The following is a 55,540-nucleotide window of genomic DNA, read 5'->3' as shown; positions in this document are numbered from 1 at the left end:
AGATCTCGCGCTGCTCGCCGGTGACCGGGTCCCAGACGAGGGGCTCGTGGCGCTGGCGGCGCTCGTGCAGCGCCAGCAGGCGGCGGTCGCCGACGACGGGGGCGAACGCGAGGCCGGTCACGCCCTTGCCGACGCCGTCGTGCAGCTCGCCGACCGTGCGGCCGTTCTGGCGGACGACGCGCAGGGCCGGGTGGCGGAAGTCGCCGTACTCGCCGTGGTTGATGGCGATCAGCGAGCCGTCGAGTGACATGGCGGCCACCCACGCGGCCTCCATGTGCTCGTACAGCAGCTCGGTGGGCTCGCCCTCGCGGACGAGGTGCACGCGGAAGGCCCGCTCGGCGGCCAGGCTGATCGCGGCGACGCCCGTCGTGGACAGGGCGATGCCGCCGGGCTGGCCGGGCGGCAGGTCGGGGGCGACCGGCTCGTCGAGGCCGCCGGTGAACGGCTGGCGCCGCCACTCGCCGAAGTCGGCGCCGGTGTCGGCGAACCAGTAGATCCACTGGCCGGTGGGGTCGATGGCGGCGTACGCGGTGCCCATGGGCCGGTCGGTGACCTGGCGGGTGGTGCCGGTCAGCCGGTCCCAGGCGTAGACCTCCCACTTTCCCGTGGCGTTGGAGCGGTAGATGGAGCGGTTCGGGGCCTGACGCGCCCAGGACGGCAGCGTCATGCGCGAGGCCCGGAACCTGGCCTGCCAGCGTTCCTCCGCCTTCATCCGACGCGCCCCCTCCCTTTAGTGACCTGCGCCTCCCGGCGCGGGATGCCGTCCAGTATTGCGCCTGCGTCGGGGAAATACTCCAAGAATGTGGGGGAATTTCGGACTAAATGCCCCATCAGTAACACCGGTCGCACATGCCCGTCAAGCAACGGGTCTTGATCGGGGGGCCGGTTCGAAGATAGACAGCTGGAACGCCGCGAGCGTCACCACTTTTCGCTGTCCTTCTGTGACGTTCCGAGCGACAAATGCGGCGATTCGCTCATCAAGCCCAGCCGGCTCGTTATGCCATGCATTCGGTCCCATCCCGATGACTTTGGCGATGTCGCCATGTTCCAGTTCCATCTCGAACTTGATCGAGCGCCGCTCCGACTCGGCGAAACCGTCCAGGCTGCGAGCCACCCTGCGCTCTTTCTCCTCATCGACCGAGAGCAGGCCAAGTTCCTCGACCAGCGGGCTGAGATGCGACGGTGCGGGGGTGACGACGACCGCGACGCCGCCGGGACGCAGGATCCGCCGGAACTCCGGCCCGTTCCTGGGCGCGAAGACGTCGATCACCACGTCGGCCACCCCACTTCTGATGGGAAGCGGACGCCACACGTCGGCCACGAACGCCCCTGCCCTCGGATGCACCCGTGCCGCCCGGCGTACAGCGTGCTTCGACACATCGAACGCCATCCCGATGCCATCGTTGATCGCGGTGAGCACAGCCGCCAGATAGTGTCCGGTGCCCGTGCCCGCGTCGACGATCACCGGCGCGGCCCTGCCCTCCGCGCGACGATCTTCGACGAAACCCGGCTCTTGCCCGGGACCACCTCGTCCCACGCCGAAACCGGCCTCCACTCCCGCAACACGGTACGCCCTCAACTCCCCGCCGTCATTCGTTTCGGTAGAGGACTCATGTTTTTCGGGAACGTTGTCGCTTGCCGTATATGTTCGCGCCGCTTCCGAGGCTGCTTCGGCAACCGCTTCCGCGAGCGGCGCGTAGTGGCCCTGGTCGAGGAAGGCGGCCCGCGCGGCCACCATTTCCTGGCTGTCGGCGGTGCCCGGCGGCCGGTTTCCGACCAGCAGGCTCACGTAACCCTGCTTGGCCACGTCGAAGGAGTGGCCTGCGGCGCATCGCAGCGTGCCCCCGTCGAGCCGCACGCCGGCCCGGCAGACGGGACAGATGAGGTAGTCGACGATGTCAGCCAGCATGCGACCCATTGTCGTGCACCGTCTGTCGTGTGCCGTCCCGTACGCAGGCACGTGAGGCGTGCTCAGGCGGCCTGCGCCTCAAGGAGGAAGGCGGCGTTGGAGGGGGTGGAGCGGAGCCGGTCGACCAGGACTTCGAGGCCCTGACGCTTGTCCAGCGAGGTGAGCATGCGCCGCAGCCGCCAGACGACCTGGCGCTCCTCGGTGTGCAGCAGGATCTCCTCGCGCCGCGTGCCCGAGGACTCCAGGTCCACGGCCGGGAACAGCCGCCGCTCCGCCAGCTCGCGGGTCAGGTGCAGCTCCATGTTCCCCGTGCCCTTGAACTCCTCGTACAGGCTGTTGTCCATCCGCGAACCCGTGTCCACGAGCGCGGTGGCGAGGATGGTGAGCGAGCCGCCGCCCTCGACGTTGCGGGCGGCGCCGAAGAAGCGCTTGGGCGGATAGAGGGCGGCTGCGTCGATGCCGCCGGTGAGCACGCGCCCGCCGCTGGGCGCCACGTTGTTGTAGGCCCGTCCCAGCCTGGTCAGCGAGTCGAGCAGCAGGACCACGTCGCGGCCCGACTCCACGAGCCGCTTGGCCCGCTCGACGGCCAGTTCGGCGACGGCGGTGTGGTCGCGGTCGGGGTGGTCGAAGGTCGAGGCGAAGATCTCGCCCCTGATGGAGGCGCGCATCTCGGTGACCTCCTCGGGCCGCTCGCCCACCAGCACCACCATGAGGTGTGCCTCGGGGTGGTTGCGGGTGATGCCGGCGGCGAGTGCCTGGAGCACCATCGTCTTGCCGGCCTTGGGCGGCGCCACGATGAGGCCGCGCTGGCCCTTGCCGATGGGGGCGAAGAGGTCGATGACGCGGGTGCTGAGCGACTCGGTCTCGACGTTGAGCCGCTCGGTCGGATGGACGGGGGTGAGCTCGGCGAAGTGCGGCCGGTCGCGCCAGTCGCCGGTGCCGTTGACCGACTCGACGCCGACGAGCTTGTTGCCGGCGAAGGAGGCGACGACGTGGTCGCCGGGCCGCAGGCCGTACTGGCGGGCCTTGTCGGCCTGCAGCCGCATGTCGCCGGGGCCGGGGAGCTGCCCCGCCCGGATGAAAGCGGATTTGTCGCGCAGGTCGAGCAGGCCGCTGACCTGCTGAACCGGCACGGCGGAACGCTGCCGCGGAATGGTTTGCACAGACATGATGGAACCCCTCAGGGGAAACGCGCCTGAGCCAGGTGAAGGCCCGGCGAAGGATGAAGACGGTTGGGCCCGAGGAAACGGGGCCGAACCCGATGAAGATCGGCGGAGCTGGAGCTCTACGCCTGGTGGCAAGGTACCACATCTTCCGGCCCATACAACGCCTAGCCCTCTTGGGCTATTCCCGGGCGGTTCTGGTGTGTTGAGCCGCGTCTCTCGGGCAGGTGCGTGACAATGTTCTTCTCGGCACCGGACGGCGAGGAAAATTACCGCACTCCGGTGTACCGAAAGGCGCAGAACCCCCATCGACGCGGCGTCATCGTGTCAAGTGGCATGCAGGATCCCTGCAACTCGATGAGGGTTCCATAGGAACCGACAGAAAACTCCTTGGGGGAGCAGCATCATGAAGACCGTCAACTGCCCGCGCTGTCACCACGAGCTCGACGAGGGCCCGATCATGTACCGGTGCGCACACTGCCGCCGCGCCGTCTTCGCGGCCGACGTCGAGAACGAGTACGTTCCGCGTCAGCCCGTCGCCGCCTAGTCTGGCCGGGTGCCACACCAGCCGATAACCGTGTCCGGCGTCGAAGTGACGCCTCTCTGCGACGCCGTGGGTCCCATGGGAGCGGCCATCCGCCGCCCGCCGGCGACGATGTTCGCCGGGTCCGCTCTTCCCGACGAGCCGTGGGTCCTGCACTTCCACTGCTATCTCATCCGCGTCGCTGACGGACGGCTGACCCTGGTCGACACCGGCATCGGCGCCGCGGACTCCCCGGCCGCGAGCTGGGCGCCGGTCCCCGGCACCCTGACCGGTGAGCTGGCCGCCGTGGGCGTCGAGCCCGCCGAGATCACCACCGTCATCCTCACCCACCTGCACAGCGACCACGCCTCGGGCGCGGTCGCGGACGGCGGGCCGGCGTTCGAGAACGCCCGCTACGTCCTGCAGCGGGCCGAGCTCGACGCGGCGAGTGGCCCGATGCTCGACGAGATCGTCACCACCATCAAGGGGCAGCTCCACGTCGTCGAGGGCGACGCCGAGGTCGCGCCGGGCGTCCACGTCCACGCCGCCCCCGGGCACACGCCCGGTCACCAGATCGCCCGGGTGGGCGAGGTGGCCATGACCGGCGACCTGGTCCTGCACCCCGTGCAACTGGCGGATCCGGGCATCCGCTACCTGTACGACGACGACCAGGAGGCGGCCGCGCGCACCCGGACCAAGGTGCTCGCCCGGCTGCGGGCCGAACACGCCATTCTCGCCACCGCCCACTTCAGCGAGCCGTTCCTGCGTCTGTGAGCGCGTCTGTGAGCGCGCCTGTGAGTGCGTCTCTGAGCGCGCCTGTGAGCAGGCCGTTCCCGCGTCCGTGAGCGGGCCGTGCGGGCTTGACGCCACGGAATCGCGACCCGCCACGGCGAAGCCGCGGGCGTCGCCACCCGCTCTGCCATAGTGCCCTTGTGAGCGATGACTTCTGGTCCACGGTGCACCGCGCCATCGCGGGGGCGTCGGCGTACATCACCGACGAGCACGGCCGCGTGCTCCTGGTCGATCCCAACTACAGGGAGCACTGGTCGTTCCCCGGCGGCATGGTCGACGCCGGGGAGCATCCCGCGCAGGCGTGCGCCAGGGAGGTGGCCGAGGAGGTGGGCCTCTCGGTCGAGGTCGGCAGGTTGCTGACCGTGAGCTGGGTCGACGGGCTGCCCAACGTGCCCTACCCGGTGGTCACCTTCATGTTCGACTGCGGCGAGATCCCGTCGGGCACGCCGATCTCGCTGCAGGCAGAAGAGCTCGACGACTACGGCTTCTTCACCGTGGAGGAGGCGGAGGGGCTGCTGGCCGGCCACGCGTACGAACGCCTGCTGGCCACCGCCGCCGCCCGCGCCTCCGGCGGGCTGACCTACCTACCGCCCGGCCATCGCGGGCTGGTCGGCCAGGAGAGCTGACGGCAGCGCGACCATCGCCGCCAGGCCGCCGTACGGCGACGGCGCCAGGGTCACCTTGATGCCGTGCCTGGCCGCCAGCCTGGAGACCACGAAGAGGCCGAGCCGGTCGCTCTGGGCCAGGTCGAACTCGGGGGTCTTGGCGAGCCGGTCGTTCAGCTCGTCCAGCTCGGTGCGCGGCAGCCCCAGGCCACGGTCCTCGATCTCCACCATGAGCCCGTGCGGGGTGGTGCCGCAGCGCACGTCCACCCGGGTCTGGGGCGGGGAGAAGAGGGTGGCGTTCTCGATCAGCTCGGCCATGAGGTGGGCCACGTCGGTGACCGCCGCGCCGACCAGCGCGACCGGCGGCGGCTGCACCACCTCGACCCGCTCGTACTCCTCCACCTCCGCCACGGCCGCGCGCAGCACGTCGTGGATCGGCACCGGGTTGCGCCAGCCCCGGCCGGGGGTCTGGTCCGACAGGATGATCAGGCTCTCCGCGTGCCTGCGCATGCGGGTGGTGAGGTGGTCGAGCTTGAACAGGTCCGCCAGCGTCTCGGGCGCCTCGGTGGCCCGCTCCATGCTGTCGAGCTGCAACAACTGCCGGTGCAGCAGCGACTGGTTGCGCCTGGCCAGGTTCACGAACACCTGGCTGACGCCGTGGCGCAGCCTGGCCTGGTCCACGGCGGCCTCCACGGCGGTGGACTGGACGTCGTTGAACGCCTTGACGATGTCGACGATCTCCGACGTCTGCGCCTTGACCTCCAGCGGCGCCACCTCCTCGGCCGAAGGCGGCCCGGCGTCGCCGCGCAGCCGTTTGACCAGCCCGGCCAGCCGTACGTCGGCCAGCTCCGTGGCGGCGTCGCGCAGCCCGGCCAGCTCGCGCACCAGGCGCTTGCGGAAGCGCAGGGAGATCATGATGGAGGCGATGACCGCGATCAGGCCCACGCCGCCGGCGATGCCCAGCTTGACCAGCATGCCGATGGCGGTCGGGGTGACCCGCTGGGTGATGCCCCGCACGGCCAGCGCCTGGTCACGCTCGACGGCGTTCCACAGGTTCTGGGCGTCGATGGGCCAGGTGGCCGCGCTCGCGGGCAGCCCGTTGACGGTCGCGGGCCCCTTGATCTCGTCCTCGGTCCGCAGGAACTCGGTGTAGACGGGAGCGGTGGACAGCTTCTCGTACGGCCCGCGCAGGCTGGAGTCCAGGTGCGACAGCGCCTGCGTGAAGAGCAACCGCCTGGTGGCCGCCATCCCGGTGAACGCCTCCCGCTCGCGGGGGGCCACCTGGCCCTCGGCCAGCACGATCGCGATCAGCGCCTGCTCCCTGGACAGCAGGTCCTTGGCCTCGCCCATCATGGTGACCGCTCTGGCCTGCTGGTAGAGGACCATGTCGGGCACCAGGACCATGGCGTCGTACATGCGGAAGGACGCGTCCACGATCTGGCTGTAGCCGTCGATGACGTCGAGCGGCGCGACGAGGGTGCCGTCCACCTCACGGCGGAGGTCGGCGAGCTGGTCGAGCTTGCCGAGCAGCAGGTTGAGCTGCATGGTCATCGGGGGCGTCAGCTCGTGCTGCTGCTTGGTCAGCGCCCGGAACGCGTGCACGGCCCGGTCGGTCTTGCCGCGCTGCCTGGCCACCTCGTTCGCGCCCTGACCGGTGACCAGGAACTCCACCGAGGCCAGCCGCTCCTTCTGCAGGCCGATGTTGATCTGCTCGGACGGGGCGGCCAGATTCGTGGCCATTTCGTTGATCGCGAGCAGGCGGACGCCGTCGCCGCCGGTCAGACCGGCCGCGAACGCCCACAGACCCACCAGGGACAGCAGCGGGACGAGCAGGAGGATGAGGAGTTTGAGTGCGATGGGACGGCCACGCGTGGGGGGCATGCGACCTCCGGGTGCATGATGAGAGCGCCTCGCAGAGTACACCCCCCTTTGGAAGGATTTCTGTGCGTCTTCCGCGTTCTTTCTCCGGCTGGACCATGTGGGTCTTCGGCGTGCTCGCCTTCGCGCTCGGCCTGCTCGGCCTGATCTCACCCGGAACCCTGCTCGTCATGCTGGGCTTCGAGGTGCTCGACGTCAGGGCCGCCGGGGACTACACGCTGGTCTATATGGCCGCATCATCCATGGCGGCCGTCAACATGGGCGTCTACTACGTCTTCGCCGCGGCGGCCGACTACACGCCGTTCTTCCGCTGGACGGTGCCGTTCCGGCTCGTCACGTTCACCGTCTTCACCACGCTGGTGGTCACGGGCGCGGCGCCCGCCGAGTTCATCGGCGTCGGGCTCTGGGAGGGGCTAGGGGCGGTGATCACCGGCATCGCGCTCTGGCGCGAGGGCAAGCTGCTGCCCTCGCGCCAGGTGGCCGACGCCTAGCGCCGATTCGTACCGCGATTCGTAACGCCGCCTACTGGTGCTCGCCGCGGGCCACGAGACGGTCGCCGTCGGACGCGGTCTGCTCGCGCTCCAGCTTCCGCTCCAGGTCGCGCTTCTCCTCCTCCAGCTGGGCCACCCGGCTGGAGGTCTCGGCCCTGGCGCTGCGCAGCCGGCGGCGCTGCCTGGCGGTCCTGCGCGAACCCGAGCCCATCATCCACAGCCCCAGCAGCAGCACGGCCGCGGCGGCCGCCCCCGCCAGGAACATGCCCACGTGGTTGAACTCGAAGGTGTAGCCGAACAGGATGTACCTGGCGCTCTCTTCCGAGAGCACCAGGGCGAAGGCACCGCCGGCGAGCAGGATCAGGATCAGTCCCAATACGATCATCCAACTCACCCCTTGTCGTAAGAGGGGTCTCTCCTGCCCGTAGATCGACGGTCCATGCGCGAAAATGGCGCGCATGAGACCTGAGCAGGGGGAAGTGCTGCATTTCTCGGAAGACCCCACCATCGAACGGTTCGTCCCGCATGTGGCGCCGACCAGTGTCCGCAGCGAGCCCTACGTGTGGGCGGTCGGCCCGGAACGCTGCCCTGACTATTGGTTTCCGCGCGCCTGCCCGCGGGCGATGGCCTGGGTCGGCTCCCGCACCACCGAGGAGGACCGGGAGCGGATCATCGGCTCGGGGTGCGGCGAGCGGGTGCACGGCATCGAGTACGGCTGGCTGAAGGCGATCATGGACGTGCGGCTGTTCGCCTACCGCCTGCCCGCCGACACCTTCGCGCCCATCGGAGACCCGCCGCACGCGGTCGTCTCGACCGTCCCCGTTCGGCCGCTGGGCCCGCCCGAGCCCGTGCGGGACCTGTTCGAGCTGCACGAGGAGGCGGGGATCCAGCTCAGGGTGCTGGACAACCTGTGGCCGTTCTGGAACGAGGTGACGGCCAGCACCCTGGAGTTCAGCGGGATCAGGATGCGCAACGCGCGCCGGTGAGCGGGTTCAGGGTGCGGGACGCCCGCTGGTGAAGGGGATCAGACCGCGGAACGCTCCTCGATGAGGGCGAGCAGGCTCCGCGCGGACATCGAGGCGGGCGGCAGCTTCTCGCGGGCGACCCGGTTGGCCTCGCGCCTGAGCACCTCGTTGACCGGCGCCGGGACGCCGTGCTCGCGGCCGATGAGGACGATCTCGCCGTTGAGGTAGTCGGTCTCGATCGAGCCGCTGCCCCTGGCCAGGCTCTGCCAGGACGATCCGCCGGTGCGCTCCATGCCCTCGATGGGAAGGATGTCCACGTTGTGGCCGCGTACCTCGGCCTCGTCCTCGGGGGTGGCGTACGGGATGCCGGCGCTCTCCAGCACGTGCTTCGCCTCGGTCCTGGCCAGCCGGGCCACCTCGGTGCGTTCCGGCGCCTGGCCGATGAGCGCTTCGACGGCGTTGCCCAGATTGCTGAGCAGCTTGCCGTACTTCCAGCGCATCACCTCGGGCGAGCTGCGGGCCAGGAGGCCGTGCTTGCCGAGGTCGGTGACGATCTGCTCGCCGAGGTCGTCCACACCCTGTGGATAACGGCCGACGTGCAGCATCCCCGAGTACGGGTGCCCGGAGGCGGCGATGGCGCCGGGGTGCGGGATCTGGGCCGGCAGCCACACGCACATGCCGTAAACCCGCTCGAACCGCCGCAGCGCCATGCGCTCGTTGGCCACGCCGTTCTGGGCGCACACCACCGGCAGGTCGGAGGACCAGGGGGCCAGCGCGGCGATCGTGTCCTGCGACTTGGTCGCCAGGATCAGCACGTCGTCATCGCGGGTGGGCACGGGACCGTCGGCGGCGGGGACATGGAGGGTCTCGTCGGAATCGGGCGTGATCAGGCGCAGCCCCTCATGCTTGAGGGCCTCGTAGTGAGGCCCTCGCGCGATGAGCAGCACGTCATGCCCGCCCTGGTGAAGGCGGGCTCCGATCGTGCCCCCGACTGCTCCTGCTCCGATCACTATGTAACGCATTACCCGAGGATGTCACTCCTCACTTGCCGCGTGCCACCGGGGCCCTGCGCCGTCACCTGGCGGGTGTCGTCCGGACCTGGGGCTGTCACCTGGCGGATGTCGCCTGCGCCCGGTGCCGTCACTTGGCGAGGGCCACTTGGGCGGCCTGCGCCGTCACGGCGGTCCCGCGGGTGCGCTCGCGCCAGATCGTTCTGAGCACGCGCCAGCCGTCGCGCACCGCGTGCAGGTTGCTCACGCCGTGGATGCGGGAGCGCTCGTGGCTGGGGACCTCGCGGATGACCAGGCCGGCCTGGGCGGCGCGCACGTTCATCAGCGTCTCGATCTCGAAGCCGTCGCAGTCGAGGTCGAGCACGTCGAGGTGGCGGGCCCAGAAGGCGTTGTAGCCGTAGCAGAGGTCGGTGTAGCGGGTGCGGTAGAGGATGTTGGTGATCCCGGTGAGGACCTTGTTGCCGAGCGAGCGGATCGGACTGAGGTCGTCCGAGCCGCCACCAGGGGCGTACCTGGAGCCCTTGGCGAAGTCGGCGCCGTTGATGAGCGTGGCGACGAAGGAGCGGATCTCCCTGCCGTCGGTGGACCCGTCGGCGTCGATCATGACGATGATGTCGCCCCGGGCGGCCTGGAAGCCCTCGATGAGCGCGTTGCCCTTACCGCGCCTCGTCTGCACGACGACCCGGAGGTCGGGGCGCAGCCTGCGCGCCACGGCGATGGTGTCGTCGGTCGAGTTGCCGTCGACCAGGATCACCTCGTCGATCCAGTCGGGCAGCGTGGCGAAGACATGGGGAAGATTCTCGGCCTCGTTCATCGCGGGGACGATGACACTGACGCTGGCGGCGAAAGGCTGCTTGTTCATGTAAGTAAGGATCTCCCGAACGCATGCAGTCCGCTTGAAAGCGCCTTGCATAGATCACGTTAACCGGGAATCGGGAGGGATTTTCGCTTCTTCCATCCTGGAGAGGATCTCCGCAACGGTCTCCTCGACCTTTTGCCGGGAGGTGTCCAGCCATAGTCCAATGCGCGGGGTTTCCTCCCGCAGCACCGCGTCTAGCTGGGCGATCGTCCATCCGTTGCCGTAGCCGGTCTTGGCGCGGGCCTCCTCGCGGAGCTCCACGGCGGCGGGGTCGGGAACGAGGACGACCACATGCAGCGGCCGCGAATGGACCAACTTCGTAAACCGTTCCAAATCCGCTCCAATAATTACGTCTTGAACTATTGGTGTGAATCCGGCATCGAAATACATGTCCGCCACAGTGGCGGCAATTCGGTAGCGGAGCTGAAGCTGGAGCACCGACTCGGCCGAGTCCGCTGAGTCCGGCGTCATCTCGGCGCGCCCGTTGACCACCATCCGGCGGAACGTGTCGCCGCGCACGTGGGCCGAGCGCGGCAGCCGTTCGGCCAGCGCCTGCGCCACCGTGGACTTGCCGGCCGCCGAGACCCCCGTGATCAGGACGACACCGTTCACGCGCCCACCAGCTTGCGGACCCGGCCGGCGCCGACCGCCATGAGCAGCGTGGGCAGCCGGGGGCCCGTGTCGCGGCCGACGAGGAGCCGGTAGAGCAGGGCGAAGAAGGCGCGCTGGGCCGTCTTCAGCTCAGGGGTGGCCTTGGCGTCGGCGGGCAGCCCGGCCTGGAGCTTGGGCACGCCGTACACCAGCGCCGTCAGCCCCTCCAGCGTCCAGTCGTCGAGGCCGTCGGCGAGCAGCCGCAACCCCTCGCGCTCGCCGGCCCCGAGCGAGTCGAGCAGCTCCTGGTCGGGCGTTTCGCGGACGCGCGTGCGCTGGTCGGCGGGCACGTGGTCGTCCACCCAGCGCTGGGCGCGGTCGAGCCGGGGCCGGGCCGCGTCGAGTGATTCGACCCCGTCGAGATCGCTCAGGATGCGCAGCGTCTGCTCGGCGTGGCCGGTCGTGATGTCGGCCACGGAGGCGAGCGTGCGGTAGGCGACCGGGTGCGGGGTGGCGGGCAGCGGGCCGGCCGCGGCGTGCACCGCCCGGTTGTAGGCGGCCAGCTCGGCGGGCTGCGCCTGCCCGGCGGCGACCTTGCGGCCGAGGGCGTCCCACTCGTCGTAGAGCCGCTGGATCTCCTGGTCGAAGGCGATCTTGAAGGACTGGGCGGGCTTGCGGCGGGCGTACAGCCAGCGCAGCACCGGCGCCTCCATGATGGCCAGCGCGTCGGACGGGGTCGGCACGTCGCCCTTCGAGCTGCTCATCTTGGCCATGCCGGTGATGCCGACGAACGCGTACATGGGGCCGATCGGCTGCTGCCCGCCGAACACCTCGCCGACGATCTGCCCGCCGACGATCCACGCCGAGCCCGGCGAGTGGTGATCGACCCCGGACGGCTCGAAGATCACGCCCTCGTGGGCCCAGCGCATCGGCCAGTCGACCTTCCACACCAGCTTGCCGCGGTCGTGCTCGGCCAGGCGCACGGTCTCGCCGAAGCCGCACTCGCAGGTGTAGGCCAGCTCGGTCGTCTCGTCGTCGTAGGCGGTGACCGTGGTCAGGTCACGCTCGCACAGGTCGCAGTAGGGCTTGTACGGGAAGTAGTCCTCCGGCTCGGAAGCCTGCCCGGACGCTTGCTTGGTGCGGTAACGCGACAGCACGGCGTCGATCCTGGCCCGCTCCCGCACCGCGGTCAGGATCTGCTCCCGGTAGGCGCCGGAGGTGTACTGCTGGGTCTGGCTGATGCCGTGGACCTCGACGCCCAGCCCGGCCAGCGCCTCGATCATCGGCGACTTGAAGTGCTCGGCCCAGTTGGCGTGCGGGCTGCCGGGAGGCGCGGGCACCGAGGTCAGCGGCTTGCCGATGTGCTCGGCCCACGACGGGTCGATGCCCGCCGGCACGCGCCGGAAGCGGTCGTAGTCGTCCCACGACAGCAGGTGGACGCACTCGCGTCCGCGCCGCCTGATCTCGTCGGCGACCAGGTGAGGCGTCATGACCTCGCGCAGGTTGCCCAGGTGGATCGGGCCGGACGGGCTCAGCCCGGAGGCGCAGACGATCGGCCGGCCCGGGGCGCGGCGTTCGGCCTCGGCGATCACGTCGTCGGCGAACCTGGAGACCCAGTCGGTCTCGGCACTGTCCATCGCGCCATTCTTGCGGTTCCGCCGAGCACAAGCCAACGCGTCAGGCATCCCTCGGCTCCCCAGGCTCCCCCGGCTCCTGCGGCTCGACGCGCGGATCGGCGAAGACAGAGGCGACGTCGTCCGCGAGGTCGCGGCTCACCCGTCCGGCGGCCTCCTCGGTGACGCGCAGCACCTGGAGCCCGGGGGCGACCGCCACCAGCCCGTAGTCCGCGTCGGCGTCCTCCTCGGACAGGCCGAGCAGGCGCAGCGCGTCGGCGAGTGTGGCTTCCTGTGGCAGTCGCACCTGGATCATGGCCATGTCAGGCGGCGCGGGTCCGGTTCTGCCGGCCGAGGGCGGCCAGGACGGCGAGCGGGTCGATGACGCCGTACCCGTAGTCGTGGTCGAAGCCGACCGTGCTGCGGTCGTCGGCCGTGCGGTGCAGCAGCGTGCGCAGCTGCGAGGGCGACAGCTCGGCGGCGGACCTGCGCGTGCGCACGGCCGCGACCACCCCGGCGGCGACGGGGCAGGAGGCGGAGGTGCCGGTGTCGGCGTCCCCGACGGCCTGCGAGCCGGCGAAGTGCGTGTACGCGCACAGATCGGGCTTGCGGTCCGACAGCCGCCCAGGACCCTGCGAGGAGTAGCCGACCCGCTCGCCCCGCGTGTCGACGCCGCCCACCGACAGCACGCGCGGGTGGGAGTTGGCGCCCACGATCGTCCGGTCGGGGTAGCCGCAGCGCTGGTCGGGGCAGTCGCCGCCGCAGTTGCCCGCCGAGAACAGGATGTCGGCCCCCTCGCCCTCCAGGCTGCCGACGATCACGTTGAACGGGTGCGCCGGGTTGTCGGAGTAGTTGCCAGGATGGCCGGGCGGGAAGTCCATGCCGGGCGAGAACAGCCCCCAGCTGTTGCTGACGACCATAGACCTGGACTCGGCGGGCATGGCCCTGATGACGGAGCCGAGATGTGCATAAGCGGCCACGGCGTCGGACAGCAGGCCGTCCACCCCCGACCCGGGCTGCCTGCTGAGCAGGACCGGGATGTCGAGCAGGGTCGCCTTGGGCGCGGCGAGCAGCACGTCGAAGGCGCACATGGAGCCGTGGGAGACCGGGTGGCGGCCCGGGGTCTTGCGCACTCCCGGCGGGCTCCAGCTCCGGTCGGCGTCCAAGGTCACGTCGTGGCCGATGCGCGCGCCGACGTGGTCGGCGTTGACGCCGGTGTCGACGACCGCGACGCACACGCCCTCGCCGTCATGGCCGGCCGCCCACAGCTCGGACGCGTGCAGCAGCCGCCTGACCTCTTCCCAGTCGCCCACGGGCCCGTCGCCGCCGCAGGCCGGATGCGGCTGGATGGCGGGGTCGGCGAAGACGCCCGCGACCTCGCGTACGGAGGAGGACAGCAGCACGGACCGCGTGGACAGCTCGTCGTCGGGGATCTCGCCGCGCACGAGGACGGAGGCGTCTTCAGGCGCGTGCGAGAACCCCACCCGCTGGTGCAGCGACAGCGGCGCGCCGTGGGCGGGGACCGGCCGCGGCACCGGCACCGGTGTGTACGCCTCGTCGAGCAGGACGCCCGGCAGCTCGGTGACGACGTCGGCCACCGAACTGCGGACGCCTGGATCGATCACGGACGCGACGACGTCGGGAGCCGGGCGGAGCTGGATCAGTACGCGCATGGATTCCCCTAGGGATTGCAGTTACCGAGCGATTACGCAATGTAGTGATGCCCGGTCGTCCCGTGGGGATTCCTATGTGAAACGGGTATGTGAGTTTCCGTCGGCTGGGCGGAGGAGGTCCCCGCCGCCCAGCCGGCGAGAGCGTCAGGTCAGCGTGGCCGCGTGCGGGTCCCAATCGGCCGGCAGCGGCTCCGGCGCGGTCGTGGAGGAGGAGATCGCGCGAAACTCCGACCGCTCGCCCGACTCCGTGATGGCCGACATGAGCTCCAGCACGTGGTGGGCCAGCTCGCCCGAGGCGCGGTGGGGTGTGCCGGCCCTGATCGACCTGGCCATGTCGAGCACCCCGATGCCGCGCCCGGCCGTGGTCCCGGTCACCGGCAGCTCCCGCCAGTCGCTGTCGGTCAGCCCGCGGGCCAGCAGCGGGCCCTCGAACGTGTTGGGGTCGGGCAGCGACAGGGCGCCCTCGCTGCCGATGATCTCGATCATGCGGCGGTTGACGGCCGAGTCGAAGCTGAACGTGGCCGCCGCCGTCGCCGTGCCGGGGAAGTCCAGCAGGGCGTTGACGTGGGTGGGCACGTCGACGGGGAAGATCGTGCCCGCCTTGGGCCCCGATCCGACGCTCCGCTGGTCGCGGGCCCTGCGCGTGCCGGCCGCCACCCGCGCGACGGGGCCGAGCAGCGACACCAGGGCGGTCAGGTAGTACGGGCCCAGGTCGAACAGCGGCCCGGCGCCCGGCTGGTAGAAGAACTCGGGGTTCGGATGCCAGGACTCAGGCCCCATGCTCTGCGTGGCGGCCGTGACCGCCACCGGCGTGCCGATGAGGCCGGAGCGCAGGGCGTGCAGGGCCGACTGCAGCCCGGCGCCGAGGAAGGTGTCGGGGGCGCCGCCCACCCGAAGGCCACGGTCGGCGGCCTCGGCCATCACCTTGGCCGCCTCGTCCATGTTCATGGCCAGCGGCTTCTCGCCGTACACGTGCTTGCCGGAGCGCAGGCTCTCCAGCGCGACGGCCGCGTGCGCCGAGGGGACGGTGAGGTTGACCACGATCTCGACCTCGGCCAGCGAGAGCACCGCGCCGAGGGTGCCCGACACCGGCACGTCGTGCTCCCTGGCCACGGTGGCGGCCCGGTCGGTGTCGAGGTCCGCGACGGCGACCACGCGCACGTCGGGGAAGGAGTTGAGGTTGCGGAGGTACTGGCCGCTGATGACTCCGGCGCCGACCAGTGCGACGCCGACCGGGCCGTTGCTCAAGAGCGCTCCAAGGAGGTGAGGTAGGCGTGGCTGTCCGCGAGCGCGGTGAAGACGTCGGTCGCGCACTCGTCGAGCTCGACGACGCGCCAGGCGTCCGGCGCGGCGGCGAGGATCTCGGGCACGGGCATGACGCCCGCGCCCACCGCGGTGTGCGGCTCGCCCTTGACGACGGGGCCGTCCTTGACGTGCAGCGCGTCCACCCGGCCCGCCAGCCGGCCGAGCAGGGCGGGCACGTCGGCGCCGCCCACCGCCGCCCAGTAGGTGTCGATCTCCAGGAACACCTCGGGCGCCAGCAGGTCGGCCAGCACCTCGATGGCGTGCCGGCCCTCCACCAGCGGTTCGAGCTCCCACCAGTGATTGTGGTAGCCGATCCGCATCCCGGCGCCCACCGCCTGCTCGGCCAGGCCGTTGAGCAGGTCGGCGGTCCGCTGCAGGCCGTCGCGGGTGGTGAACTGCTCGGCCGCGATGCCGGCCGGGACGATCACCTGGTCGGTCCCGAGCGTGGCGACCGCCTCGAAGACCTCCGCCGGCTCCCGGTTGAGCAGCGCGGACGCGTGCGTGCCCGACACGGTGAGCCCCAGGTCGTCGGCGACCTGGCGGAAGCCCTTCGGGTCATTCGTGGGGTCGTAGGGCTCGACGGCCCGGTATCCGATCTCCGCGATCCGCCTCAGCACGGCATCGCGGTCGGCGGCCAGCGGTTCCCTGACGGTGTAGAGCTGGACACTGATCGGTCGAGTCATCCGCGTACCCCCATGAGGTGCTCAAGCGCGAGCTGGTTGAGGTGGGTGAAGTGGAAGCCGCGGGCGGCGGCCGCCTCGGGGTCGAAGTCGTCCTCGGCCAGGTCCTGCCAGGTCTCGCCGGCGGCGAGCGTGGACTGGCCCAGCTCGTCCACCCGCGAGGCGCTGATGGCCTGCTGGACCTCGGGGTCGGCGCGGAAGGCGCGCGCCTTCTCCTTCAGGATCAGATACGTGCGCATGTTCGCCGCCGCCGAGACCCACACGTCGTCGGCGTCCTCGGTGCGCAGGGGCTTGTAGTCGAAGTGACGGGGGCCGTCGTAGCCGCCGTTCTCCAGCAGGTCGACCAGGAAGAAGGCGCTCTTCAGGTCGCCGTGGCCGAAGACGAGGTCCTGGTCGTACTTCGGGCCGTGCTGGCCGTTGAGGTCGATGTGGAACAGCTTGCCGTGCCACAGCGCCTGGGCGATGCCGTGCACGAAGTTGAGCCCGGCCATCTGCTCGTGGCCGACCTCGGGGTTGAGGCCCACCATCTCAGGGTGCTCCAGGTCGTTGATCAGCGCCAGTGCGTGGCCGATCGTGGGCAGCAGGATGTCGCCGCGGGGCTCGTTCGGCTTGGGCTCCAGGGCGAAGCGGATGTCGTAGCCCTTGTCGATCACGTACTGGCAGAGGAGGTCCAGGCCCTCCTTGTAGCGGTCGAAGGCGGCCTTGACGTCCTTGGCCGCGTCCGACTCCGCGCCCTCGCGCCCGCCCCAGCAGACGTACGTGCGCGCGCCCAGCGAGGCGGCCAGGTCGAGGTTGCGCATGACCTTGCGCAGCGCGTACCGGCGGACGTCGCGGTCGTTGCTGGTGAAGGCGCCGTCCTTGAAGACGGGGTGGGTGAACAGGTTCGTGGTGGCCATCGGGACCTTCATGCCGGTCTCGTCGAGGGCCTTTCTGAAGGCGGCGATGGCCTTGTCGCGGTCGGGCTCGACGGCGAGCAGGTCGTCGTCGTGGAAGGTGACGCCGTACGCGCCCAGCTCGGCCAGGCGGTGCACGCTCTCGACCGGGTCGAGCGCCGGGCGGGAGGCGTCGCCGAACGGGTCGCGCGCCTGCCAGCCGACCGTCCATAGGCCGAAGGTGAAGCGGTCATCAGGGGTGGGTGTGAAGGTGGACATTGTTGTGCGGCTCCTTGTTTAGTCCATAATCTGTACATAATCCTGAGGAGGTGACCGGGGTGTCGTCAAGAGGGGTCCGGCATGATTCCATGCGCGCCCGTAACCTGGCCGTAGTCCTCGCGACCATTCACCGATCAGGACCGCACACCCGTGCCGAGCTGGCTGAGCGGACCGGGCTGACCAAGACGACCGTGTCCAGCCTGGTCGCCGACCTCATCGAGGCAGGGGCGGTGAGCGAGAGCGGCGCGGTGCAGAAGGGCGAGCGGGGCCGGCCGGGCATGGCGGTGAGCCTCAGCGGGCACCGCGTGGCCGCGCTGGGGCTGGAGATCAACATCGACTACCTGGCCGCGTGCGTCGTCGACCTCACCCGTACCGTACGGCTGCGCCGGACCCGGCCCGCCGACAACCGCAACTCCGACCCCGCCGCGATCCTGGAGGGGCTGCGCGTCCTGGCCAAGGAGATCACGGCCGAGGCCGAGGCGGCCGGGCTGCGGGTGATCGGCGCCGCGCTCGCCGTGCCCGGCACGGTCGAGGGCGGGATGCTGCGCAGCGCGCCCCACCTGGGCTGGCGCGACGTGCGCGTGGACGGCCTGGTGGAGCTGCCCGTCACGATCGACAACGAGGCCAACCTGGCGGCGCTCGGCGAGCTGTGGTTCGGCTCACGCGAGAGCGACTTCCTCTACGTGTCGGGCGAGATCGGCATCGGCGCCGGTCTGGTGGTGGACGGGGCCGTGTTCAGGGGCACGTTCGGGCTGGCGGGCGAGCTCGGGCACGTGGTCGTCGTACCGGACGGGCCCGCGTGCCGGTGCGGGGGGCGGGGCTGCCTGGAGGTGTACGCCGGCCAGGACACCCTGCTGGGCGAGCTCGGCTCGGTCGGCGAGCTGGTCACGCGGCTGGAGTCGGGCGACCCCGGGGCCGCGCGGACCTGCGAGCGGGCCGGGCACGCGCTCGGCGTGGCGCTCACCTCGGCCGTGCACCTGCTGGACCCCGGCCGGATCGTGCTCGGCGGGATCTACGCGCCGCTCTACCGCTGGCTGGAGGGGCCGGTCTCCGATGGGCTGGGCGCCAGGCTGGCGCAGATGCGCGGCACGCCGCCCGCCCTCGTCGTCTCCAGGACCGGCCCGGACGCCGCCGTGCTGGGGGCGGCCGGGTCGGTCATCCAGAGCGTCATCGCCGACCCGGCCCAGCTGCTCGGGCTGTGAGCGCTTCTGTCAGGGCCTGGTGCCGGCTGGGTGAGGCCGGATTTGTCAGGACTTGGTGCTGAGGGCGAAGACCTTCAGGTTGGGCGTCGCGGGGCTGGTGAACGAGACCGCCTCGCGGGCCGGATCCGCCGGCACGGAGACCCGCCAGATCGACACCTTCCGGCCGTCGGCCGTGCCGTCGACGTTGTGGCGCGTGCCGGCCGTGAGCGCCGCCGTCTCCCCGAAGCGGGCCGACGTGGCGGCCCAGTCCGTCACCTTCAGCGGGGCCGTGGAGGTCGTGCCGTCCGCGTACGTGATCGTCAGCTCGGTCTGCTGGTCACCGTTCACGGCCGTGACCAGCAGGTCGAGCGCCTGGTAGCGGCCCTTGGACAGGTAGGTGCGCTGGCCGCGCAGGCTGTGGAAGTTGCCCGCCGTGCCCTTGGTGTCGGGGATCACGAACCCGTCGTGCGCGCCGGGGGCCGGCAACTGCTCGGCGGGGAAGCTCCAGCCCTTGCCGTCCAGGTTGCCCTGCGCCTTGGCGTCGGCGGTGGCGACGCCGTCCACGTCGTACTGGAGCCGCTGGGCGCAGGCCGCGCCGACCGGCTCGCACGGCCCCGGCAGGTTCGGGATCGCGTCCCGCGCGGCAGGTACGTGATCGACCGGCAGGTCGGCCGCGGCCGTGGCCCACGACGTCTCCGGGGTCGTGCCCAGGTTGACGACCATCTCGCCGCCCCGGTTGAGCAGCGACTCCGGCAGCCATGAGCGCGTGTATGTCCGTCCGTTCACCTTCACGTCCTGGACGTAGATCGCGTCCGCGGACGCTTGCGGCGCGCTCACCGTGATCGTGCGCCCGTTGCCCCGGTTGATCCACGCCTTCGGGAACATGGGGCTGGACAGCAGCATCTCCGCCCGGCTGGGCACCTGGGGATACATGCCGAGCGCGGCGAAGACGTACCAGGCGGACATGGTGCCGAGGTCGTCGTTGCCTGGCAGGCCGCTGGGGCCCGTCTTGTAGACCAGCGCGGCCATCGCCCGTACCGTCTCCTGCGTCTGCCACGGCCGGCCGAGCGCGTTGTAGAGCCACGGGACGTGGATGCCCGGCTCGTTCGTGGGGTCGTAGCGGAAGCCGTCGCCGCCGATCGCCCACGAGCCGTCGGCGCGGTGGAAGAACGCGTCCAGCCGCTCGGCCGCCCGCTCCTTGCCGCCCATCGCCGCGGCCAGGCCCGACACGTCGTGCTGCACCATCCACGTGTAGGTCGCGCTCGTGCCCTGCGCGAAGCCTGCGTCGGAGGTGGGCGAGAACGGCCACTGCCAGCCGCCGTCCGACCTGCGCGCCTGCTGGTAGCCGCCCTCCACGCCAGCCTGCGGGTTGAAGGTGTTACGCCACCAGCTCGCCCGCGGCAGCAGCGCGGCCCGCTCGTCGCCGCGCCCGATGCGCCCGGCCCAGTCGGCGAGCGCGAAGTCGGCCGTCGCGTCCTCCAGCGTCTCCGCCGCGCCGCCCCAGCAGTGGCAGGTGTCCTGCGGGGCGTAGTGCAGGCGCAGGTACTCGGCCAGGTTCGGCCGCTGGCCCTCGCACTGCCCAGGGCACCCCTTGTCGGACAGACCGGACTCGTGCGGGACGGTCGCCTGCCGGTAGAGGGAGTCGAAGGCCCCCTTCACGTCGAAGTTGCGCACGCCGAGCGCGTGGAAACCGGCCAGTGCGGGCGCGGACGGGTCGCCGGTCATGACGTGGGTGGGGCCGTTGACGTGCACCCACCGGTCCCAGACACCGCCGTTCTGCCGGGCCAGGTTGAACAGGGACTGGGCGTAGTCGCCGGCGATGTCCGGTTCGAGCAGGGCCAGGAGCTGGGTGTGGGCGCGGTATTGGTCCCAGCCGGAGAAGTTGCCGTACTGCGCCCGCTGGCCGCGCGCCGGCCGGTGCACCTTCCCGTCGCTGCCGAGGTAGGTGCCCGCCACGTCGCTGGAGACGTTCGGCTGCAGGTAGGAGTGGTACATCGCGGTGTAGAACGTGGTCAGCAGGTCCGCCGAACCGCCCGCCACCTCGACCGAGCGCAGCCGGTCGTTCCAGGTGCGGGTGGCCCTGGCCGCCACCGAGGCGACGTCGTCGTGCCGCGACACCTCCTCCGCCAGGTTCCGCCTGGCCGCGTCGAGGCTGGTGTAGGAGATGCCGACCTTCATGCGTACGTCGGCGTCGGAGGCGGTGTCGAAGCTGACGTACCCGCCGGAGCCCCTGCCCGCGCGGTCGGCGCCGGTCGCGTACCCCTCGCCGCCGCTCGCCGTGGTCGCCCCGGGCTTCAGCTCGCCGTTCACCCACGTGCCCGTGCCGGAGAAGGCGCGGTCGAACGTGGCGGCGAAGTGCAGGCGGTAGTAGCTCTTGCGGTTGTTCACGCCGCCGTTGGCGCGCCGGCCGCAGAACGCGCCCGTCAGGACGGAGCCGGTGACCGTACGCCGGGCCGGGTCGATGGTGATCTCGGCGTCCTCGCTGCCGTTCAGCGAGTTCGACACCCGGAACAGCAGGCTGGCCGGTGCCCCCTTCGGAAAGGTGAACTCGCCCACGCCCGCGCGGGTGGTCACCGCCAGGTCGGTCTTGACGCCGGAGTCCAGCTTGACGGTGTAGCGGCCGGGGCTCGCGCTCTCACGGTCGTGGCCGAAGCCGCTGGCGTAGACCGCGTCCTTGGTGTCCGACGTCGGCGACGAGGTGACCTCGCCCGCGAACGGCATGATCGGCACGTCCCCGGCCGCACCTGGATGGCAGCCGGCGCCGTTGACATGGGTCAGCGCGAACCCGCGCACCCGTGGCGTGTTGTAGGCGTAACCGTTGGCGCCGGCGGCGTTGGTCTGGTCGCCGGCCGTGTTGGTGGGACTCCACGAGATCATCCCGAACGGCATGACGGCACCCGGGTAGGTGTTGCCGCCACCCGCCGAGCCGATCAGCGGATCGACGTGGCGTACGGGATCTTTGACCTTCGCGGTGCCATCGGCCTGGTGGAGGGTGGGAGCGGCGGCTGCGGGCACGGCGAGACCGGCGGCGAGAAGCGCGCCGGCCATCGCGGTGGCGAGCCACGAGCGGGGAGAGAACACCTCGTGATCACACTGCTCCACATCAACCGGACGATGAACGCCCCAGTAAGCAGGGAAAAATCTTCACCCCGCACGCCCCGGTCTCGCACCACTCACTTCGCGCCACCGTTGTCGTGCGGCGTCGCGGGATCCCGCCGGGCCGGGCTGGGTCAGTTGTCCAGGTCGAGGCCGGGTGGGCATGCGGCGGGCCGGAAGGAGCCGTCGGCCTGGCGGATCTCGCACTGCGCCGGGCCGCCGCCGCTGCTGCCGCTGCCCGTCGTGACGTCCGTGACGCCGGAGAAGGCCGAGAAGAAGGCCAGGCCGATGCCGAGCGCGATGACCCCGGCGACGATCCCGCCGTAACCGGCGGCCGTGTCGGCGGGCATGGCGCTGGTCGGGTCCTGCGGGTCGTAGAGGACCTCGGTCGCGTTGCCGACGCCCAGGTCGGAGGCGGTGGACGCCTCGGTGGTGATCTCCCGCCCGTCCACGGTGGTGAAGGTCAGGACCGGCCGGTGCGTGGCCTTCAGGCCCTCACCCCGCCCGGAGAACGTGGTCCGTACGTCACTCACGACGCCCGGCACCCGCAGCGCCCGCTGCGCGAACCGCTGGAAGCCGATCAGCCCTTTGACCGACACCCCGATGACCACGATGCCGAATGCCACGAACAGGAGCGGAAAGTACTCGAACACGCCTTGCACCGCGGACCCCCCTTGAGTCGTCCTGTTCTTTTAGAGGCTCATGGGGCCACAGAGGTTTGCTTCACACGCCGACTTTTCCGCCCGTCATACGTGTTGATCAGCGGATACGGCCTGCCGCTCCAGCCAGGCGACGATGCTGCGCGCGTACACGTCGACGTTCGTCAGCGGGCGGCCGTCGAGCACCCCGACGAGATGCCCGACACCGATCGAAGCGTCATAGATCCGGGCCCGCCGGTAGGTCTCGGGGTCCACGGCCGCCTTGACGTTGTCCCAGCCGTGCCAGGCCATCAGGGCGGCGTCGATCGCCGGGTCGAACAGGTGGGCCTGATCCCAGTCCAAAACCCCGATCAGGCGGCCGTCGGAGCTCCAGTGCACGTTGGCGCCACCCAGATCGCCATGAACCAGCACATCCGGTGCGGGCTCCAGATCCCGCGCCGCTTCGAGCCCCCGGCGGCACTCGTCCCGCCACCGCTCGGGCAACAGCGGCACCACCTCGTCGAGCAGCCCCTCAGCCCATCCCGCCGCCCTCGGTGCGTGCAGCAGCCCACGCAACCGCGGAGTGACGGGGGCCTCCCGCACCGCGCGCAGCAACGTCCCGATCTCGCCCGGATCGCCCTGCCCCTCGGGCAACTCCGCGCCCTCGATCCACGACACGGCGACCGCCGCCCGCTCGCCGAACCAGGTCACCGGCGTGAGCGGCTCCGGCACCGCGAACGGCAGCCCGGCCCTGGCGACCTCCCGCAGGACCTCCACGCGGCGGGACATCTCCCGCGCCGACGACGGCCGCCTGCTCACCCGTACGGCCGCGGTGCCGGGAACGAGCACGACGTGATGCAGGTTGCCGCCGCCGACACGAGCATTCGCCAGGGAATGTCCGGGCAGGAGCGTGGCGGCGATCTCCAGCAGTTCGCCGGGGGCGGGATCAGCGGTCATGTCCTCACGTACATCCAGGTCGAGGCATCCAGGTCGAGGCATCCAGGTCGGGGGCTTCCGGGCGGTTTCGACGTCGCGGCCGAGGCCGGCACCGGATCGTTAGGGTGTCACGGCCGGGGCCGGCACGCGGGCCGGAAGCAGGATGTCATGCTCGCATGGATCCCGCACACGTCGCTCGCCTGGCGTCGCCTCGCGAGCGGGGAGGCGTCGTAGTGTGGCGCACATGCTCGATCTTCCCTCAGATGCGGAAGCGGCGCGGCTTCTGGAGCGCCTGGGCGTCTCGTCCCGGGATCGGGACGAGACGCTGGCGGCGAGGCCCGGCAGCCGGCGCAGCGGGCGCCCACCGCGTCAGCCGGCCCCCAGGAGCACCCGGAGCTGTGGCGGAGCCTGGAGCGGTACCACCGGGACCTGACCTCGCACCTGGGCGCGGCGCTTCCGGCCGACGGATATCGCGCTTTACCGGCTTTCCCCGCCGACGCCGGCCCGGTGGCCCTGCATCTTTACGTCTGGCTTTATCTCGCCGTTCTGCCGCGCACGCTGCGCTATCACGCCGAGCGCGGCACCGACCGCCTAACGTCCTGGGAGACGCTGTCCACGCTCGGGCCCATGATGGCCGAGCACCGATCCGTGCACGGCGTCGGTGGGGTCGGCCGATTCGACCAGTGGTGCCCGCCGCTGAAATTCCGGGGCACCGAATACAAGCTCGGCCGTCTGGAGTACGACCGCGGCTGCGGCGAACGCCCGGACGGCACGACCGGATCCGTCCTGCACCTGCACATACCGTCCGGCACGCCGCTGTCCCCGGATTCGTGCGACGAATCGTTCGACCTGGCGCGGGCGTTCTTCGAGCGCCATTTCCCCGACGAGCCCGTTTCCCACTTCACCTGCCATTCCTGGTTGCTCGACCCGCGACTCACCGAATATCTCCCCGAGCGGTCGAACATCGTGCGATTCCTGCGCCGCTTCACCTTGAAGCCGCCGACGTCAGGCGCTGCGGATCTCGCGGACGGCGACCTGCTGGAGTACCTCTTCAGTAGGCCGAGCCGGCAAGAGCCGGTCACCGAAAGCCGGCTCGCGGATCTGCCCCAGGAGACATCCCCGCAGCGGGCGTACGTGGCCCACCTCCGCTCCGGACGCAACTGGCTGGCACGCACCGGCTGGATCCCGTACCGGACGGCTCGCTGACGCCGATCGATGGGCTACAGTCGTCCGCCATGGCCGAATCCTCCTCCTACCTGACCACGACCGCGGACGCGTACGACGCCGTCGCCCAGCTCTACGCCGACCTCGTCCGGGACTCGCTCGACCGACTCCCCATGGACCGCGCGATCGTCTCCGCGTTCGCCGAGCTCGTCCGGGCAGGAGGACCCCGTCCCGTCGTCGAGGCCGGCTGCGGGCCCGGGTACATGACGGCGCACCTACGGGACCTCGGCCTGGACGCCTTCGGCATCGACGTGTCTCCCGCGCTGCTCGACATCGCCCGCAAGGACTATCCCGGCCTGCGTTTCGAGCTCGGCTCGATGGCCGCCATCGACGTGGCGGACGGCGAGCTGGGCGGCCTGCTTTCCTGGTACTCCGCCATCCACGTCCCGCCGCCGGAGCTGCCGTCGTACTTCGCCGAGTTCCGCCGCGTGCTGGCCCCCGGCGGTCACCTGCTGCTCGGGTTCTTCGAGTCCGAGGGCGGGCCGGTGGAGGAGTTCGACCACAAGGTCACGACGGCCTACCGGTGGCCGATCGACGAGCTGGCCGAAATGGCGCGTAAGGAGGAGTTCGTCGAGGTGGGGCGGATGTTGCGCGAGCCGCTGGAGGACGAACGTTTCCGCCGCGGCAACCTGCTGATGCGCAGGCCGGCCACCGGCTGACTCGTCTCCCGCAGCCCCGCGGCGGCGTCGCACTAGGATCGCGTTCCATGTCTTCGGCTGGTTTATGGCGGATCATCAGGTATGGAGCGGTAGGTCTCGCTCTCGCGGCGGCGGTCGCGGGGCTCCTTCTCGGTGACGAATGGCTCTGGCTGGCCGTCGAATGGTCGCCGCCGAGCGGTGTGTGGCTCTACACCGACGCGGGACTCGACACCCCGACGACGGTGACACTGATCGTGGCCGCCGCGGTGAAGGCCGCGCTCCTGTGGCTGATCCTGCGCACCCCCAGGCAGGGAACGCTGGACCGCCGGGCGAAGGCGCTGCGCGCGCTGCTGTACCTGATGGTGGCCAACGCCCTCGTGCTGTGGATGCCGATCGGGCTGCTGCCCGACGTGGTGGACGCGGTGTTCTCCCTCGTCCTGTGGGCCGCTGTCTACGTGCTCTACCTGCTCGTCATCCGCTGGCGGTCTTCCGGGTTGCGTGCGGCGGCCGGAGTGGTGTTCGCGGTCGATCTGGCACTGACGGCCAACGGCGTCCTCGACCGGCTGGACCTGCCGGAGTTCGGTCCGAGCGCCCTCCTCGTGGTGAGCCCGGTGGTGGCGACCGTCCTCACGGTCGTCGGGCAATGGCGCGACGGCCGGTGGAGCCGCGGCACGCTGGTCCTGGGGTGGTCGTCGATGGGCTTGTACGCGCTCATTTTCCCGTTCGACTGGCTCGTGGACGAGATCTTCCCCGACGGCACGGCGGCGACGACGGTCGTCTGGAACACGATCGCGCTCGTCACCACCGTGTGGTACGCGGCGACCGCCCGTGAACTGGCCGCCGAGAGCCGCCCGGCGGCCGGCCCCTCGCCCGCGCGGCGGCGGCTGAACCGCGTTCTCGTGGCGGCGGTGACCGTACTGCCGCTCACCGTGCTGATCCAGCCGGAGCGGACCGCGCACCTCACGTACAGCGGCGGGTCGAGCGACTGTTACCACCGGCCGGCCTTCGGCGACCTGGAACCGGAGGAACGCGACGCCGTGTTCCTCTGCCGGGCGCGCAGCACGGAGGGCGGGGTTGCGCCCATGTTCCCGGACACCATGTCGGACCAGGCGATCCTCGCGTACGGGCGGGTGTTGTGCCGGACGGAGGACCGCGACGAGCAGCAGGAGATCCTGGCCCGCGCCGGGAGCGTGCGGTCCACCTGGGGCGTGGACGCGTGGGACCTCGTCTACGTCTGCCCGGAGACCGTCGGCGCGACCCGCCCCGACCTGCTGCGCTCGACCGCGGAGACGCAGGTGGACCACGCCGATTACATCGCCGAGGCGAACGCGAGGTGCCGCGACCCGTGGCCGCGGACGAAGGGCGTCGTCCAGGCCACGGCAAACTACTTCCTGTTCGTGGACGGCGACCCCGGCTATCTGGTCTACGACCCTGAGCTCGAACAGGCGGCGGAGGAGGCGACGGACAGGAGCTACGACGACAGCACCGGGATCGGGGTGGCCGGCACCGCGGCGCTCGTCGGGCACGTCGCGGACGTCTCCGACGTCTGCCTCACGGTGAAGGCGTTCCGCGCCGCGCCGCCGCCGCGGACGGCGGGATGGGATCAGGTCAGCGAGGTGCCGCTCATCAGCCGCAGCGGCCGGCTCAGCGTGCCGGAGATGGACGGGGGAGAGGTGGGCGCGGGCGCTCCGATGCCGAACCTGGCGATCAAGGGCAAGGGCCGTTACCGGCTCCGCGTCTACATCCGGGCGAATGACGCGGAGGAGGAGCATCTGGTCGTCGTGTTCCCGGGCGCGTCGAGGAAGAAGCTCAAGCTGAAGTCGTGAACGGCCGCACCTGGCCTTCTTCATGTCGAACCCTTGCTGGTGTCCGGCAGTGGCGGCAGCTTCCCCGGCGGCGCAGGGCGTAGGCGTACGCGGCGAGGCCGAGGCCCGCGCCCCAGAAGATCCACAGCATCCCGGGAGCGTTGAGGCCCCACGATTCGCCCAGGCCGGCGTCGAAGCTCATGCGGAGGTTCATGAAGCCGGCGGGGATCGCGGCGAGCGCCACGAGGGTCGCCGGGACGACGGCGAGCGCGGGCGGCACCCGTCGGCCCGCCCTGAACCAGATCCAGCGTGGATAGATCTCGCCCCAAGGCCGGATCAGCCCCTGGGTCAGGACGGCGCCGCCGATCGAGGCGAGCGCGCAGCCGAGACCCACCTCCAGCATGCCGGGTGTCTCGCGCATCATGCGGAGGAAGTCGTCGGTGATGCCGAGCGGGATGCCGGCGTACCAGGCGATCCTGGTGATCTCGTACGGGACCGGCGCGGCGCAGGCCACGTACACGGCCCACCGGCCCCAGCGGCGCGCCGCCTCAGGAGTGGTCCAGCGCGCGATGGTCGCCTCGCCCCGGCCGCAGTGCGCGCAGACCTGCCTGGTGCGCCGCTGGTAGGCGAGGGTGGTCAGGGCCCACAGGACGCCGATGACGAAGAGGATGATCAGGTTCGTCCGGTGCCAGTACAGGATGTCCCCGATGCCCTCCTGTGGTCCGGGAACGCCGGTGAAGGCGAACACCAGCAGCAGGGGTGAGAAGGCGATCACCGCAAGCAACGAGAAGTCCGGAATTATCAGGACAAGCAGCCCGGCCAGGCCCCACCCGAAGCCGAGCAGCGCCCTGCGCACCCCGTTTCGTCCCCACCGCCGAGTCATCGCCAGCGCCGCGACCGCACCGATCAGCCCGACCACGGCCATGACCGGCGCGACGGCCCCGGCCTGGCTGCCCTCAAGGATCGACCCCGACGCGCGGTCGTCCTCGACGGGCGCGAACGGGAAACCACCGCCGCCCATCGCCCAGAACACCCCCAGCGCTCCGTAGAGTGCCGAACCTCCTGCCGCGGCATACCCCGACCACACCGGCCAGTACGCCGACCAGCGAAACCATCGCCTCATCACGTCCACCACCTCCTCGGCCCAGCATCGAGGAGCCCGAGGTCACGGGCCGAGGTGCCGAACGGCACATCCTGGGCGTGGACCCGCGCGCAAGATGTGCCGTTCGGCACTGGCGGCGTGCCGAGCCCGCCTGGCTAAGCTCGAAACATGCCCCCAGGAAGCAGCCCGACCGTGCGGTGGCGTGCGCGGGCCGGCCTGGTCGCGATCGTCGTCGTGACCCTGACCGGGCTCGCGGCCGCGCCCGCGTTCGGCGCGCCGGCCACCGTGCCGGTGGCGTTGACGACCGCCGCCGTCATCAGGGTGCTGTCCGATCGCCGCCGGATCGCGCTCATCACGGGTGCGGCAGGCGTCGTGTCCCTGGCCGCGACCGCCGGCGTCGTGTGGTTCGGTGCGGTGGGCCGGCCTGCTGCGAGCGGGTGGTTGTTCGTCGAGTCCGCCGGGCTGCTGATCCTGGTCCTGCTGACGGTACGGGTCGCGCCCGTCCGCCCGGCGATCGTCTCCGCGGGGCTGGCCGGGGTTGCCGTGCCGGACCTGTTGGTACGGGTTGGTGCAGGGACGTCGGATCCGGCGGCGCTGGCGGGTTTCGCCGTGTGGGCGTTGTTCGCGGTGCTCGCGGCCACGGTCGGGCTCTACCTACGGTCGCTGGACGATCTCCGGGCGCGTTCGGTACGGGTGGCCCGGCAGGAGCAGCGTCTCCAGCTTGCCCGTGACCTGCACGACTTCGTCGCTCACGACGTCAGCGAGATGCTCGCCCAGGCTCAGGCCGGTCAGATCGTCGCCAGGAACGATCCGGAGGAGGCGGTGGCGACGTTCGGGCGGATCGAGCAGGCCGCCTTGCACGCGCTGGGGTCGATGGACAGAACCGTACGGATGCTGCACGACCCCGACTCGGACTCCGACCCCGATCTCGGACTCGATCCGGACACCGATGCTGACGCCGATGCCGACTCCGGCTCTGGCCTGGGCGACGCGGTTGGGCAGGCGGTGCCGAGCCTCGCCGACCTCGCGGAACTGGCCGAGAGGTTCACGTCCTCGGGCACCGCCACGGTCCACCTCGACCTTGACGAGGCTCTCCATGAGCAGGGGACGGCCGATCGGGTGCCCCGGGACGTGGCCGCGACGGCGTACCGAGTCGTCGTCGAATCGTTGACGAACGTGCGCCGCCACGCGCGGGCGGCGAGCCGGGTAGAGGTGAGCGTCCGCCGCATCCGAGACGACGCCCGGCCCGCCCTTGAAGTCACCGTCACCGACAACGCCCGCACCGGCACGCCACCCCACGCGGCCACACCCGGCGCGGCCACATCCGACTCGACCGCGGCCGGCTACGCGGACATGACCGGCGCGGACATGACCAGCGCGGACATGACCGGGGCCGACCTGGTCGGCGGCGGCGGGCGTGGCGGCCTCGGCCTGGCCGGTCTGACCGAACGCGTCGAAGCGCTCGGCGGCACCCTGACCGCCGGCCCCCACACCCCGGGCAGCGGCTGGCGCGTCACCACCACGCTGCCCCTGGCCCCCGCACCAGCGAACCTGCGCCCCACCCGAGCCGGCACATGACCACCGAGCCCGATGACCTCCCTGGTCAGCGCATAACCAGCGGCGAGCCCGATCACCCCACGGATCAACGGACGACCAGCAACCCGACGAACAACCCGACCAAGGGTGTGACCAAGGGCCCGACCCGCATCCTTCTCGCGGACGACCAGGAGAACATCCGCCACGCCTTCCGCATCATCCTCGACAGCCAACCCGACATGACCGTCATCGCCGAGGCCGCCACCGGCACCGCCGCCGTGGAGCAGGCCCGTCACCTACGCCCGGACGTCGTGCTCGCCGACATCCGCATGCCCGGCCTCGACGGGCTCGAAGTCACCCGCCTGCTCGCCGGCCCCAACGTCCCCGACCCCATCCGCGTCGTGGTCGTCACCACGTTCGACCTCGACGAGTACGTGCACACCGCACTACGCAACGGCGCCTGCGGATTCCTGCTCAAACGCTCGGGCCCGGCCCTGCTGACCGAAGCCGTCCGCGCCGCGATGTCCGGCGACACCCTGATCAGCCCGCAGGTCACCGTACGGCTCCTGCGCCATCTCACCACGCCGCCACCCCGACCGGCCCGTACGGGGACGGCCCGCCTCACCGACCGCGAACTGCAGATCACCCGGCTGGTAGCCCGCGGTCACACCAACGCCGAGATCGCCACCATCCTGTTCATCTCACCCGGCACCGTGAAAAACCACATCGCCGGCATCCAGAACAAGCTCGGCACCCGCAACCGCGTCGACATCGCCGCATGGGCATGGGAAAGCGGCATCATAACCCCATGATCACGGATCCGGCCAAGCGACGGTGCTGATCGGCCTCGCGGTCGGCCACGACGTGGGCCGCCGGAATCTCGTCCCCGGCTACGACCGGCCCACCCACGCCCCGCGGTACCGGAACCCGAAAATCGTCCTGGACGACCTCCTTGAGCTCTTCGCCGAACACAATGTCGAGGGGGAAATGTCCGGCGAATGCCCGCACGGCAACCCTGGCCATCCGAGAAGCTCATAGGGGAGTATCACTGCACAGGACCCCGCGTCCGGGAGGTGCAGATGGACACGTCCGCGTATGTGCAGGCCGTTGCCGAGCAGACGAGGACGTTCGCCGAATGGGTGGACGGAAGGGACGCGACGGCCCCGGTGCCGACCTGTCCGAAGTGGACCTTGGCCGACCTGGTCGACCACGTCGGCGCCGTACAGCGCATGGTGGCCATGCTCGTCGGCGAGCGACTGTCCGAGCCGGACAGCGCCTACGCCCGCTACGCCCCGGCTCCGGCAGATTCGAGCCAGTGGCGCACCTGGCTGACCGAAGGGGCGGCAGAAGCGGAGCGCGCCTTCGCCTCCGTCACCGACGACACGCCGGTGTGGGACCCGTCGGGCGGCGCGGCAGGCGTGCCGTTCTGGTCACGCCGGCTGTTCGGCGAGGCCTGCGTGCACCGCGCGGACGCGGCCGCGACCCTCGGCCAGCGGTACGACCTGGCCCCGGAACTCGCCGTCGCGGCCACCGAGGACTGGCTGGCCACGATGACCTCCCGCGGCTACTGGGAAAACCGGCCCGCCTTCGCCGACGCGCTCCGCGGCAACGGCCAGACCCTGCACTTCCACGCGACCGACGCGTCGGGCGAGTGGACGGCCCGCCGCGAGCCGGACGAGGTCGCGCTGGAGCGCACCCACGCGGACGCGGACGTCGTGGTGACCGGCCCAGCCACCGACCTCCTCCTGGTCCTCAGCCGCCGCCGCCCGCCGGAGGCTTCGACCCTGGACATCCAGGGAGACCGGGCCATGTTCGACCTCTGGATCGAACACATGAACTGGGTCACCGACGCCTGACCCACCCTCGGACGAGACCACGCACTCCGACATTCAGGTGAACCGGCTACCCACCGCTTTTCGGAGCCCCTGAGCCTCGGGTTACGTCTATCCCGTCACCCAGCCACCAGGTGGAGCGCTCAGAAATGAGGCTTGTCCTCCCAGGGGCCACTTGAACTCCCGCTTCTCGTCGCCGCTGAGCGGAAGCCGATTCACGTGGAAGTACACGCTGAAAGTAAGTGACGAACGCAAGAGCGCGCGGACGATCCGATGAATGCGGTGTGGGCCGATGCCGTCCAGCCGGAAGGCGGCTGATCAGCCGAATGTGCGCACCCGCGCGGTCCGGCACGGTGTGATCGACCACGCGGACGATTCGCCACGTCCCGTGGCAGGGTGGTCGCATGACCAACTTCCCGTTCTATCGCCGCCTTTGCGACCGGGAGAACACCGGCTTTCGCAGGCTGGGCCTACTGGCCGAAGCGCAGTATGCGGCGGCGGTCCAGGACGCCCGAACGATTCTCGTCCCGGTGGCCGACCAGTTGGTGCCGGCCCTTTGCCCGATCGAGTACGCGACCGGATACGACGCCGACCGCGCACGAGAGCTGACCGCGCAAGAGAACACATTTCTCCTGTCGCTACCACCCGCATATCTCCAGCGACAACGGAAAGGGACGCTACCCACCGAGTACGCCGTGCTCGTGGAGAACGACCATCGCGACACGGATCACCTGAAGAAAGAGCTGACGGAACGCTTCCCGGGAGCCGTCGCCTGCGATTTCCCAGACCCGCGCGCCCGGGGCAGCGCCGCCTCCCTGATCGCCTACTCGGCCGCGCTCCACCGGGACCCGACCCCCCGCGCCCCGGCAGAGGCGAACGCCACAATCCTCGACGCGACCTCATTACGCGCCGACCCGCACCTGGCAGAGCAACTGTGGGCACTTTATGGCGAGCGCTTCGACTGGCTGGGCCGGCATCATCCCCTCTCCATGGAGGAGTCACAGTCCACCTTCAACGCGGCCCTCTTCCACGGCGACACCCAGACCTTGGTGACATCCGAGCAGGGCCGGCCGGTCTGCATCGGATTGTTCACGGCCGGCCTGGCCGTGTGTGACTGGCTGGCCCCGGAATTCCGCGCACATCTCGAAGACCAGGCCGTGACCGCCGATGAAAACCTGATCTATTTCTACGGCCTCGCGAGCAGCACAAAAGCCTCCGCGACGCACACCGAGGGGGTCATGGCCACCTTCGCTCAAACGCTGTGGCGCGCGGAAAAGCCATGCCGCCTCATCTTCGAGACGACCAACCTGTCCAACCGCTACATTCCCCGCCTGGTCGGAAAGTGGGTCCATGGAAGCGGGTACGGCACCATCGCCCCGGGAACGTCCGTCGAAGCACTCGCTCAGGTGGACTTCTGGTACCTCAAAGCAACCCCTTGACCACCCACTGGGGTCATGGCTCTGGGTTTCGACCGAAGCTTTTGCTGTCGCCGACGGCCAGGCCGAGCACTTCGCGGTGGCCGTCGGCGGTGATGGCGGTGGCGATGACGACAGCCATCTCGCGCCAACCCTCGATAGTAGGGCTGGCACTACCTAGAAGATGGCAGGAGTCCTCATCTTCGGCATCTGGGCCGTCTGACAGGCTGAACACATGTCGATCTTTCACTCTCGGCGCGACTTCGTCAGATTGACCGCCGGCGCTGCCGCTGGTTTGGCGTCCATTGGCATCTCAGGTACGGCACGTGCCGCAGAGCTTCCTCGGATCACACCGTTACGGATTCGCACTGCCGCCGGCATTTTCGATGCTGTCGCCGCGGGTCCGCAACGCGGCCGGAAAGTGCTCTTGCTCCACGGCTTTCCCGAGGCCGGTATCGAGTGGGAGCACCAGATACGGGCACTCGCTGCGCGTGGTTATCGAGCGGTAGCTCCTGACCAGCGGGGCTATTCGCCAGGTGTACGGCCTGCCGAGATCGAGGCATATCGGCTGGACTATGCGGTTCGGGACGTTCGGGCGATGGCTGATGCTCTGGGCTGGCGTAGGTTCGACCTTGTCGGGCACGACTGGGGCGCTGCGGTTGCATGGGTCGCCGCAGCGAAGTACGCGCGGCGGGTGCGTTCGCTGACCGCTGTTTCTGTGCCGCATCTCGGCGCGTTCGCCGAAGCACTACGAACGGATCCTGCGCAGCAGGAGGCTTCCAAGTACATGGACAACTTTCGGCAGCCCGCCCCGGGCCCCGAGGACATGATCCTCGACTCAGGGCCGCTCAAGCTGCCGGGCGTTGACCCGGCGAAGTGCGCGAAGTACTTCCGACGGCTTTCTCGGCCGGGCGCCCTGACCGCCGCTCTGAACTGGTATCGGGCCAATGATTTCGAGGGCTACGAGCAGCGGGTTTCGGTGCCGACGCTCTTCATGGCGAGCATAAAGGATCCGATGGTCGCGCCGTCGGGAGTGCAAGCGACGAAGAATTGGGTCACTGGACCATATCGGCTGGAGAACCTCAAGGGCATCGGGCACTTCATTCCCGAAGAGGCCTCTGATATCACGAACAAGCTGCTCCTCAGGCACCTTGCCTCGGTGCGTTCTTGACAGCCCACGCACCGCGGTTGGATGGCTCCGTGCGGCTGCGTGTGGGCTGCAACCGAGAGCAACTTTTGATCCTGCCGCCATGGGTGCTGCGGACAGGTGCGCTCAGGGGCTCGGCGGGATCGGGAAGCCGTTGTCCTCCGAGATCTTCCGGAGGGCACGTGCGCACGCCGAGTAGACCGGCTGGAAGTCCGCATAGTTGAACTTGACGCTGGCGTAGGGCGGCTCGCCGCAGGGCGTTCCCTCGTTCGTCCCGTGCCACCCGCACCGTCCCGCGCGGCCTTCGGTCTCAACGTTGTGGTTCTCGGGGTTGAACGGCTTGACCCAGATGATCTTATTCACGCTCATATGCCGAACGTACGCCGGGAAGGGCGAGCCGTCTGCCTATCAACCGCCAATCAGGAGCGTCACAACAACACCAGCCGCGAAGAAGAACGCTCCGCTGATGATGTTCAGCCACATACCCTGGCGGAAGGACGTTTTACCGCTCTCCTTCAGTCGGGCTTCCAACCTCGCGTCCAGCAGCTTCTCCACGGCCTGACGCTGTTCTTCATGCATCGCAGCCAGGTTCTCGGCGTGCTTCGCCTTCGCCTCCATCTCCATGGCCGTCGCGGTTCGGGCCTGAACCTCGGCCGTCAGCTCGCTGAGCAGAGTCGTCGAGCGCTTCAGGATCTCCGCCAGCTCATCCGCGCGGCTCTCGATCGTTGGAACAGCTGGTATTGCGACTTCGTCTACTTCCGCGCGCCTTTGCAGGAGACCACGGACCCACTCCGGGAGAGCGCTGAGCGCCCCGGCTGCGGCTGATCCGGCAACAAGAGCAATGATCTCTATTCCCACGGCTCAGTTAGTTGTCCCCGACAGCGACCGGAAGGGGACACACGGCTTGTCTCAGGGGCGCGAGGAGTCGAGCCCTGCCGAGAGCGGTCCAGGGGCTCAGACGGGGCCCTTCGGTTGTGGGCGCGAGGCAGGGGTCACAGGGGGCCACAGGGGTGCCACGGAGGGGGCCACGAAGTGTGGCACCCCTTCCGACCTGTAACCCCACCCCCATGCCCCCGCCCGTGGCCCCCATGGGGGTGCCACGCGATCTTGTCACGAGGCCGTCACGGCACTTGTCACGCCCGTTGTCACGGGGGCGTTGTCGCGCTGTCACGCCCCTGCTGACCTGTAACTCCCGCCCCCGACCCCCGGCCGTGACACGCGAGTTGTCACGGCTCCCTTTGGAAGGACGCGTCCGCGCGGCCGGCGCTCGCCAGCTGGCGGACATGGGGATCAGCCCGCTAGGGGAGCTGTAGCTGTACTTTGTTGCTGTGCGACATGCAAAAAGGCCACCTCCGAAGATCGGAAGTGGCCTTTTAGCTGGGTCGGGGTGGCGGGATTTGAACCCACGACCTCTTCGTCCCGAACGAAGCGCGCTGCCAAGCTGCGCTACACCCCGGTGCACGCCGTGCTGCGCGTGCTTGCAAAAGTCTAGCGGACTTCCAAGGTGGTTGTGACCGCCTTTATCGCCGCGGTACGAGGGTCAGCAGGGACGCCTCAGGGAAGCAGGCGAAGCGGGCCGGGGCGTAGGGGGAGGTGCCGAGGCCGGCCGAGACGTGGAGCCAGGCCGAGTCGTGGTGGCTCAGGCCCTTGACCCGGGCGCGGTCGATGCCGCAGTTGGTGACCAGGGCGCCGTAGAACGGGATGCAGAGCTGGCCCCCGTGCGTGTGGCCGGCGAGCAGGAGCTGGTAACCGTCGGCGGCGAAGCGGGTCATGTTGCGGGGCTCGGGCGAGTGCATGACGCCGAGCCGCAGGTCCGCGTCGGCGGGGGCCGGGCCGGCCACGAGGTCGTAGCGGTCGCGGTTGATGTGGGAGTCGTGGATGCCCGCCACGGCCACGTCGAGGTCGCCGACCTTGATGCGGGCCGTGGTGTTGTTCATGTCGAGCCAGCCCTCGGCCGCCATGCCCGCCCCGAGCTCCTCCCAGGGCAGGTTGGGCACGTGCTGGCGACGGTCGTTCTTGGAGGTGCGCCACAGGTAGCGGGCCGGGTTCTTCGGCTGCGGGGCGTAGAGGTCGTTGCTGCCGTAGACGAACAGGCCGGGGCGTGACAGCAGGGGCTCCAGGGCGTGCAGGAGCGAGGGGACGGCCTCCGGGTGAGCCAGGGAGTCGCCGGTGTTGACGACCAGGTCGGGCTCCAGGGCACCCAGGGAGCGGACCCAGTTGATCAGCATCGTCCGGCGTGGCGTCAGGTGCAGGTCGGACAGGTGGAGGACGCGTACGGGCCGCTGACCGCGCTCCAGCACGGGCACGTCGAAACGGCGCAGACGGAACCAGTTGCGCTCCACCACGGAGGCGTAGCCCAGCCCGGCCAGGCCGAGCCCGAGCATGGACAGGGGCAGTGCGACGGCTTTCCTCACGTACTCATGATGCCCGAGATCCGGCGCGAGGCGACCTGGCGGTCCGCGCAGACGGCAAGATGGAGCGCATGAGCGCATTGAAGGACAAGCTGAAGGCCGATCTGACGGCCTCGCTGAAGAGCCGGGACGAGGTACGCCTCCGGACGATCAGGATGGCACTCGCCGCGGTGAACGTCGAGGAGGTCGCCGGCAAGCAGGCCCGCGAGCTGACCGACGACGAGATCGTCAAGGTCCTGACCAAGGAGGCGAAGAAGCGGCGCGAGGCGGCGGAGGCGTTCGGCAACGCGGGGCGGGCCGAGCAGGCCCAGGCGGAGCTGGACGAGCAGGCGGTGCTGGAGGAGTACCTGCCGGCGCAGCTCTCAGACGAGGAGCTGGCCGCGCTGGTCGAGGCGGCCGTCGCCGAGACCGGAGCCTCGGGGCCGCAGGCGATGGGGCAGGTCATGAAGGCCGTCAATCCGAAGGTCGCCGGACGGGCCGAGGGCGGTCGAGTGGCGGCAGCGGTACGCGCCAAACTCTCCGCCGGGTAACACGCTCTGGCAAGTCGGGGTTCTCGGCCCACCTGGCTGGTCGGACGTGCTGCGTCGCCGGTCAACGCCGTAAACGTCCAAGGCGCGGGTCCGCGTCGGACGCGTCGCGTCGCCGGTCAACGCCGTGAGCGTTCAAGTCGCGGGTCAAGGCCGGACACGTCGAGCACTCGGCCCGTCTCGTACGCGCCGCACCCGGAGGCGCTGAGGGCCTCCCTGCGGGCCTCCGGGGCGCTCCTGGTCTCCGCCAGGTCGAGGCCTCCTCCCACCCCGTGGGCGGAGGCCTCAGCGCCTTCAGCGGACCGGTGTGATCGGGGCCGTGTCCCCGAGCGGGGCCACCGGGCCCGCGCCCCCGCCGCGACCGCGGCCGGGGCCGTCGTCGAAGCGGTCGGGGCCGCGCCCGTCGCGCGGCCCGTCCCTGTCGCCGTTGCCGAAGTCGAAGATGTCGAACGGGTCGCGCGGCCCGTCGCCGTCCTTCTTCTTGGGCGGCTTGGGCGCGCAGTTGTCGGTGCACCCGCCGAACCGCGACCGGTCCACCGAGGCGAAGTCGGCCGCCTCGACCCCCTTGAGCGCCTTGATCATGGAGTCTTTCCAGATGCGCCCGGAGATCGACGAGCCGTACACGTACGGGTAGTACCGGCCGCCGATGGTGATCCCGATCAGCTTGTGGGCCGAGGTGCCGCGCGGGTCGCCCAGGCTGACGGCGGAGGCGAGGTTGGGGGTGTAGCCGGAGAACCAGGCCGACATGTAGTCGTCGGTCGTGCCGGTCTTGCCGGCCGCGTCGCGCCCGATGCCGCCGACGTCCTGCATCGTGCCCTTGGTGAAGACGCCGGACAGGATGCCGTTGACCGCGTCGGCGACCTCCTCCTCCAGCACCTGGGAGCACTTCGGCTTGTACTGCTTGGCCTTGCCGTCCCTGTCCTTGATCTCGGTGATGGCCAGCGGCCTGCAGTATTGGCCGCGCGAGGCGAAGACCGCGTAGGAGCTGGCGATCGTGACGGGGTCGACCTCGTTGACGCCGAGCGTGAACGTCTCGACCTCCTGCAGCTTCTGGCCGTCGGCCCGCTTGACGCCGAGCTTCTTGGCCATCTTGACCACGTCGCAGAGCCCGACCTTCTGCTGCAGCTTGACGAAGAAGGTGTTGACCGAGCCCCAGGTGCCGCTCTCCAGGGTCTTGAAGCCGCCGCCGCCCTCGCTGGAGTTGCGCACGGTGTGGCTGGGGTCGCCGACGTTCTGGCCCTTGCAGTTCTTGAACGAGCTGTAGGAGCCGGCCTGGTAGCCGGACGGCGACGGGAAGCCGTCACCGTATTTGAGGCCCTCCTCCAGGGCCGCGGCGAGCGTGTAGACCTTGGCCGTCGAGCCCTGCTGGAACCCGCGGCCGCCACCGTGCGCCCCGTCGGCGACGATGTTGTAGCTCATCTCGTTCTTCTTCTTGCTGCGGCCGAACTTGCGCGAGGCGGCCATCGCCTTGATCTCGCCGGTGCCGGGGACGACCATGGCCTGCGAGGCCACGGGCTTGTCCTTGGAGCTGACGTACTTCTTGATCGCCTGCTCGGCGGCGGCCTGCATGTCGCGGTCGAGCGTGGTCTTGATCCTCAGGCCGCCGCGCTGGAGCAGCTTCCTGCGCTCTTCCTGGTTCTTGCCGAAGTCCTCGTTGTTGAGGATCTCGTACTGGACGTAGAGGCAGAAGTACGGATATTTGCTGGCCTCGCAGCCGCCGGGGACCTTGACGTCCTTCCAGCCCAGCTTCTTCGCCTTGGCTGTCGCGGCCTCCTGGACGGTGATCTTGCCGATCTCGGCCATCCGGTCCAGGACGAGGTTGCGCCGCTCCAGCAGCCGCTTGCGGGCGTCGGCGCCGACGTTGGGGTCGGTCCTCGCCGGGTTTTGCACCGCGCCGGCGAGCGTGGCGGCCTCGACCAGGTTGAGCTTGGAGGCGGGCTTGTCGAAGAAGCGCTTGGCCGCCGCCTGCACCCCGTGGGCGCCCGCGCCGAAGTAGGCGATGTTCAGATATTTCTCAAGAATCTGGTTCTTGGTGTACTTCTTCTCGATCGCCATCGCGTAACGCAGCTCGCTCAGCTTGCGCGACACCGTGGGGGCGATGGCCGCGGCCTGCTCCTCGGGCGTCTCGGCCGCGTTGACCAGCACCTGCTTGACGTACTGCTGGGTGATCGACGAGCCACCCTGCATCACGCCGCCGCTCGTGAGGTTTTTCACGAGCGCTCTCGCCGTTCCCTCCACATCGATCGGCCCGTGCTGGTAGAAACGGAAGTCCTCGATCGCGATCAGCGCGGTCTGCATGATCGGGGCGACCTGGTCGAGGCGGACGACCTGCCGGTTCTCGAAGTAGAACTGCGCGATCTGCTTGCCATCGGCGTCGTACAGTTCGGTGCGCTCGGGCAGAGGAGGTTCGTCGAGGTTTTCGGGCTTGAGGTTGAGCCCTTCGACCGCGGTCTTCGTGGACATGCCCGCTCCGCCGATCGCCGGCAGAGCCACTGCGGCAGCGAGCACCCCCGCGGCGGCCCCGGCGATGACGAGCCGCAGGACGTTGAGTACGGGGTTAGAGCGATCTTTGCGCTGCGCTTGCACGGTACCAAGGGTACGTCGAAAGACTGACCTATCCGGTAGCACGACACCATTTCGCCTTGACTGACGGGGGTGACTAGTCATTCCCGGTCAAGACTGCTGCGAGAAATTGGTCCTCTGGGGTCTGTCGGCCCGAACGTCTAGTTGCGTACGTTCTCCCTGCGGCAATTGAATACGGAGGCTCGGCGCCCGCGCCCGTCGGCCCCAAATGACGACTGACCACCTAAGGGGAGTGGGGTCGAACAATGTGGATCACGGATTGGACCTCCCGTGCCGCCTGTAAGGGTGCGGATCCGGATGCCCTGTTCGTGCAGGGCGCCGCGCAGAACAGAGCCAAGCTCATCTGCCGGGGTTGCCCGGTCCGTACCGAATGCCTCGCCGATGCACTGGACAATCGCATCGAGTTCGGGGTGTGGGGCGGTATGACCGAACGGGAACGACGTGCGCTGCTTCGACGGCGACCTGACGTGGACTCGTGGCGCGAGCTGCTCGAGTCCGCCAAGGAAGAGTACGAACGAACCAACGAGCTGATCGCGGGCTGACCCCAGCCCGGCGACCGTCGTACGGCCGGCGCCGCACGCCGGCCGTACTTCTATGCGGTCGCCAGCAGAGTCCCGATCTGTCGTAGACCCGACAGGTCGTGGACGTCCTCGGACATGGCGCGAACCTGGACCACGGGCACCGTGGGGTGAGCCGAGACGAAATGCTCCTGCTCGCGGCTCTCACGAGCGGCGAGTTGCATCCGCCCGGCGTGCAGCCGCAGCACGGCGGCGGTGAACTCGTGCTCGCCCCTCGACTCAAGGTCCTCCGCGGCGGCGGCGCTGCGGGCCGCCGAGAGCGCCGGGGCGGGAGATTCGTGCACCCGGTTGACCACCAGGCCGGCCAGGGGCATGCGCTCCTCGGCCAGGCGCTCGACGAAGTAGGACGCCTCGCGCATCGCATCGCGCTCGGGCGCGGCCACCACCACGAAGGCCGTGCCCGGGGCCTGGAGCAGCCGGTACGTCATCTCGGCCCGCTGCCTGAACCCACCGAACACGGCGTCGAGCGCGGACACGAACGTCTGCAGGTCCTTGATCACCTGGGCGCCGAGCAGTTTGGTCATCGCCCCGGCCATCAACCCGAACCCGGCGTTGAGCAGCCGGAACGCACTGCGCCCTCCGGCCTTGGCCGGAGCGGTCAGCAGCTTGATGAACCGGCCGTCGAGGAAGCGCCCGAGCCGCTCGGGCGCGTCGAGGAAGTCGAGCGCCGAGCGCGAGGGCGGCGTGTCGACGATGATCAGGTCCCACTCGTCCGAGCGGCGGAGCTGGCCGAGCTTCTCCATCGCCATGTACTCCTGCGTGCCGCTGAAGCTGGAGGACAGGGACTGGTAGAAGGGGTTCGACAGGATCTGCCTGGCCCGCTCGGGGTCGGCGTGCGCCTCGATGATCTCGTCGAACGTACGCTTCATGTCGAGCATCATGGCGTAGAGCTGGCCGTCGCCCTCGGGCGAGCTGACCAGGCGCGGGGTGTTGTCCAGCTCGGTCAGCCCCATCGACTGCGCCAGCCGTCTGGCCGGGTCGACGGTCAGCACGACCGCGCACCTGCCGCGTTCCGCGGCCCGCAGGCCGAGCGCCGCGGCGGTCGTGGTCTTGCCCACCCCGCCGGCGCCGCAGCAGACGATGATCCTGGTGCCGGGGTCGTCGAGGATCGCGTCGACGTCGAGTCTGGCGGGCTTCTTCACGCTGCTCCCTGGGTGCGCATGCTCTCGGCGAGCTCGTACAGGCCGGCCAGGTCGACGCCGTCGGCGAGCAGGGGCAGCTCGTAGCTCTTCAGCCCGGCCCCGGCCAGCGTCTCGCGCTCGGCGCGCTCCAGCTCGGTGCGGCGGGCGTGCTCGACGACCTCCTCGGCGAGCGCCTCGGCCAGCGCGGTGGCCTGCGCGCCGTCGGCCACGCCGCTCGCCTTGAGCCCGAGCACGAGCTCTCCGGCGTCGAATCCGCCCTTGACAGCCGTGTCAAGAGTCGCCTTCGGCAGCAGCGACTCGCGCACCATGTTGATGAAGACGCCCCCGGCCGGCAGGCCCGCGGCGCGCAGTTCGGCCAGGCCGTCGAGCGTCTCCTGCACCGGCATCTCCTCCAGGAGGGTGACGAAGTGCACGGCCGTCTCGGGCGACTTGACCACGCCGCTGACCAGGTCGGAGTGGTTCTTGATCGGCCCGACCCTGGCCAGGCCCGCCACCTCCTGGGTGACGTTCAGAAAGCGCGTGATGCGGCCGGTGGGCGGCGCGTCGAGCACGACCGCGTCGTAGATCCTGCGGCCGTTCCTGCCGCGCCTGCGCACCGCCTCGGTGGTCTTGCCGGTCACGAGGACGTCGCGGAAGCCCGGGGCCACGGTGGTGGCGAAGTCGACGATGCCCATCTTGGTCAGCGCCCGCCCGGCCCTGCGCATCCCGTAGAACATCTCCATGTATTCGAGCATGGCCTCTTCTGGATCGATGGCCAGCGCGTAGACGTCGCCGCCCGAGGGCGCGACCGCGATCTTGCGCTCCTCGTACGGGAGCGGCGGCAGATCGAAGATCTGCGCGATGCCCTGCCGGCCCTCCACCTCGACGAGCAGCACCTTGCGGCCGCCCGAGGCGAGGGCGAGAGCGAGCGCGGCGGCCACGGTCGTCTTGCCGGTGCCGCCCTTGCCGGTGACGACGTGGAGTCGTACGTCGGTCCAGTCCGTGTCCGGAGAGTCCACGTCTCGAGGCTACCGAACGGTCACTTGTCGTAAGCCGACGACCATCCTTTGAGATTGCTCACACTAATCTGATCCCCATGAAGAAATGGGAGTACCTCACAGCCCCCCTGCTGATCCACAACACGAAGATGATTCTCGACAACTTCGGGGCCGACGGCTGGGAGCTGGTCCAGATCGTCCAGGGCGCCACGCCCGAGCAGCTCGTCGCCTACTTCAAGAGGGAGAAGCAGTGACGCCCGAGCAGAAGATCCAGGAGCTGGGGTTCACGCTGCCCGAGCCGGTCAAGCCGGTGGGCTCCTACCTGCCCACCGTCCGTACGGGCGACCTCGTCTACACCTCCGGCCAGGTGCCGATGCTGGAGGGCAAGCTGCACCAGACCGGCAAGCTCGGCGTCGACCTGGGCGTCGACGAGGGCAGGGCGCAGGCCCGCATCTGCGTGCTCAACGCGCTGGCGGCGCTGAAGGGCGAGCTGGGCGACCTGTCGAAGGTGCGGCGGATCGTCAAGGTCGTGGTCTTCGTGGCCAGCGCGCCCGACTTCACCGAGCAGCCCCAGGTGGCCAACGGGGCCAGCGACCTGCTCGCCGAGGTCTTCGGCGACCAGGGCAAGCATGCGCGCAGCGCGGTGGGGGTGGCCGCGCTCCCGCTCGACGCGCCGGTCGAGGTGGAGCTGATCGCCGAAGTCGGCTAAGTGGGCATATGTCACCATGACCGAGTGATGTTCTAGGAGGAGGTCATGTGACTGGATTGCCGCTTCCAGCCGAGCTAGCCGCCCGGGCCCGGGACGTCCTGGCCGGGCGCGTGCAGCCGGTGCCGGCGCGGGACGCCGCCACGGTGGTGCTCCTGCGCCCGGGGCCGGAGGTCTACCTGCTGCGGCGCAAGGCCACGATGGCCTTCGCCGCGGGCGCGTACGTCTTCCCCGGCGGCTCCGTCGACGCCCGCGACACCGACCAGGCCGTGGCCTGGGCCGGGCCGTCCCCGGCCGAGTGGGGTGAGCGCTTCCGCGCCGACGAGCGGCTGGCCAGGGGGCTCGTGTGCGCGGCCGTACGCGAGACGTTCGAGGAGTCGGGCGTGCTCCTGGCAGGCCCAGGGCCCGGCTCCGTGGTGGCCGACACCACCGGGGACGACTGGGAGGCCGACCGGCTGGCGCTGATCGACCGTAGCCTCGCCTTCGCCGAGTTCCTCGCCCGGCGCGGCCTGGTGCTCAGGTCCGACCTGCTCAAGCCGTGGGCCCACTGGATCACGCCCGAGATCGAGCACCGGCGCTTCGACACCCGCTTCTTCGTCGCCGTGCTGCCCGAGGGCCAGCGCACGCGCGACGTGGGCGGCGAGGCCGACCAGGTGGTCTGGCAGCGGCCCGGCGCGGCGATCGAGCTGGCGCACAAGGGGGAGATCTTCCTGATGCCGCCGACGTACACGACGCTGAGCGAGCTGAGCGCGTACGACGGCGTCGCCGGCGTGCTGGCCGAGCACCGGGAGATCGAGACGATCATGCCGCGGGCCGTGGAGATCGACGGCGAAATGCGATTGGTGACGAGATGAGCGGGCTGCACATCCCGATCGACACGCCCGACGGATCCCGTACGACGCACGCTGAAAACCTGCTCGCCCCCAACCCGTCGCCGATGACCCTCGACGGCACCAACACCTGGGTGATCGGGGCCGGCGACGAGGTGATCGTCGTGGACCCGGGCCCCGAGGACGAGTCGCACCTGCGCCGCGTGGCCGGGCACCTGGGGGAGCGCCGGGTCACCCAGATCCTGCTCACCCACGGCCATTTCGACCACAGCGGCGGAGCCAAGCGCTTCGCGGAGCTGGTCGGCGCGCCCGTGCGCGCCCTCGACCCGCGCCACCGGCTGGGCGACGAGGGGCTCGCCGACGGCGACGTGGTGACCGTGGCCGGTCTGGAGCTCCACGTGTACGGCACCCCTGGCCACTCGTTCGACTCGCTGTGCTTCTGGCTGCCCGCGGACCGGGCGATGCTGACCGGCGACACGATCCTCGGCAGGGGCACCACGATCATCGCCCGCGACGGCGGCCTGGCCGACTATCTGCGCAGCCTCGACCGGCTGAGGGCGGCGGCCGAGAGCCTGGACGCGCGGGTGCTGCTGCCGGGACACGGCCCGGTGCTGCCCGACCCGATCGGCGCGCTCGACGGCTACATCGCGCACCGGCGGCAGCGGCTCGACCAGATCAGGGCGGCCAGGCAGCAGGGAGCGAAGACGCCGCGCCAGATCGTCAAGATCGTGTACGCCGATGTCGACCGCTCGCTCTGGCCGGCCGCCGAGATGTCGGTGGCGGCCCAGCTCGACTATCTGGACCGGTTGTAGAGCCGGTCGATGTCGAGGATCACCACGGCCTTGGCCTCGATGCGCAGCCAGCCGCGCTGCGCGAAGTCGGCCAGCGCCTTGTTGACCGTCTCCCGCGAGGCGCCGACGAGCTGGGCCAGCTCCTCCTGGGTCAGGTCGTGGTGGACCCGCGTGCCGTCGTCGGTCTTGGTGCCGAACCGCTCGGCCAGGTCGAGCAGCTGCTTGGCCACCCGTCCAGGCACGTCGGTGAAGACCAGGTCGGCCAGCACGTCGTTGGTGCGCCGCAGCCGCTGCGCGAGCGCGCGCAGCAGGTGGAGCGCCACCTCGGGCCGGCCCGTCAGCCAGGGCCGCAAATCGTCGTGGCCGAGGCCGGCCAGGCGCACCTCGGTGAGCGCCGTCGCCGTCGCCGTACGCGGCCGCGGGTCGAACAGCGACAGCTCGCCGAACATCTCGCTCGGCCCCAGCACGCTCAGCAGGTTTTCGCGCCCGTCCGGGGAGGTGCGGGAGAGCTTGATCTTGCCTTCCAGCACGACGTAGAGCCGGTCGCCCGTCTCGTTCTCGTGGAAGAGCGTCTGCCCCTTGGACAGCTGGACCTCGGTGATGCTCGTGCGCAGCGCCGCGGCGCTCTCGCGGTCCAGCGCGGCGAACAGGGGGGCCTTGCCCAGCACATCTTCGGTGTTCACTCTGCCTCCTCTGCTGCCATTGTGACTCACCCCACTCCGGGCGGCACACACAGGTTATGGGAATGCCGGAGTGTTCACGGCATGCCCGGTGCGTGGCATCCCGGGGGAAACGTACAGGATGGCCGTGCCCGTTCTGTGACCGGCACCGAACCGTCTCAACCGGCGGCGCGTGACCGTCTCATCCGGCGGTACGCGGCAGTCTCAGCCGGCGGTGCGCAGCAGGCCGTCCACCGAGGCCACCGCCGCGGACATCGTGCGGCTGAGCAGCACGCGCAGCACGTCCACGGACTTCGGGCGGGAGGCGGGGTCGGGGTGGCGGCAGCGCTCGATCGCGATGCGCAGCGCGGGCGTCAGCGCGGCGGTGTCGCCGTGCTCGGCGCCGGTCGCGGCGAAGACCACCAGGTCGGCCCAGTCGCGTACGTCCCGCGCCTCACGCAGGTCGTCGCCGTCGCAGTCGTCGCCGGTCCGCCAGCCGATGAGCACCTGTCCGCGCGTTCCGAGCGCCACGCTCTCGGGGCTGAGCCGTAGCCCCGCGGTGCCGTGCGCGTGCAGCTTGGCCATGGCCGCCACACAGCTCACGGCCAGCCGGTGCAGCGCCTGGCCGCTCAACGGCCCACCGGTCCTGACGAACTCCGCCAGCGTCGCTCCCTGATCGCCCACGGCCGACCCCCTTTCACGCGTCAGGTTGTACGCTGCCGAGGTCGTCCTGGGTTCAACAGCCGGCCAAAGCTTCTACTCTTGCCGCATGGCGACGAACGCGGCGGGGCGCAAGCCGGAGACCCAGCTCGCACTGGTGCGGCGCGCGCGCAAGATGAACCGCATCCTGGCGGAGACCTACCCTGACGCCCACTGCGAGCTCGACTTCAGCACCCCGTTGGAGCTGCTGATCGCGACCATCCTGTCCGCCCAGTGCACGGACAAGCGCGTCAACATGGTCACCCCCACCCTCTTCGCGAAATATCCCACGGTGGAGGACTATGCGGCCGCCGACCGTTCGGAGATGGAAGAGATCATCCGCTCGACCGGCTTCTTCCGCGCGAAGACCAACAGCATCATCGGCATGGCCCAGGCCGTCTGCGAGCGCTACGGCGGCGAGGTCCCCGGCAAGCTGAAAGACCTGGTCACGCTGCCGGGAGTGGGCCGCAAGACGGCCAACGTGGTGCTCGGCAACGCCTTCGGCGTGCCGGGGCTGACCGTCGACACCCACTTCCAGCGGCTCGTGCGCCGCTTCGGCTGGACCGAGGAGACCGACCCGGTCAAGATCGAGCACGTCGTGGCCGAGTTGCTGCCCAAGCGCGAGTGGACGATCTTCTCCCACCGGGTGATCTGGCACGGCCGCCGCATCTGCCACGCCCGCCGGCCGGCGTGCGGCGTGTGCCCGCTGGCCGCGCTCTGCCCCTCGTACGGGACCGGCCCCACGTCCGCCGCCCAGGCGGAGAAACTCGTCAGACCCGGCCCCTTCTCCTGAACGCGGGAAGTCATCGGGGGCCCCGCGTGTTGGAGGTTTCGTGACTCAAGTGCCCGACTGGCTGGAGACCCTGGCGGCGCAAGCGCAGCGGATCGACGTGCCCCGCATCCTCCGGCCACCAGCCGGGCGCGGGCGCTCCGCCGCGGTGCTGATGTTGTTCGGCGATGGTCCCAACGGGCCCGACGTGCTGCTGATCCAGCGCAGCACACGCGGGCGCAGGCACGCCGGCCAGCCGGCCTTCCCCGGCGGCGGCGTCGATCCCGAGGACGCGGGGCCCGTCGAGGCGGCGCTGCGGGAGACCGAGGAGGAGACCGGGGCCGATCCGGGCGGGGTGCACGTGCTGTGCACGATGCCCGAGCTCTACCTGACCCACAGCGACAACCGGGTCACCCCCGTGATCGCCTGGTGGCGCGAGCCTTCGGCCGTGCACGCCGCCTCGCCCGACGAGGTCGACTCCGTCGAGCGGGTGCCGATCGCCGAACTGGTCGATCCGGCCAACCGCGTCATGCTCCGGCATCCGAGGGGCACGGCCGGGCCGGCGTTCCGGGTGCGCGGCATGCTGGTGTGGGGGTTCACCGCGATGCTGCTCGACACGGTGCTGCGGGAGGGCGGGCTCGAACAGCCCTGGGACCCTGACCAGGTCGAGGACCTGCCGCCCGAGGTCGTCGCGCTCGCCGCACGCGGCTGATCAGTGAGCTGATCGCAGCGCTCAGTGGGCGGATCGCAGCGCCACCCCGAGCGCGGCCCAGCCGGCCACGTCGGCGTCGCTGTCGCAGGCCAGCGCCCGCAGCGTCTCCAGCCCCGCCCGGTCGGGCGGCTCGCCGAGCACGTGCTGCAGCGCGTACGCGGCCCCGTACCTGACCCTGGCGTCCTGATGACCCGCGAGGTCGATCACCGACGGCAGCGAGCGCGGATCGGCCAGATGCCCGAACGCGATCAGCACCGAGTAGAGCACCATCGCGTCGTCCTCGCTGGCGGCCAGGTAGCGCAGCACCGGCAGCGTACGGTCCGCGAAGGGCCGCAACATGCCCATGATGTCCACGCCGAGCAGCCGCTCGGCGACGCTGTCCGCGGCGCACAACCGCCGCGCCTCGATGAAGGACTCCAGGTCGCCGCGCTGGCGCAGCAAGGAGATCACGTGCCAGCGCAGGGGACCGTCGGGATCGGTGTCGCCCAGAGCTGCCTGGATGAGATCGTGCACTGTTCCCTCGTCCGGCGGCATACCGCTCAAGATAGCCAGCAGGGTGACGCCGTCCTGATCGAAGACGTGCACACTTGACCGTATCGCTGGTTACCTTTGAAGCGTGCGCGGTGATCTGCTTGACCTCATCTTGATCGGCCTCGTGATCGCCTTCGGCATCTCGGGTTACCGGCAGGGTTTCATCATCGGGGCGATGAGCTTCGTGGGGTTCGTGGGCGGGGCCGTGCTGGGCGTCTTCATCGCGCCCCCGATCTCCAAGGCCGTCGTCGACGGCGACACGCCGCAGGCGCTGCTGGCCATCGTGATCGTCTTCCTGGCCGCGACCATCGGCCAGTTCGCCTCCTCGACGCTCGGCGCCGTCGTGCGCAGCCACGTCACGTGGGAGCCGGCCAAGGTCGCCGACGCGGTGGGCGGCACGTTCGCCAGCGCGCTGTCGGTGCTGGTCATCGCCTGGCTGATCGGCTCGCTGATCGTCTCGACGTCGTTCAGCCCCCTGGTCGACCAGGTGAAGAACTCCGCGCTGCTGACCACGGTCGACGACGCCATCCCGCAGGGCGCGCGCAACTGGCAGCAGCCGTTCAAGAAGTTCATCGACCGCTCGGAGTTCCCGCCCGTCTTCGACGCGATCGGCGCGGGGCAGCTCATCGACGTGCAGCCGCCCGACCAGAGCGTGCTCCAGGGGCCCAACCTGCGGCGCGCCCGCCGCGCGATCGTCAAGGTCCAGGGCAACGCGGAGAGCTGCAACAAGCACATCGAGGGCACCGGCTTCGTCTACGCCCCCGGGCGGATCATGACCAACGCCCACGTGGTCGCCGGCGTCACCCGCGACCTCCAGGTCATCGACTCGGAAAACGTCCGCCACAACGCCACCGTGGTGCGCTACAACCCGCGCCGCGACATCGCCGTCCTCTACGTGCCCGGCCTCAACCTGCCGCAGCTCAACTTCGACGGCGACGGCAGCCGCGGCGACAGCGCGATCATCGCCGGCTTCCCCAAGGGCAAGGGGTTCACCGCCGAGCCGGCCAGGATCGGCGGCCAGCTCGACGCCGAGGGCCCCGACATCTACCGCGAGAACACCGTGCGCAGGAAGGTCTACGCGATCAGGGGCCAGGTGCTGCCGGGCAACTCCGGCGGGCCGCTGCTCACGGTCAGCGGGCGGGTCTACGGAGTGATCTTCGCCGCCGCGATCAACGAGGAGCAGACCGGCTACGTGCTGACGGCGGAAGAGGTCGCTCCCGACGCCTCGGCGGGCCGCAACGACACCAGCCCGGCCAGCACGCAGGAGTGCGACTAGGGAAGTTTGCTCAGGATGAGCGCGATGGCCTCGCCGGGGTCGCTGTCCTGCGTCAGCCCTGAGGCCGCCTTGCCGACGGGGTCGTACGCGCCGCCGTACGACTGCGCCCTCGCCGCCCCCCGGCTGAACAGCGTCACCGCGCCGCGCCCGTTGCCGCGCTGCAGATGCGTCAGCCCGACGCAGATCTGCGCGAGCCCCTGCCACAGCTCGCGCTCCTCCTCGGGCGCGCACTTCCAGCGGCCCTCGAACACCTCGTGCGCGTTGAACGGCAGGCCCTCTTGCAGGAAGCGGCGGCCGTCGGCGAGCGCCTGCTCGGTGGTGGGGGCGTACTCGTCGGGGACCCGGGGCAGGCCGGGGGAGCCGTAGGGGAGCGGCCTGCCGTACGCGTCGCGCGGTCTGGCGTTGCGCGGCCTGCCCTCGGGATCGCGATCTCTCATCGGTCGGGCTCCGGATCGTTCAGCCAGCCGAGCAGCTCGGTGTCGAACACGTCGGGGATCTCCTCATGGGGGAAGTGGCCGGCTCCTTCGAGCAGCCGCCACCGGTAGGGTGCCGCCACGTAGCGGCTCGAACCCTGCGCCGTACGGGGCAGGACGCTCGGGTCGAGCGCCCCGTGCAGGTGGAGTGTGGGGGCCTCGACCTCCGTACGCATCGCCCTGGCGTAGCGGCGGCCGTCGGGACGCAGCTGGGAGCGGCCGAACCAGCGGTGATACTCCAGCGCCGAGTGCGCGACCGCCGGGATCCTGAACGCCTCCCGGTATGTGCGCGACTCCTCCGGCTCCGGCCAGCCCGGCCGCGACCAGGTGTCGAGCAGCCGGCCGACCAGCGCCGCGTCATGGCGGGTGAGCCGGCGCTCGGGCAGCAGCGGAAGCTGGAAGCCGAGCCTGCGCCCGCTCACCTTGAGCTGCCCGAAGGGGTCGGTCAGCAGCGCGTTGCGCAGCCGCAGCGGATGGGGCGCCGACACGACGACCAGCCGGCGCACGCACTTGGGGTCGAGCACGGCCATCGTCCAGGCCAGCAACCCGCCCCAGTCGTGGCCCACCACGATCGCCCCGGTCTCGCCCAGCGCCCTGATCAGCCCGGTCGCGTCGGCGGCCAGCGTGGGCAGGTCGTAGCCGCGCGGCGGCTTGTCGCTGCCGCCGTAGCCGCGCAGGTCGGCCGCCACCGCCCGGAACCCGGCCCCGGCCAGCGAGGTCAGCTGGTGCCGCCAGGTCCACCAGAACTGCGGGAACCCGTGCAGCAGCAGCACCAGCGGCCCCTCACCGGCCTCCACGACGTGGAACCTGGTGCCGCCCGCGTGGACCGCGCGGTGCGTCCACGGCCCCTGGATCTCTACGACCGACTCGTCAGGTGCCATCGCGGGTCACCGGCTCGCGATCCGGGTCGAGCGCCGGCAGCGCCTGCTCGTCAGGCGTGGCGATCTCCTTGAGCCCCTTGATCGACCTGGCGGTGCGCTTCATCCCGGCCAGGCCCTTGAGCCTGCGGATCCCGATGAAGACCAGCAGACCCGCGACCAGCAGGTAGAACACGGTCACGATGAGGAAGGCGAGCCAGGTGGGCATGACCTGGGCCAGCGCGTACGCGATCGTGAACGAGGCGAGGATCAGGCACAGGTGCGCCATGAAGGCGGCGGCGGCGAACAGCCCGCCGGCCATGCCGACCCGTTTGGCGTCGAACCTGAACTCGGCCTTGGCCAGCTCGATCTCCGAGCGGATCAAGGACGAGATGTGGCTGCTCGCCTGGGCGACCAGCGAGCCCAGCGATTCTTCTTCCTCGGGGTTCTGCGGCATGAACGTCTCCTATCGGGGCTCGGTGGCCGTGTCAAACATCATCCAGCGTGATGCGGCGCGTACTGACAGCCGGGCACCGCCGAACTTATCTGGCACGAGTCCTGCCGGCACTCTCAGAACTACCCGATGGAATGAGATCACGCCCGGGCTCGACCCGGCGGGCATGACCATGAGGGGGCCGAGGCTTTCCCGCTGGGTGTGTCGTACGTCTCTCGGGCGCGGTTCCGGCCTGGGGCGGGGTGGCTTCCGGATACTTCCGGCATGCCCCGTATCCACGGAAGCCCCACGTCCCGAAATATCGGGACATGGGGCCTCCGTGGGGTTTGTCGCTAGTCCTCCGCCTTGGCGGAGGGGAGCTTCTCCGAGATGAGGTTCATCACCGTGCTGTCGGCCAGCGTGGTGACGTCGCCGATGCTGCGGTTTTCAGCCACGTCGCGCAGGAGGCGACGCATGATCTTGCCGGACCGGGTCTTGGGCAGCTCGGGCACCACCAGGATCTGGCGCGGCTTGGCGATCGGGCCGAGCGTCTTGGCCACGTGGTTGCGCAGGTCGGTGGCGATGTCGTCGCTCTCCTCCGCCGAGCCGCGCAGGATGACGAACGACACGATGGCCTGGCCGGTCACCGGGTCGGTCGCGCCCACGACGGCCGCCTCGGCCACCTTCGGATGGCTGACCAGCGCGCTCTCCACCTCCGTGGTGGAGATGTTGTGGCCGGAGACCAGCATGACGTCGTCGACCCGGCCGAGCAGCCACAGGTCGCCGTCGTCGTCCTTCTTGGCGCCGTCGCCGGGGAAGTACATCCCGTCGAAACGGCTCCAGTAGGTGTCGATGTAGCGCTGGTCGTCGCCCCAGATGGTGCGCAGCATCGACGGCCACGGCTCGCGTACGACGAGGAAGCCGCCGCCGCCGTTGGGCACGCTGTTGCCCTGGTCGTCCACCACGTCGGCGCTGATGCCCGGCAGCGGGCGCATGGCCGCGCCCGGCTTGGCCGAGGTCACGCCGGGCAGCGGGCTGATCATGATCGCGCCGGTCTCGGTCTGCCACCAGGTGTCGACGACGGGGCAGCGGTCGCCGCCGATGTGCTCGCGGTACCAGACGTACGCCTCGGGATTGATCGGCTCACCGACGGAGCCCAGGACCCGCAGGCTGGACATGTCGTACTTGGCGGGGATGTCGTCGCCCCACTTCATGAACGTCCGGATCGCCGTCGGCGCCGTGTAGAGCAGCGTGACCTGGTACTTCTGCACGATCTCCCAGAAGCGGCCGCGGTGCGGCGTGTCCGGGGTGCCCTCGTAGATGACGCTGGTGGCGCCGTTGGCCAGCGGGCCGTACACGATGTAGGAGTGACCGGTCACCCAGCCGATGTCGGCCGTGCACCAGTAGATGTCGCTGTCCGGCTTGAGGTCGAAGACCGCGTTGTGGGTGTAGGCCGTCTGCGTCAGGTATCCGCCGGTGGTGTGCAGGATGCCCTTCGGCTTACCGGTCGTGCCGCTGGTGTAGAGGATGTACAGCGGGTCCTCGGCGTCGTGGGGCTCGGCGGTGTGCTCCTCGCTCTGGCGCTCCACCACGTCGTGCCACCACACGTCCTTGTCGCCGGCGGCGACGTCCTGGCCGGTGCGGCGTACGACGAGGACGTGCTCGACCTGCGGGCACTCGGCGACGGCCTCGTCCACGGTCGGCTTGAGTGCTGACGGCTTGCCCCTGCGGTAGCCGCCGTCGGCCGTGATGACCAGCTTGGCGTCGGCGTCGTCGATCCGGCTCTTCAGCGCGGTGGCCGAGAACCCGCCGAACACCACCGAGTGGATCGCCCCGAGCCGGGCGCAGGCCAGCATGGCGATCGGCAGCTCGGGGATCATCGGCATGTAGATCGCGACCCGGTCGCCCTTGCGCACGCCCAGCTCCAGCAGGGCGTTCGTGGCCTTGTTCACCTCACGCTGGAGGTCGGCGTACGTGAGCGTGCGGGTGTCGCCCTCGGGCTCGCCCTCCCAGTGGTAGGCGACCTTCTCGCCGCGCCCCTCCTCCACATGGCGGTCGACGCAGTTGTAGGCGACGTTGAGCTCACCGCCGATGAACCACTTGGCGAACGGAGGATTCCACTCGAGCGTCGTGTCCCAGCGCTTGGTCCATGTCAGCCGGTCGGCCGCCTGCTCCCAGAAGGCCAGGCGGTCCGCGGTGGCCTCGGCGTACGCGGCCGAGGTCACGTTCGCGGCGGCCGCCAGCTCAGCCGGTGGCGCGAACCGGCGATTCTCCTTCAGCAGGTTGGACAGCGCCTGGGTCTCGTTACCAGCGGGCTCCGGGGCCACCTCATGCTCCTTCTATGGCCAGATTGGACAGGTTCGTGTCCCACTTCACCAGCTCACGGCCTCCGTACACAAGAGGTCTAGACAGGTCTGTACCGTGTGTACGGGCCGGGCGCGATCTTATCCAGGTGAATGACAAACGCTATTGAAACGTTGTCATCTCGAAATGGAGCTATGTCGTGCGGCGCGTTATGGGCGGATGATCGATAGTCGTACGCGGACAATCCTCCGGCGGGCGGGGGCCCAATTCCCCGGTTTCCCGGGCGCCGGGCATGAGCGCCGGCTCCGCCACTGACAGCCACCACCCGTGGCGGCCCGCCCGGTCCTACCCATGGGTAAGGTCGAGTCTCGTGAGTGACCCCTTGGCCGTGATCGCCCAGTTCCCCGGTGTGCAAGATGCGGTGGACGAGGCCCGCCGGGCGGTGGACCGGCTCTACCGCCACCGTGTACTGCGCCGCGCCAGCCCCGCCGTCTCCACGGAGTCGTCCCTGCGCGGGGCCCGCGCCTCGGCGGCCATCGAAGGCGTGGACGTGCCGCTCGACGCGCTGCGCCGCGACGAGACGCACGACCCGCTCGTCCAGGGGGCGCTGCGGGCCTCGGCCGAGATGGGACGCCTGGGCTCGACCTGGCGTTCCGCGCCCAGACAGGTGCTGGCCAGGCTGCACGCGGTGGCCGCGGCCGGCCTCGCGCCCCAGGACTCGCTCGGCCGCCCCCGCTCGCTCGACGAGGCCCCCGACCCCCTCTCCCTGGGCCCCGCGCCCTCCGCCGCGGACGCCGCGAGCCGCATGGAGGGCCTGCTCGGGCTGCTCGAACAGCCCACGAAGGCGCCCGCCGTGGTGCTGGCCGCCGTGGTGCACGCCGAGCTGGCGGTGCTGCGGCCGTTCGGCACGGCGGACGGGATCGTGGCCCGCTCGGCCGGGCGGCTGACGCTGGTGGAGTACGGGCTCGATCCGAAGTCGCTGGTGGCGGTGGAGGTGGGGCATCTGGAGCTGCCCTACGGGGAGGCGCTGCGGGCGTACCTGAGCGGGACGCCGGAGGGGGTGGCGGCCTGGGTACAACACTGTGCCTCTGCGGTAACCCTGGGAGTGCGCGAGACGACTGCGATCTGTGAGGCCATGCAGAGAGGCTGACCGGGCGCGGCTCGCCGGTGCGCTTGGGATTGGGCGCTTGGGAGCGTTTGGGAGCGCTTGAGAGCTTGGACGCTTGGGCCTGAAGCCGGGCCTAAAGGAAGAAATCTGACACAGCTGACGGCGTCTCAGTCATGAGACGCCGTCTGCAGTGCATCACACCGGGTTACCAAGCGTGCACCTTCATCCGTCGGAGCGGGTCAAGCCCGTCACGACGCGCCTCCCGCGGCTGGTCGCGCGTGGGTGCCCGGCTGATGCACCCGGACATGTAGTCCGGTGACACCTTTCTACGTCGGATTCGCCCTGATGGGAACCCCTCGGGTCAAGACCTTTACCCGCCTAGGGGCTCTCGCCTCCTGGGCGGGGGTCGAAGGCGCTCACGGGGGTCGGTTATCAAGCCGTGACGATCACTCTCCGTGACCGTCTTTATGTGATCGTTATGGCGTTACGAAAAAACTTGGCGAAAATACGAGATTGCTCCTCGACGAAACTTGAGTGGATCGGGCAGCATACGGGGGTATCGCCAGAAACTGGAGCGAGGGTGCGGGGGATACCTTTGCGAGTCCCTTGCCAGGCTCCGGTGTAGTGATGAAAGCTTTCTTCTGAAACGGGACCGGCTCTACCCCCCCGGAGCCGGACCGATCAGGCGACCCCCGCTCTCCCCCCCGGCGGGGGTCGCCCCTTTTCCCCACCGTCCGCCCGCCTCGGCCCTGCCCTTCTCGGGCTGCTTCCCGCGGTCTGCGGTCTGCTCCCTGAGGTCTGCTTCTCCCTGAGATTCGCTTCGTACGGCCTGCTGCCTACGGGCCTGCTTGCTTACGGGCCTGCTTGCTTACGGGCCTGCTTGCTTACGGGCCTGCATGCCTACGGGCCTGCGGTCTGCCCCATGCCTTCTACGGCCTGCCTCTGCGGTCTATGTGGCCTGCCCTCTGCGGCCTGCTCCTACGGGTCTGCGGTCTGCTTTCTCCGGCCCGCTTTCTCCTACTTGGTCACTGCGGCTTACTCCCTGCGGCTAGCGACCTGCTCCTACTCCTGCTTCCTGCGGTCGTACATGTAGCCCCGACCGCCGCCCTCCGGCGCGCCTGCCCGCGCGATCATCCGGGCGCGGTCTCCTGACCTCCTCGCCACGCTGCCGTCACCGTCTCCCACAAGGAGCGTCCACTTCCAGCACGGTCGTGCCCGTGGCCTTCCACGCCTCCCTCGGGATCGACTGGGCGCCCCCACCCGAGCCATGCCTCGGGGAGCACCGCGCGCCAGCCCAGACAGATGCGGCACCGTCGCTCAGCACAAGTGCCGCACTACTAGCTCAGGCATGCCGCACCGCCCGCGCCGATTCGCACGTCGTCCTGAGCCGCTTTCCACGCACGATCACCTTCACCC

The 55,540-nt window shown here is 70.1% G+C and carries 56 protein-coding genes, 1 tRNA gene and 2 pseudogenes (1 of these 59 cut by a window edge); 25 read left to right on the top strand and 34 right to left on the bottom strand.

From position 1 onward, the window contains the following. The 3 genes from ABFX54_RS21360 to rho all read right to left on the bottom strand — a co-directional run. Positions 1–712, bottom strand: partial view of a S9 family peptidase gene (locus ABFX54_RS21360; RefSeq protein ID WP_346107318.1) — the start only. The gene continues 1,067 nt to the left of window position 1, outside the view; only the first 712 of its 1,779 coding nucleotides appear in the window; it begins with the start codon at positions 710–712; the stop codon falls past the left edge of the window. 144 nt (positions 713–856) lie between these two features. Next, positions 857–1,909 (bottom strand): putative RNA methyltransferase, encoded by a 1,053-nt coding sequence (locus tag ABFX54_RS21355; protein WP_346107316.1) that lies wholly within the window; start codon positions 1,907–1,909, stop codon positions 857–859. Positions 1,910–1,971: 62 nt separating this feature from the next. After that, the gene (gene rho / locus ABFX54_RS21350; protein ID WP_346107314.1) at positions 1,972–3,042 is read right to left on the bottom strand and encodes a transcription termination factor Rho; all 1,071 of its coding nucleotides are present in this window, start codon (positions 3,040–3,042) and stop codon (positions 1,972–1,974) included. Between the two features lie 436 nt (positions 3,043–3,478). Here rho and ABFX54_RS21345 point away from each other — a divergent pair, with 436 nt between their 5' ends. The 3 genes from ABFX54_RS21345 (at position 3,479) to ABFX54_RS21335 (ending at position 5,013) form a co-directional block, all read left to right on the top strand. Beyond that, positions 3,479–3,619: a hypothetical protein gene (locus ABFX54_RS21345; RefSeq protein ID WP_346107312.1), complete on the top strand. Its 141-nt coding sequence runs from the start codon at positions 3,479–3,481 to the stop codon at positions 3,617–3,619. 75 nt (positions 3,620–3,694) lie between these two features. Then, positions 3,695–4,369 carry an MBL fold metallo-hydrolase gene (locus ABFX54_RS21340; protein ID WP_346107310.1) on the top strand — a complete coding sequence of 225 codons (675 nt, stop codon included), beginning with the start codon at positions 3,695–3,697 and terminating at the stop codon, positions 4,367–4,369. 158 nt (positions 4,370–4,527) lie between these two features. Further along, positions 4,528–5,013 (top strand): NUDIX domain-containing protein, encoded by a 486-nt coding sequence (locus tag ABFX54_RS21335; RefSeq protein WP_346107308.1) that lies wholly within the window; start codon positions 4,528–4,530, stop codon positions 5,011–5,013. On the opposite strand, the gene ABFX54_RS21330 is transcribed toward ABFX54_RS21335, so the two are convergent. Further along, positions 4,972–6,873, bottom strand: a complete 1,902-nt coding sequence (locus ABFX54_RS21330; RefSeq protein WP_346107306.1) for a sensor histidine kinase — start codon at positions 6,871–6,873, stop codon at positions 4,972–4,974. The genes ABFX54_RS21335 and ABFX54_RS21330 overlap by 42 nt on opposite strands. Positions 6,874–6,935: 62 nt before the next feature. On the opposite strand from ABFX54_RS21330, the gene ABFX54_RS21325 reads away from it, so the two are divergent. Further along, positions 6,936–7,361, top strand: coding sequence for a hypothetical protein (locus ABFX54_RS21325; RefSeq protein ID WP_346107304.1), 426 nt, complete (start codon positions 6,936–6,938; stop codon positions 7,359–7,361). Positions 7,362–7,392: 31 nt separating this feature from the next. Here the strand turns inward: ABFX54_RS21325 and ABFX54_RS21320 are convergent, their stop codons facing one another. Continuing rightward, the gene (locus tag ABFX54_RS21320) at positions 7,393–7,746 is read right to left on the bottom strand and encodes a hypothetical protein (protein WP_346107302.1); all 354 of its coding nucleotides are present in this window, start codon (positions 7,744–7,746) and stop codon (positions 7,393–7,395) included. A gap of 73 nt (positions 7,747–7,819) precedes the next feature. On the opposite strand from ABFX54_RS21320, the gene ABFX54_RS21315 reads away from it, so the two are divergent. Continuing rightward, positions 7,820–8,347 carry a DUF6886 family protein gene (locus ABFX54_RS21315; RefSeq protein WP_346107300.1) on the top strand — a complete coding sequence of 176 codons (528 nt, stop codon included), beginning with the start codon at positions 7,820–7,822 and terminating at the stop codon, positions 8,345–8,347. Positions 8,348–8,385: 38 nt separating this feature from the next. Here ABFX54_RS21315 and ABFX54_RS21310 read toward each other — a convergent pair whose 3' ends face one another. The 9 genes from ABFX54_RS21310 to xylA form a co-directional block, all read right to left on the bottom strand. Continuing rightward, positions 8,386–9,348: a ketopantoate reductase family protein gene (locus tag ABFX54_RS21310; protein WP_346107298.1), complete on the bottom strand. Its 963-nt coding sequence runs from the start codon at positions 9,346–9,348 to the stop codon at positions 8,386–8,388. A 118-nt stretch (positions 9,349–9,466) separates the two neighbouring features. Next, on the bottom strand, positions 9,467–10,198 hold the full coding sequence (locus tag ABFX54_RS21305) for a glycosyltransferase family 2 protein (protein WP_346107296.1): 732 nt from the start codon (positions 10,196–10,198) through the stop codon (positions 9,467–9,469). Positions 10,199–10,252: 54 nt separating this feature from the next. Beyond that, positions 10,253–10,807 carry an AAA family ATPase gene (locus tag ABFX54_RS21300; RefSeq protein WP_346107294.1) on the bottom strand — a complete coding sequence of 185 codons (555 nt, stop codon included), beginning with the start codon at positions 10,805–10,807 and terminating at the stop codon, positions 10,253–10,255. Beyond that, positions 10,804–12,423 (bottom strand): lysine--tRNA ligase, encoded by a 1,620-nt coding sequence (gene lysS / locus ABFX54_RS21295; protein WP_346107293.1) that lies wholly within the window; start codon positions 12,421–12,423, stop codon positions 10,804–10,806. Before lysS ends, ABFX54_RS21300 begins: the two co-directional genes overlap by 4 nt. 40 nt (positions 12,424–12,463) lie before the next feature. Then, positions 12,464–12,715, bottom strand: coding sequence for a hypothetical protein (locus ABFX54_RS21290; protein WP_428834544.1), 252 nt, complete (start codon positions 12,713–12,715; stop codon positions 12,464–12,466). A 7-nt stretch (positions 12,716–12,722) separates the two neighbouring features. Beyond that, positions 12,723–14,072: a S8 family serine peptidase gene (locus ABFX54_RS21285; RefSeq protein WP_346107289.1), complete on the bottom strand. Its 1,350-nt coding sequence runs from the start codon at positions 14,070–14,072 to the stop codon at positions 12,723–12,725. Positions 14,073–14,216: 144 nt separating this feature from the next. Further along, a complete protein-coding gene (locus ABFX54_RS21280; protein WP_346107287.1) occupies positions 14,217–15,320 on the bottom strand; it encodes a Gfo/Idh/MocA family protein in 1,104 nt (367 codons plus the stop codon). Then, positions 15,317–16,060, bottom strand: a complete 744-nt coding sequence (locus tag ABFX54_RS21275; protein ID WP_346107285.1) for a sugar phosphate isomerase/epimerase family protein — start codon at positions 16,058–16,060, stop codon at positions 15,317–15,319. The genes ABFX54_RS21280 and ABFX54_RS21275 overlap by 4 nt, the downstream gene beginning before the upstream one ends. Then, positions 16,057–17,208 carry a xylose isomerase gene (gene xylA / locus ABFX54_RS21270; protein WP_346107283.1) on the bottom strand — a complete coding sequence of 384 codons (1,152 nt, stop codon included), beginning with the start codon at positions 17,206–17,208 and terminating at the stop codon, positions 16,057–16,059. Before xylA ends, ABFX54_RS21275 begins: the two co-directional genes overlap by 4 nt. A gap of 89 nt (positions 17,209–17,297) precedes the next feature. Here xylA and ABFX54_RS21265 point away from each other — a divergent pair, with 89 nt between their 5' ends. Continuing rightward, positions 17,298–18,410 (top strand): ROK family protein, encoded by a 1,113-nt coding sequence (locus ABFX54_RS21265; RefSeq protein ID WP_346107282.1) that lies wholly within the window; start codon positions 17,298–17,300, stop codon positions 18,408–18,410. Positions 18,411–18,455: 45 nt separating this feature from the next. Here the strand turns inward: ABFX54_RS21265 and ABFX54_RS21260 are convergent, their stop codons facing one another. The 3 genes from ABFX54_RS21260 to ABFX54_RS21250 form a co-directional block, all read right to left on the bottom strand. After that, positions 18,456–21,470 (bottom strand): GH92 family glycosyl hydrolase, encoded by a 3,015-nt coding sequence (locus ABFX54_RS21260; RefSeq protein WP_346107280.1) that lies wholly within the window; start codon positions 21,468–21,470, stop codon positions 18,456–18,458. A 149-nt stretch (positions 21,471–21,619) separates the two neighbouring features. After that, positions 21,620–22,138, bottom strand: coding sequence for a DUF3592 domain-containing protein (locus ABFX54_RS21255; RefSeq protein WP_346107278.1), 519 nt, complete (start codon positions 22,136–22,138; stop codon positions 21,620–21,622). Positions 22,139–22,231: 93 nt separating this feature from the next. Then, positions 22,232–23,080 carry a phosphotransferase family protein gene (locus ABFX54_RS21250; protein WP_346107276.1) on the bottom strand — a complete coding sequence of 283 codons (849 nt, stop codon included), beginning with the start codon at positions 23,078–23,080 and terminating at the stop codon, positions 22,232–22,234. Between the two features lie 363 nt (positions 23,081–23,443). On the opposite strand from ABFX54_RS21250, the pseudogene ABFX54_RS21245 reads away from it, so the two are divergent. The 4 genes and pseudogenes from ABFX54_RS21245 to ABFX54_RS21230 all read left to right on the top strand — a co-directional run. Continuing rightward, positions 23,444–23,746 (top strand): annotated as a pseudogene (locus tag ABFX54_RS21245) (acyltransferase domain-containing protein); the annotation flags it as partial. 9 nt (positions 23,747–23,755) lie between these two features. Then, complete coding sequence (locus ABFX54_RS21240; protein ID WP_346107328.1) at positions 23,756–24,265, top strand: hypothetical protein; 510 nt, start codon at positions 23,756–23,758, stop codon at positions 24,263–24,265. A gap of 29 nt (positions 24,266–24,294) precedes the next feature. Beyond that, positions 24,295–24,942, top strand: a complete 648-nt coding sequence (locus tag ABFX54_RS21235) for a class I SAM-dependent methyltransferase (RefSeq protein WP_346107274.1) — start codon at positions 24,295–24,297, stop codon at positions 24,940–24,942. Positions 24,943–24,989: 47 nt separating this feature from the next. Further along, positions 24,990–26,747, top strand: coding sequence for a hypothetical protein (locus ABFX54_RS21230; RefSeq protein ID WP_346107272.1), 1,758 nt, complete (start codon positions 24,990–24,992; stop codon positions 26,745–26,747). Here ABFX54_RS21230 and ABFX54_RS21225 read toward each other — a convergent pair. Continuing rightward, complete coding sequence (locus ABFX54_RS21225) at positions 26,731–27,849, bottom strand: hypothetical protein (RefSeq protein WP_346107270.1); 1,119 nt, start codon at positions 27,847–27,849, stop codon at positions 26,731–26,733. The two genes, ABFX54_RS21230 and ABFX54_RS21225, sit on opposite strands and share 17 nt — an antisense overlap. Before the next feature lie 147 nt (positions 27,850–27,996). On the opposite strand from ABFX54_RS21225, the gene ABFX54_RS21220 reads away from it, so the two are divergent. After that, entirely contained in the window at positions 27,997–29,406 is a 1,410-nt protein-coding gene (locus ABFX54_RS21220) for a sensor histidine kinase (protein WP_346107268.1), read from the top strand. Continuing rightward, on the top strand, positions 29,403–30,176 hold the full coding sequence (locus ABFX54_RS21215) for a response regulator (RefSeq protein WP_346107266.1): 774 nt from the start codon (positions 29,403–29,405) through the stop codon (positions 30,174–30,176). Before ABFX54_RS21220 ends, ABFX54_RS21215 begins: the two co-directional genes overlap by 4 nt. Here ABFX54_RS21215 and ABFX54_RS21210 read toward each other — a convergent pair. Next, positions 30,163–30,387, bottom strand: a complete 225-nt coding sequence (locus ABFX54_RS21210) for a hypothetical protein (RefSeq protein WP_346107264.1) — start codon at positions 30,385–30,387, stop codon at positions 30,163–30,165. The two genes, ABFX54_RS21215 and ABFX54_RS21210, sit on opposite strands and share 14 nt — an antisense overlap. 56 nt (positions 30,388–30,443) lie before the next feature. Here ABFX54_RS21210 and ABFX54_RS21205 point away from each other — a divergent pair, with 56 nt between their 5' ends. Together ABFX54_RS21205 and ABFX54_RS21200 are read left to right on the top strand one after the other, a co-directional pair. Beyond that, a complete protein-coding gene (locus ABFX54_RS21205; RefSeq protein WP_346107262.1) occupies positions 30,444–31,220 on the top strand; it encodes a maleylpyruvate isomerase family mycothiol-dependent enzyme in 777 nt (258 codons plus the stop codon). Positions 31,221–31,600: 380 nt separating this feature from the next. Continuing rightward, entirely contained in the window at positions 31,601–32,635 is a 1,035-nt protein-coding gene (locus ABFX54_RS21200) for a hypothetical protein (RefSeq protein ID WP_346107260.1), read from the top strand. Positions 32,636–32,675: 40 nt separating this feature from the next. Here the strand turns inward: ABFX54_RS21200 and ABFX54_RS21195 are convergent. Next, positions 32,676–32,750 (bottom strand): annotated as a pseudogene (locus tag ABFX54_RS21195) (transposase); the annotation flags it as partial. Positions 32,751–32,846: 96 nt separating this feature from the next. Here ABFX54_RS21195 and ABFX54_RS21190 point away from each other — a divergent pair. Beyond that, on the top strand, positions 32,847–33,782 hold the full coding sequence (locus tag ABFX54_RS21190; protein ID WP_346107256.1) for an alpha/beta fold hydrolase: 936 nt from the start codon (positions 32,847–32,849) through the stop codon (positions 33,780–33,782). A gap of 102 nt (positions 33,783–33,884) precedes the next feature. Here ABFX54_RS21190 and ABFX54_RS21185 read toward each other — a convergent pair whose 3' ends face one another. The 4 genes from ABFX54_RS21185 to ABFX54_RS21170 all read right to left on the bottom strand — a co-directional run bounded on the left by ABFX54_RS21185 (position 33,885) and on the right by ABFX54_RS21170 (position 36,142). Further along, on the bottom strand, positions 33,885–34,127 hold the full coding sequence (locus tag ABFX54_RS21185) for a hypothetical protein (RefSeq protein WP_346107254.1): 243 nt from the start codon (positions 34,125–34,127) through the stop codon (positions 33,885–33,887). Positions 34,128–34,166: 39 nt separating this feature from the next. Beyond that, positions 34,167–34,616: a hypothetical protein gene (locus ABFX54_RS21180; protein WP_346107253.1), complete on the bottom strand. Its 450-nt coding sequence runs from the start codon at positions 34,614–34,616 to the stop codon at positions 34,167–34,169. A 524-nt stretch (positions 34,617–35,140) separates the two neighbouring features. Continuing rightward, positions 35,141–35,214 (bottom strand) — tRNA-Pro (locus ABFX54_RS21175). A gap of 64 nt (positions 35,215–35,278) precedes the next feature. Then, the gene (locus ABFX54_RS21170) at positions 35,279–36,142 is read right to left on the bottom strand and encodes a metallophosphoesterase (RefSeq protein WP_346107327.1); all 864 of its coding nucleotides are present in this window, start codon (positions 36,140–36,142) and stop codon (positions 35,279–35,281) included. Positions 36,143–36,240: 98 nt separating this feature from the next. Here ABFX54_RS21170 and ABFX54_RS21165 point away from each other — a divergent pair, with 98 nt between their 5' ends. Beyond that, the gene (locus ABFX54_RS21165) at positions 36,241–36,699 is read left to right on the top strand and encodes a GatB/YqeY domain-containing protein (RefSeq protein WP_346107251.1); all 459 of its coding nucleotides are present in this window, start codon (positions 36,241–36,243) and stop codon (positions 36,697–36,699) included. A 291-nt stretch (positions 36,700–36,990) separates the two neighbouring features. Here ABFX54_RS21165 and ABFX54_RS21160 read toward each other — a convergent pair whose 3' ends face one another. After that, on the bottom strand, positions 36,991–39,282 hold the full coding sequence (locus ABFX54_RS21160; RefSeq protein WP_346107249.1) for a transglycosylase domain-containing protein: 2,292 nt from the start codon (positions 39,280–39,282) through the stop codon (positions 36,991–36,993). 242 nt (positions 39,283–39,524) lie between these two features. On the opposite strand from ABFX54_RS21160, the gene ABFX54_RS21155 reads away from it, so the two are divergent. Beyond that, positions 39,525–39,821: a WhiB family transcriptional regulator gene (locus tag ABFX54_RS21155; protein WP_020542548.1), complete on the top strand. Its 297-nt coding sequence runs from the start codon at positions 39,525–39,527 to the stop codon at positions 39,819–39,821. A gap of 50 nt (positions 39,822–39,871) precedes the next feature. Here ABFX54_RS21155 and bagB read toward each other — a convergent pair whose 3' ends face one another. Both bagB and bagA read right to left on the bottom strand, forming a co-directional pair. Beyond that, positions 39,872–40,999, bottom strand: coding sequence for an ATPase BagB (gene bagB / locus ABFX54_RS21150; RefSeq protein ID WP_346107246.1), 1,128 nt, complete (start codon positions 40,997–40,999; stop codon positions 39,872–39,874). Beyond that, entirely contained in the window at positions 40,996–41,997 is a 1,002-nt protein-coding gene (gene bagA, locus ABFX54_RS21145) for an ATPase BagA (RefSeq protein ID WP_346107245.1), read from the bottom strand. The genes bagB and bagA overlap by 4 nt, the downstream gene beginning before the upstream one ends. A 77-nt stretch (positions 41,998–42,074) precedes the next feature. Between bagA and sp36 the strand changes: the two genes are divergently transcribed. The 4 genes from sp36 to ABFX54_RS21125 are packed head-to-tail and all read left to right on the top strand — an operon-like array spanning position 42,075 to position 44,324. Further along, on the top strand, positions 42,075–42,230 hold the full coding sequence (gene sp36, locus ABFX54_RS21140) for a Sp36 family protein (protein WP_132612464.1): 156 nt from the start codon (positions 42,075–42,077) through the stop codon (positions 42,228–42,230). Further along, a complete protein-coding gene (locus ABFX54_RS21135; RefSeq protein ID WP_346107244.1) occupies positions 42,227–42,685 on the top strand; it encodes a RidA family protein in 459 nt (152 codons plus the stop codon). The genes sp36 and ABFX54_RS21135 overlap by 4 nt, the downstream gene beginning before the upstream one ends. 56 nt (positions 42,686–42,741) lie before the next feature. Beyond that, complete coding sequence (locus ABFX54_RS21130; RefSeq protein ID WP_346107325.1) at positions 42,742–43,536, top strand: NUDIX hydrolase; 795 nt, start codon at positions 42,742–42,744, stop codon at positions 43,534–43,536. Next, entirely contained in the window at positions 43,533–44,324 is a 792-nt protein-coding gene (locus ABFX54_RS21125) for an MBL fold metallo-hydrolase (protein WP_346107242.1), read from the top strand. Before ABFX54_RS21130 ends, ABFX54_RS21125 begins: the two co-directional genes overlap by 4 nt. Here the strand turns inward: ABFX54_RS21125 and ABFX54_RS21120 are convergent. Beyond that, complete coding sequence (locus ABFX54_RS21120) at positions 44,306–44,986, bottom strand: Crp/Fnr family transcriptional regulator (protein WP_106241107.1); 681 nt, start codon at positions 44,984–44,986, stop codon at positions 44,306–44,308. The two genes, ABFX54_RS21125 and ABFX54_RS21120, sit on opposite strands and share 19 nt — an antisense overlap. A 201-nt stretch (positions 44,987–45,187) precedes the next feature. Further along, positions 45,188–45,646 carry a hypothetical protein gene (locus ABFX54_RS21115; protein WP_346107240.1) on the bottom strand — a complete coding sequence of 153 codons (459 nt, stop codon included), beginning with the start codon at positions 45,644–45,646 and terminating at the stop codon, positions 45,188–45,190. Positions 45,647–45,731: 85 nt separating this feature from the next. Between ABFX54_RS21115 and nth the strand changes: the two genes are divergently transcribed. Further along, a complete protein-coding gene (nth, locus tag ABFX54_RS21110; RefSeq protein ID WP_346107238.1) occupies positions 45,732–46,454 on the top strand; it encodes an endonuclease III in 723 nt (240 codons plus the stop codon). Between the two features lie 40 nt (positions 46,455–46,494). After that, a complete protein-coding gene (locus tag ABFX54_RS21105; RefSeq protein WP_346107236.1) occupies positions 46,495–47,142 on the top strand; it encodes an NUDIX hydrolase in 648 nt (215 codons plus the stop codon). Between the two features lie 21 nt (positions 47,143–47,163). On the opposite strand, the gene ABFX54_RS21100 is transcribed toward ABFX54_RS21105, so the two are convergent. Then, complete coding sequence (locus ABFX54_RS21100) at positions 47,164–47,676, bottom strand: HEAT repeat domain-containing protein (RefSeq protein ID WP_346107234.1); 513 nt, start codon at positions 47,674–47,676, stop codon at positions 47,164–47,166. 82 nt (positions 47,677–47,758) lie between these two features. On the opposite strand from ABFX54_RS21100, the gene ABFX54_RS21095 reads away from it, so the two are divergent. Continuing rightward, entirely contained in the window at positions 47,759–48,949 is a 1,191-nt protein-coding gene (locus tag ABFX54_RS21095; RefSeq protein ID WP_346107232.1) for a MarP family serine protease, read from the top strand. Here the strand turns inward: ABFX54_RS21095 and ABFX54_RS21090 are convergent. From ABFX54_RS21090 to acs, 4 genes are all read right to left on the bottom strand, one after another. Further along, on the bottom strand, positions 48,946–49,386 hold the full coding sequence (locus tag ABFX54_RS21090) for a DUF309 domain-containing protein (RefSeq protein WP_346107230.1): 441 nt from the start codon (positions 49,384–49,386) through the stop codon (positions 48,946–48,948). The two genes, ABFX54_RS21095 and ABFX54_RS21090, sit on opposite strands and share 4 nt — an antisense overlap. Then, entirely contained in the window at positions 49,383–50,303 is a 921-nt protein-coding gene (locus ABFX54_RS21085) for an alpha/beta fold hydrolase (RefSeq protein ID WP_346107228.1), read from the bottom strand. Before ABFX54_RS21085 ends, ABFX54_RS21090 begins: the two co-directional genes overlap by 4 nt. Further along, positions 50,293–50,736 (bottom strand): phage holin family protein, encoded by a 444-nt coding sequence (locus ABFX54_RS21080; RefSeq protein ID WP_346107226.1) that lies wholly within the window; start codon positions 50,734–50,736, stop codon positions 50,293–50,295. The genes ABFX54_RS21085 and ABFX54_RS21080 overlap by 11 nt, the downstream gene beginning before the upstream one ends. 329 nt (positions 50,737–51,065) lie before the next feature. After that, positions 51,066–53,039, bottom strand: a complete 1,974-nt coding sequence (acs, locus tag ABFX54_RS21075; protein ID WP_346107224.1) for an acetate--CoA ligase — start codon at positions 53,037–53,039, stop codon at positions 51,066–51,068. A 347-nt stretch (positions 53,040–53,386) separates the two neighbouring features. On the opposite strand from acs, the gene ABFX54_RS21070 reads away from it, so the two are divergent. Then, positions 53,387–54,166, top strand: coding sequence for a Fic family protein (locus tag ABFX54_RS21070; protein WP_346107222.1), 780 nt, complete (start codon positions 53,387–53,389; stop codon positions 54,164–54,166). The last annotated feature ends 1,374 nt before the right edge of the window (positions 54,167–55,540 follow it).

It is taken from the genome of Nonomuraea maheshkhaliensis (assembly GCF_039529435.1).
GTDB lineage: Bacteria > Actinomycetota > Actinomycetes > Streptosporangiales > Streptosporangiaceae > Nonomuraea > Nonomuraea maheshkhaliensis.
Note: the sequence above shows the minus strand (reverse complement) of the source record. Positions and strands in the feature narration are given on the sequence as shown.

Bases quoted from the DNA above. Each gene is read 5' to 3' on its own strand.
- ABFX54_RS21355 (WP_346107316.1), bottom strand. From the start codon at position 1,909: ATGCTGGCTGACATCGTCGACTACCTCATCTGTCCCGTCTGCCGGGCC.
- ABFX54_RS21345 (WP_346107312.1), top strand. From the start codon at position 3,479: ATGAAGACCGTCAACTGCCCGCGCTGTCACCACGAGCTCGACGAGGGC.
- ABFX54_RS21340 (WP_346107310.1), top strand. From the start codon at position 3,695: ATGGGAGCGGCCATCCGCCGCCCGCCGGCGACGATGTTCGCCGGGTCC.
- ABFX54_RS21330 (WP_346107306.1), bottom strand. From the start codon at position 6,873: ATGCCCCCCACGCGTGGCCGTCCCATCGCACTCAAACTCCTCATCCTC.
- ABFX54_RS21320 (WP_346107302.1), bottom strand. From the start codon at position 7,746: ATGATCGTATTGGGACTGATCCTGATCCTGCTCGCCGGCGGTGCCTTC.
- ABFX54_RS21315 (WP_346107300.1), top strand. From the start codon at position 7,820: ATGAGACCTGAGCAGGGGGAAGTGCTGCATTTCTCGGAAGACCCCACC.
- ABFX54_RS21310 (WP_346107298.1), bottom strand. From the start codon at position 9,348: ATGCGTTACATAGTGATCGGAGCAGGAGCAGTCGGGGGCACGATCGGA.
- ABFX54_RS21305 (WP_346107296.1), bottom strand. From the start codon at position 10,198: ATGAACAAGCAGCCTTTCGCCGCCAGCGTCAGTGTCATCGTCCCCGCG.
- lysS (WP_346107293.1), bottom strand. From the start codon at position 12,423: ATGGACAGTGCCGAGACCGACTGGGTCTCCAGGTTCGCCGACGACGTG.
- ABFX54_RS21290 (WP_428834544.1), bottom strand. From the start codon at position 12,715: ATGATCCAGGTGCGACTGCCACAGGAAGCCACACTCGCCGACGCGCTG.
- ABFX54_RS21285 (WP_346107289.1), bottom strand. From the start codon at position 14,072: ATGCGCGTACTGATCCAGCTCCGCCCGGCTCCCGACGTCGTCGCGTCC.
- ABFX54_RS21275 (WP_346107285.1), bottom strand. From the start codon at position 16,060: ATGACTCGACCGATCAGTGTCCAGCTCTACACCGTCAGGGAACCGCTG.
- xylA (WP_346107283.1), bottom strand. From the start codon at position 17,208: ATGTCCACCTTCACACCCACCCCTGATGACCGCTTCACCTTCGGCCTA.
- ABFX54_RS21265 (WP_346107282.1), top strand. From the start codon at position 17,298: ATGCGCGCCCGTAACCTGGCCGTAGTCCTCGCGACCATTCACCGATCA.
- ABFX54_RS21250 (WP_346107276.1), bottom strand. From the start codon at position 23,080: ATGACCGCTGATCCCGCCCCCGGCGAACTGCTGGAGATCGCCGCCACG.
- ABFX54_RS21235 (WP_346107274.1), top strand. From the start codon at position 24,295: ATGGCCGAATCCTCCTCCTACCTGACCACGACCGCGGACGCGTACGAC.
- ABFX54_RS21230 (WP_346107272.1), top strand. From the start codon at position 24,990: ATGTCTTCGGCTGGTTTATGGCGGATCATCAGGTATGGAGCGGTAGGT.
- ABFX54_RS21225 (WP_346107270.1), bottom strand. From the start codon at position 27,849: ATGAGGCGATGGTTTCGCTGGTCGGCGTACTGGCCGGTGTGGTCGGGG.
- ABFX54_RS21220 (WP_346107268.1), top strand. From the start codon at position 27,997: ATGCCCCCAGGAAGCAGCCCGACCGTGCGGTGGCGTGCGCGGGCCGGC.
- ABFX54_RS21215 (WP_346107266.1), top strand. From the start codon at position 29,403: ATGACCACCGAGCCCGATGACCTCCCTGGTCAGCGCATAACCAGCGGC.
- ABFX54_RS21210 (WP_346107264.1), bottom strand. From the start codon at position 30,387: ATGGCCAGGGTTGCCGTGCGGGCATTCGCCGGACATTTCCCCCTCGAC.
- ABFX54_RS21205 (WP_346107262.1), top strand. From the start codon at position 30,444: ATGGACACGTCCGCGTATGTGCAGGCCGTTGCCGAGCAGACGAGGACG.
- ABFX54_RS21200 (WP_346107260.1), top strand. From the start codon at position 31,601: ATGACCAACTTCCCGTTCTATCGCCGCCTTTGCGACCGGGAGAACACC.
- ABFX54_RS21190 (WP_346107256.1), top strand. From the start codon at position 32,847: ATGTCGATCTTTCACTCTCGGCGCGACTTCGTCAGATTGACCGCCGGC.
- ABFX54_RS21185 (WP_346107254.1), bottom strand. From the start codon at position 34,127: ATGAGCGTGAATAAGATCATCTGGGTCAAGCCGTTCAACCCCGAGAAC.
- ABFX54_RS21170 (WP_346107327.1), bottom strand. From the start codon at position 36,142: ATGCTCGGGCTCGGCCTGGCCGGGCTGGGCTACGCCTCCGTGGTGGAG.
- ABFX54_RS21165 (WP_346107251.1), top strand. From the start codon at position 36,241: ATGAGCGCATTGAAGGACAAGCTGAAGGCCGATCTGACGGCCTCGCTG.
- ABFX54_RS21155 (WP_020542548.1), top strand. From the start codon at position 39,525: ATGTGGATCACGGATTGGACCTCCCGTGCCGCCTGTAAGGGTGCGGAT.
- sp36 (WP_132612464.1), top strand. From the start codon at position 42,075: ATGAAGAAATGGGAGTACCTCACAGCCCCCCTGCTGATCCACAACACG.
- ABFX54_RS21125 (WP_346107242.1), top strand. From the start codon at position 43,533: ATGAGCGGGCTGCACATCCCGATCGACACGCCCGACGGATCCCGTACG.
- nth (WP_346107238.1), top strand. From the start codon at position 45,732: ATGGCGACGAACGCGGCGGGGCGCAAGCCGGAGACCCAGCTCGCACTG.
- ABFX54_RS21100 (WP_346107234.1), bottom strand. From the start codon at position 47,676: ATGCCGCCGGACGAGGGAACAGTGCACGATCTCATCCAGGCAGCTCTG.
- ABFX54_RS21090 (WP_346107230.1), bottom strand. From the start codon at position 49,386: ATGAGAGATCGCGATCCCGAGGGCAGGCCGCGCAACGCCAGACCGCGC.
- ABFX54_RS21085 (WP_346107228.1), bottom strand. From the start codon at position 50,303: ATGGCACCTGACGAGTCGGTCGTAGAGATCCAGGGGCCGTGGACGCAC.
- ABFX54_RS21080 (WP_346107226.1), bottom strand. From the start codon at position 50,736: ATGCCGCAGAACCCCGAGGAAGAAGAATCGCTGGGCTCGCTGGTCGCC.